The following is a 56862-nucleotide window of genomic DNA, read 5'->3' as shown; positions in this document are numbered from 1 at the left end:
CACCGAGCCGGTGATCGTCCCGGCCCAGCTCGGGTCGCGGTCGACCAGCTCGGGACGGGCGGTGCAGAGCAGCAGCAGCGGCACGTCCCGGGCCGCCGCGCCGAGCAGTTCCACGAAGCGCAGCATGGCGTCGTCGGCCCAGTGCAGGTCCTCGAAGACCAGCACGGTCGGTCGGCGCGTGGCCAGGGCCAGCAGGAACCGCCGCCAGGCCGACTCGGCCTCCTCGGCCGGCAGCGGCGTACCGGCCAGCCCGACCAGCGGGCGCAGCGCGTCGGCGACCCGGTCGCGTTCGCCGGGGCCGACCAGTTCGGCGACCGCCCCGGTGAGCCGCTGCGCCGCGCTGGTGGCCGGATCGGTGTCCAGGATGCCCGCCTCGGCCTTGACGATGTCAGCCAGCGCGGCGAACGTGACGTTCTCCCCGAACGGCGGGCAGCGCCCGATCCGCCAGGTCAACGGCTCGTCCACCAGCCGGCCGGTGTGCCGGTGCAGTTCGCGTACCAGCCGGCTCTTGCCGATCCCGGCCCGGCCGAAGACGGTGACCACCTGCGGGCGGCGGTCGCGCAGGCTGCGGTGCAGCGCGTTGACCAGCATGCCCAGCTCGTGCTCGCGGTCGATCAGCGGCGTGGTGTCCGGCTCCCGGTCGGTGGCCTGCTGGCGTACCGCGGACAGCGCCAGCCACACCTCCGTCGGCGCGGACCGGCCGCGCAGGGTGACCGGCGGCTGCTCGTCGTAGCGGATGGTGTCCCGGGTGAGCGCGTGCGTGGTGCCGTCCACCAGCACCCCGCCGGGCGGGGCCACCGACTGCAACCGGGAGGCGGTGTTCACCACGTCGCCGGCCACGATCGCCTGTCCGCCGTCGCGGGCCGCGGCCACGTCCACCAGCGCCTCGCCGGTCGCCACGCCGACCCGGAAGCGCAGCCCGTCGGTGCCGGTGGGGGTGAAGCGGGTCAGCACCCGTTGCAGCTCCAGACCGGCGCGGACGCAGCGCAGCGCGTCGGTCTCGGTGGCCACCGGCGCGCCGAACAACGCCATCACCGCGTCGCCGATGTACTTCTCCACCACCCCGCCGTACTGCCCGACCACCCGGCGGGCGGCGGAGAAGAAGCCGGTCTGCATGCCCCGGACCAGCTCCGGGTCGGCCCGTTCGACGTACGGCGTGAAGTCGATCAGGTCGACGAAGAGGACGCTGACCCGACGTCGGTCCTCCTGGGGGATCGCCGCGTGACGGTCGCTGCCGGCCCGGGGCGTGCCACAGGAGGTGCAGAAGGCCACGTCGGCGGCGAGCGGGTTCAGGCAGTGCGGGCAGACGGCGCCGAGCTCCGCACCGCAGCCACCGCAGAAGCGGTCGCCGTCGGCGGCGGTGCGTCCACAGCGATCACACTGTGCGGCGATGACACCCTCCACTGGCGAGCCCCCGACGCCCGGGGGCGCAGGTCCGAGTATTGCTGCCCGGCGGATTGTCGGGTACCGGGCTGTTGGCTTGTGGACACTCCTCCGGGCGGTCCGACGTGTACCGAACGGCTAGATTCAGGCAGCCGATTCGTTGACACGCTGATCAGGGGGACAGCCTCATGGTGTACGTCATGTTGAAGAGTGACTGGACCGACGGTAACGGAGTCACCCACCCCGCCGGTGACTCGGTGGACGTGGACGCCGCCACGCTCGCGCTCCTGCAGGCCCAGGGCATCGTCGGTGAGGTGCCGGGCTCGGGCAAGGACGGCACCGACTGGGCCGGTCCGGGCGGTACGGACTGGGCCGGCCCGGGCAGCACCAAGCCCTGACCTGGACGGTACGCGGGCGGGGCCGGGGACGATCGTCCCCGGCCCCGCCCGTTCGTCGTGCCCGTTCGTCGCGGTGGGTCAGCGGTCGCTCATGCCCGCCCGGCGACGCAGGGCCGGTACGTCGGTGACGACGATCCGCCGCCCCTCGGTCCGCAGCCAACCCCGGTTGGCGAACGACCCGATCGCCTGGTTGACGCTCTGTCGCGAGCCGCCGGCCATCTCGGCGAGCTGGCTCTGGTTCAGCTCGATGGTGATCATCGGGGCCTGACTCTCCCCGGCGAGCCGGACCAGCGTCTTGGCGACCCGACCCGGCAGGTCGAGGAAGACGTGGTCGGCGTTCTGCTCGGTGAGCCGACGGATCAGCGCGCCCAGTGAACGCATCACCGCGTCCAGGATCCGCGGGTTGGAGTGCACCAGCTCCATGAAGGCGCCCCGGGACAGGGCCAGGGCGGTGCAGTCCTCGATCGCCTCCGCCGAGGCGGACCTCGTGGAGGCGTCCAGCAACGAGACCTCACCGAGGACGTCCGGCGGTCGGATCACCGACAGCACGGCCCGTTCGCCGGTCGGCGCGGTGCGGAACACGGCCACGGCACCCCGCCGCAGCACGATCAGTGACTCGCCGGGGTCGTTCTCCACGAACAGCAACTGACCCTTGCGGTACGTCCGGGGCACGGCCGCGGCGATGACCCGCTGACGCACCTCCGGCTCCAGCCCGGCGAACATCTCCACACCCGTGAGCGCGTCGCCCGGCTCCGGCAGGCGCATCTCCACGGCCCCACCCCTCCCCGGTAAAGGACCCAACTCGCTCACCGGGTGAGCCTGGCGGCCCCTGACGAGGTGGTCTGACACCCGTACGGCGTCCGGCAGCGGTAACACATCAGATCATGACGGTCCGGTCGCTTGCTGTACACCCCTCAAATCACTTCCGTGACAGCTTCGAGCTGCGAGCTCTCCCAATCCGGACGATTGGAAACGCTCCCGGGGTGGGTGACCCGGCCGATCGGGCCCGGTGGGCGTCGGCGAGGATGGCGGGGATGGCCTACCGCTACTTCTACGACTGCGAATTCATCGAGGACGGCCGGACCGTCGAGCTGGTCTCGATCGGCGTCGTCGACGAGTACGACCGCGAGTTCTACGCGGTCTCCACCGAGTTCGACGCCGCCCGCGCCGTGCCCTGGGTACGCCGCAACGTGCTGGACAAGCTGCCGTCCCCGGCCGACCGGGCGTGGCGGTCGCGGGAACGCATCCGCGACGAGCTGTACGACTTCCTGGTCGAGCCGATCCGTGACCGGCCCGGCGAGGAGTTGGAGCTGTGGGCCTGGTACGCCGCGTACGACCACGTCGCGTTGGCGCAGCTCTGGGGCGCCATGCCGGCGTTGCCCCGGGAGATCCCGCGCTACACCAAGGAGCTGCGCCAGCTCTGGGAGGAGCGGGGGCGGCCCCGGCTGCCCAACGCCGACGCGGCCCGGCACGACGCCCTGGTCGACGCCCGGCACAACCTGGCCCGGTGGCGGGCGATCACCGGGTCGTGACGCTGCTGTCCGCCCGGTGCGGCGATCGGTGGTTTGGTCCGTTCCGTCCCGGGCATCGGTGTGGCCAACGGTGCCGAGGCGAGGGAGCGTGACGAGGTGTTGACCGTCCGGGACGCCCGGCGCCGGATCACCGAGTTGATCAGGGCGGCCGGTGTCTGCACCCTCACCACGACCTCCCTCGACGGCCGGTTGGTCGGCCGTCCGATGACCCTGCAACGCGCGGACTTCGACGGTGAGTTGTGGTTCTTCGCCTACGCCGGGTCGTCGACCGTGCGCCAGTTGCGGGTCAACGCGGAGGTCGAGGTGGGCGTGCACGACCCGGACGGTCAGGTCTGGGGGGCGATGTCCGGTACCGCCCGGGACGACTACGACCCGGCGCGGGCGCAACGGCTGTGGCACCCCGGGTTGGCCGCGTGGTTCCCCGACGGGCCGGCGACCAGCGGATTGACGTTGGTCGCGGTGCACGTCACCGCGGCCCGGTGCTGGGACGCCCGGGACGGCCGTACGGTGGGCCTGCTGGGGCAGGGTGGCACTGCGCGGGGTGGCGGTCCGACGTCGGGCGAGGACGACGGCTACTGACTGGTAACCGGGGCGCGGTGTGAGGTGGGCCGGTGCGGCGACTACAGTTCGGAGGGACGGCCCGCCCCGGGCCGGCAACGGTGCCGAGGTCTGACCTGACACGTATCCTGGGGCTTGATCGGGCTTGACCGAATTGCTCCCAGGAGGATGAGCGGATCATGCGTATCGGCGTGCTCACCGGCGGCGGCGACTGCCCGGGTCTCAACGCGGTCATCCGGGCGGTGGTCCGTAAGGGCGTCGCCAGCTACGGCCATGAGTTCGTAGGGTTCCGGGACGGCTGGAAGGGCCCGCTGGAGGGTCTGTCCCGTCCGCTCGGCATCGCGGAGGTCCGGGGGATCCTGCCGCGCGGCGGCACCATCCTCGGCTCCTCGCGGACCAACCCCTTCAAGATCGAGAACGGCGTCGAGCGGATCAAGGAGAACCTGGCCGCGCAGGGCGTCGACGCGCTGATCGCCATCGGCGGCGAGGACACCCTCGGTGTCGCCACCAAGCTGCACGAGCTGGATGTCAAGGTCATCGGCGTGCCGAAGACCATCGACAACGACCTCGGCGCCACCGACTACACCTTCGGCTTCGACACCGCGGTGAACATCGCGATGGAGGCGATCGACCGGCTGCACACCACCGCCGAGAGCCACCACCGCACCCTGGTCGTCGAGGTGATGGGCCGGCACGCCGGCTGGATCGCCCTGCACGCCGGCCTGGCCGGTGGCGCCAACGTGATCCTGCTGCCCGAGCGGCAGTTCGACGTCGAGCAGGTCGCCGGCTACGTCGAGAAGCGCTTCCAGCACCAGTACGCCCCGATCGTCGTGGTCGCCGAGGGCGCCCAGCCGCTGGAGGGCCAGATGGTCCTGCAGAACCAGGAGCTGGACTCGTTCGGTCACGTCCGGCTCGGCGGCATCGGCCAGTGGCTGGCCGAGCAGTTGGAGGCCAAGACCGGCAAGGAGGCGCGCACCGTCGTGCTCGGGCACATCCAGCGCGGTGGCACGCCGACCGCGTTCGACCGGGTGCTCGCCACCCGGCTCGGCCTGCAGGCGATCGACGCCGTGCACGAGGGCGACTGGGGCAAGATGGTCGCGATGCAGAGCACGGACATCGTCCGCGTCCCGCTCGCCGACGCCACCCGCGAGCTGAAGACCGTGCCGCTGGAGCGGTACGCCGAGGCCGAGGTCTTCTTCGGTAGCTGATCGTCGTCCCGAGGCCGAGGCGGGCCACCCGGCCCGCCTCGGCCTCGGCACCCGAAGGGGGTACGTCAGGTGTCAGCCGGGGTGCACACCGTCGCGGTGATCGGCGCGGGCAAGATCGGTGAGCTGATGCTCTCCGGCCTGCTGCGGTCCGGCTGGCCGGTGGACCGGCTGCTGGCCACCGCCCGACGGCCGGCCCGCGCCGAGGAGATCGCCGCCCGCTACGGCGTCCGGGTGGTGGACAACCTGACCGCCGTCGACGAGGCCGACGTGCTCGCCGTCTCGGTCAAGCCACAGGACGCCGCCGCCCTGCTGGACGAGATCGGGCCCAAGGTGCCCGCCGACAAGCTGGTCATCTCGCTCTGCGCGGGCCTGCCCAGCAGCTTCTTCAGCCGCCGGCTGTCCGAGGGCACCCCGGTGGTCCGGGTGATGACCAACACCCCGGCCCTGGTCGACCAGGCGATGACCGCCATCTCCGCCGGGGCACACGCCACCGGCACGCACCTGGCGCTGGCCGAGGAGATGTTCAAGCCGCTCGGCGCGACGATCCGCGTTCCCGAGACCCAGCAGGACGCGGTCACCGCGCTCTCCGGCTCCGGCCCGGCGTACTTCTATCTGCTGGTCGAGGCGATGACCGACGCCGGCATCCTGCTCGGCCTGCCCCGGCAGGTGGCGCACGACCTGATCGTGCAGACCGCGATCGGCTCGGCGGTGATGCTGCGCGACTCCGGCGAACACCCGGTGAAGCTGCGCGAGGCGGTCACCTCGCCCGCCGGAACCACCATCTCCGCCGTACGCGAGCTGGAGAACCACGGCGTACGCGCGGCGCTGCTGGCCGCCCTGGAGGCGGCCCGCGACCGGGCCCGCGAGCTGGCCGCCCAGGCCGAGTGAGCGGCGACGCCGGTACGCGCTGACGCCGACCCGGCGGCGCGGGTCCCGGCGGGCTCCGGCCGGTGCCGGGCGTGCCGCATACTGTCGCGGTGTTCACACTCGCCCAGGCCCGACACCTGGTGGCCACCCTGCACCCCCGCATCGACGAGCTGATCCGGGTCCGGGCCGACCTGGCCGAGTTGCAGATCGACCTGGCCACCCACGGGCTGAGCGCGCTCGGCGGCCGACCCGAGGTGAAGGCCCTGGAGGCCCGGCTGCACGCCATCCTCGACGAGCTGCGTCAACCCGGCATCGAGGTCAAGAGCCTGGCACCGATCCTGCTCGACTTCCCCGGCGAGCGCGACGGCCGCCAGGTGCTCTGGTGCTGGCTGGAAGGCGACAGCGACGTGCGCTGGTACCACCGCGCCGACTGCGGCTTCGCCGGCCGCCGCCCGCTCTGAGGCGCCGGTGCGGCCGAGGCGACCGACGACGGGAGACCGCTGATGTTCGCACTGGCCCTGACCGAGGACGCGCAACTGCGCCCGCTGAATCCATGGCAGGCCGAGGAGTTCCTGGCCAACCTGGACCGGGCCCGGGAACACATCTCGCCCTGGGTGGGGCCGTCCTTCGTGGCGACCGACCTGGACGGGGCGCGGCACGTGTTGCAGCGGTACGCCGACCGGTGGGCCCGGGACGGCGGCGGGATCTGGGGGATCTGGCTCGGCGACCGGCTGGTCGGTGGGGTGCTGCTGGTGTCGTTCGACGCGGCGACCGGCGTCTGTGAGGCAGGCTGCTGGCTGGAACCGACGGCCGAGGGGCGTGGCCTGGTGACCCGCGCGGTGGAGCGGATCATCGACTGGGCGCTCGTCGAGCGCGGCCTGCACCGGGTCGAATGGCGCACCAACGCCGGCAACGTCCGCAGCATCGCGGTGGCCCGTCGGCTCGGGATGCGGCGTGACGGCGTACTCCGGGAGGTGTTGTCCCGCCCGGACGGGCGGGTCGACCTGGAGGTCTGGTCGGTGCTGGCGCCGGAGTGGCGGGCCCGCCGCGCGGGCGCGGCGGCTGGCGACGGATGAACCTGGAGTCGGGACCGGCACCCGTGCCGTGTCGGGGAGGGCTGACGGGTCAGCCGGCCTCGGCCAGGGCCGCGCGTACCTTGTCGGCGTCGCCGGGGGCCTCCTGCTGCCAGTTGGCCGGATCGGCGGAATAGACCGTGCCGTAGGCCGGGGTGTCCGGCTGGAACCGCCAGCTCTCGGCAAGGCTGCCGGCGTCCACCGCGTCGTAGCCGATGCGGTCGAGGAACGCGGTGACCACGGCCTTGGCCTCGGCGTCGTCACCGGCGATCGGCAGCGCGCTGCGGTCGGCCGCGCCGCTCGGCCGGGCCAGGGAGGACAGGTGCCTGAAGTGGATGTTGTTGAACGCCTTCACCACGCGCGCCTCGGGCAGGTGACGTTGCAGCAGCTCGCTGCTGGTGGCAGTGCCCTCGTCCAGTTCGGGGAACCGACCGTCGCGCTGCGGGTAGTAGTTGTTGGTGTCGACGACGACCTTGCCGGCCAGCGGCGCGACCGGCACCGCCCGGTACGCCTTGAACGGGATGGTGACCACCACCAGGTCGCCCGCCTCGGCGGCGGCGTCGGCGGTGCCCGCGCTGGCGCCCGAGCCCAACTCGTCGACCAGGTCGGCGAGCGTCTCCGGCCCGCGCGAGTTGCTCACCACCACCTCGTACCCGGCGGCCACCGCCAGGCGTGCCACGGTGCTGCCGATGTGTCCGCTCCCGATCAACCCCACGACCGACACGCCAGATCCTCCCGCCACACGCCGACCCGTCACGTCCGAACCTACCCCCGCCTCCGGCCACCGACCCGGGGTTCTCGCCGGATCCGGTCCACCCCGCCGATCATGGACTTGTGGTGCGCCCCAACGGGACTTATGGGTCATAGAACCCGCCACAACTCCATGATCGCCGGGGCTGAGTGTGTGACTGTGCGCGTCGCTGGACGACGGTGCGAGTCGCGGCGGGGCTCAGTCGAGCGTGCGTACCCGCCAGCCTGCGCCGCTGCCGCCCGGTGTGCCCAGTGTCCGTACACCCTCCGCGGCTCATCAGACGCCGACCCCCGCGTTGATCAAGAAGTTTGGTCACGGAAGGGGCAGGTCTGAGGGTGCAAACTCCTTGGTCAACTCCGGTGACGCACACCGTCGGGGTGGGGCGGCGAGGTCAGGGAGTGGGGAGGGTCTTTTCGATGGTGGTGCGCAGGGTGGCGTCGTCGGGGGTGACGGTGGGGGCGAACCGGGCGGCGACGGTGCCGTCCGGGGCGACCAGGAACTTCTCGAAGTTCCAGCGGACGTCGCCGGTGTGGCCGTCGGCGTCGGCGGTCTGCACCAGGGCGGCGTAGAGCGGGTGCCGGTCCGGGCCGTTGACGTCGACCTTCTCCGTGAGCGGGAAGGTGACCCCGTAGTTGACCTGGCAGAACTCGCTGATCTCGGTGGCGCTGCCCGGTTCCTGGCCGGCGAACTGGTTGCACGGCACGCCGAGCACCACCAGCCCCCGGTCGGCGTACTCGTCCTGGAGTTGCTGGAGGCCGGCGTACTGCGGGGTGAGGCCGCAGCGGGACGCCACGTTGACCACCAGCAGCGACTGGCCACGGTACTGGGGGAGGTCGGCCGGGCCGCCGGTGAGCGCGCCGATCGGGATGTCGAAGACGGTCATGACCGCGAGGCTACCGCCGGCTGGTCCGGCTGCCCGGAGCGCCGCGCGGTGATCTACCGCTCGGTAACCGATGGTCGGTCGACGGCGGGTGCGGCGCGGCTCGCGGAAGACGGAGCCGCCGCCGGTGGCGGGACCACGTGGGCCCCACCACCGACGGCGGATCGTTGAGTGCCGAGTCCTCAGGAGGCGGCGGGTTCGAGCGTGCCGGCGTAGTCCGGGTTGGCCTTCAGCCACTCCTCGACGGCCTTCTCCTCGTCGTTCTGGTGCACGTTGAACATCAGGTCCTCCAGCGAGCCGAGCTGCTGGGTGTCCATCTTGAACTTCTTCAGCATCTCGGTGACCTCGGGGAAGTCCGCGCCGAAGCCCTGGCGGGCCAGGGTGTTGATCTCCTCGGTGCCGCCGAGCGTGCCCTTCGGGTCCGCCAGGTCCTTCAGCTCGTAGTTCGCGTAGGCCCAGTGCGGGTGCCACAGGGTCACCACGATCGGCTTCTGCTCCTTGATCGCGCCGTCCAGCGCGGCCAGCATGGCCGGGGTCGACGAGGTCTTCAGGCTCAGCTTGCCGGTCAGACCGTACTCCGGGATGACCTTGTCCTGGGTGGCGGCGGTCAGGCCGGCGCCGGGCTCGATGCCGATGATCTCGCCGTTGAAGGTGCCGGCCTTGTCGGCCAGGTCCTCGAGCGAGTTGACGTCGCTGACGTACTGGGGCACGGCGATGCTCAGGCGGGCGTCGTCGTACCAGACGCCGAGCTTCTCCAGGTTGTCGCCGTACTCCTTCATGTAGTCGGCGTGCGTCTGCGGCAGCCAACTGTCGAGGAAGAGGTCGATGTCGCCGGTCGACAGGCCCTGGTAGACGATCCCCGCCTCGACGTTCTTCAGCTCGACCTCGTAGCCCTTCTCCTCCAGCAGGTTCTTCCAGAGGTACGAGGCGGCGATGGCTTCGTCCCAGGACATGTAGCCGATGGTGATCTTCTTGTTGTCACCGCCGGAGCCGCCCGCGGAACCGTCCGAGTCACCGCAGGCGGCGGCACCGGTCAGCGCCAGGGCGGCGGTGGCCGCCAGCGCGACTCGGCGTACCAGTTTGCTGCTCCACATGTGGAGTTTCCTTCCCTCGTTGCTCTGCACCGGCGGAACTCGCGGTAGCGAGGCAGGGCACCGGCAACGGGACTTCCCTGCGTGGGTCAGGACGGGGGTCAGACTCGTTGCATGGCGCGTTGCGCCTTCGCGGACGCGGTGCGCGCGCCGATCGAGTCGGTGAGGCGGTCGAGCACCACTGCCAGGATCACCACGGCGATGCCGCCCTCGAAGCCGGCGCCGACCTGGACCCGGGCGAGTGCCGTCATGATCACCTCGCCGAGACCGCCGGCACCGACCATCCCGGCGATGACGACCATCGACAGCGCCAGCATGATGACCTGGTTGACGCCGGTCATGATGGTGGGCAGGGCCAGTGGCAGTTTGGTGCGCAGCAGGATCTTCCACGGCGAGGCGCCGAACGCCTCACCGGCCTCGATGACCTCGCGGTCGACCTGGCGCAGGCCCAGCTCGGTCAGGCGTACCCCGGGCGGCATGCTGAACACCACGGTGGCCAGCACCCCGGGCACGGCGCCGACACCGAAGTAGAAGATGGCCGGGATCAGGTAGACGAAGGCGGGCATCGTCTGCATCAGGTCGAGCACCGGTCGGACGACCGCCGAGGCGCGGCGGTTCTCCGCGATGAAGATGCCCATGGGTACGGCGAGCAGCAGGGCGAGTCCGCTGGCCACCAGGACCAGCGCCAGGGTGCTCATGGTCTGGTTCCAGATCGGCATCCCGGCCACCATGCCGAGTCCGAGCGCGGTGCCGAGGGCGAACTTCCAGCTTCGCAGCCACCAGCCGAGCCCGGCGAAGATCAGCACCATGACGATCGCCGGAGGTGCGGTCAGCAGGTCCACCAGTGGCTCGACCAGCGCGTCGACGGTGGCGGCGATGCCGTCGAAGACGGCGGACAGGTGCTCTCTCGACCAGTCGACGGCGGTCTTGAACGCGTCGCCGATCCGGATGTACGGCAGCAGGTCGTCGAGACCCTCGGCGCGGTTCATGCGGACCCTCCCGTGAGGCGGACCGACGGCTCGGCGGCCACCTGGACCGGCACCTGCGGTGCGCTGTCGCTTGCGGTCGGCGTCGTGTCGGCCGCTTCGCCTGGCTGACCTGCGTCGGCGGTCGGCGTCGTGTCGGCGGCCTCCGCAGTGGCGGTGTGCTCGCCGACCTCGGCGCTGATGCTGCCCAGGGCGCTCAGCAGCGTGACCCGTGGAATCACGCCGGCGAGCCGCCCGGCCGGGTCGACCACGGCGACCGGTGCCGGACTCTCGGCGCAGGGCGCGAAGATGTCGGCCACCGGCGTCGTGTCCTCGACCGTTCGGGCGTACTCGGTCGAGACGATCTCCTGGAGGTTCTTCAGTCCCTCCCGGACCGCCCGGGCGGCGTCGTCGGCGGTCACGGTGCCCAGGTACCGCTTGTCGCGGCCGGTGATGTAGACGGCTGACGTCTGGGTCTCGCGCAGCACGCGGGCGGCCACCCGTGGGCCGGAGTTCACGTCCACGACGCCGAGTGGTCGCTCCATGACCGCCGCCGCGGTGAGGATCCTGGTCCGGTCGACATCGGCGACGAACTGGGCGACGTAGTCGTTGGACGGGTCGGTGAGGATCTCCTCGGCGGTGCCGATCTGGACGATCCGGCCGGCGCGCATGACCGCGATGCGGTCGCCGAGGCGCATCGCCTCGTTGAGGTCGTGCGTGATGAACACGATCGTCTTGCCGAGCTCGGCCTGTAGTTCGAGGAGTTGGTCCTGCACCTCGCGGCGGATGAGCGGATCGAGCGCGGAGAAGGCCTCGTCCATCAGCATGATGTCGGTGCCGGCGGCAAGCGCGCGGGCCAGGCCGACCCGCTGGCGCATGCCGCCGGACAGTTCCTGCGGCAGCTTGTCCGCCCATTTGTCCAGGCCGACCATCCGGAGCGCCTGCAGTGCCTTCTCCCGGCGCTCGGCGCGGGGCATGCCCGCGACCTCCAACGCGTAGCCGGCGTTGTCCAACACCGTCCGGTGCGGCTGGAGCGCGAAGTGCTGGAAGACCATGCTGATCTTCTCGCGGCGCAGCTTGCGCAGCGCGGCGGGCTTGAGCGTGGTGATGTCGACCCCGTCGACCTCCACCGTGCCGTGCGTGGCGGGCAGCAGGCCGTTCAGCATCCGGATCAGGGTGGACTTCCCCGAGCCGGACAGGCCCATGACCACGAAGATCTCACCGCGTGCGACCTCGAAGTTCGCGTCGACGACCGCAGCCGTGACCGGCAGCCCCGCCAGCTCCTCGTCCCGGCCTGCGCTGTTCCTGAGGATCTCCATCGCCTTGTCGGCGCGGTTCCCGTAGATCTTGTACAGGGAGTTCACTCTGAGTGCGGACACGGTCTCCATTCCAAGGGCATGTGGTACGAGGCCAATTCTCGGGCTACGTACGCAGGCGCAGCTATCGATGTTCTCGTGCCGTGGGGCCGACCGAAGGCAGGGCGGTCCCAGGTGAGCGGGGTCCGACCCTACCCGACAGGTTTCCGCAGGCGAAAACGTCGGAACAATCTGTGCCGGAAGTGGAGCAGCGCGAATGCGCTGCGGTCATTGCGGGCAGCATGGGAGGCACAAGCGCGGTTCTGGGATGGAGGATCGGTAATCAGCCGGGACCTCCGACGGCGGCAATTTCAGGGCAAATCGGTCGATCGAGAGTCGTGGCGATCACGTCGTGTAGCCGTGGATGTTCCGATGGCTTCTGCTCGTCCGTATGCCCCACGCGCCTCCCGGCGGCCGGTGGCGCCGCATTCTTCGGCTGCGGGGATCGGCACGCCATTGCTTGTGATGAATTCGATCGATTCCGATATTCACGGATTCGACATGGAATCTTCGTGAAACCGAGACGGAATCTCCATGGGGTCTACACGGTTTCGACGGGCTCCGAATTCCGGCATCGGCGGTATGTGTAGCGAGCGGCCGGTGTCGATGGATGTTCGGCGGCGGGTGTGATTTGACCGGCAACCTGGCGGGCTGTCGGTGGTGATCCGGCCCCGATCCGGGCGTGTTGGGTGGTGTGCCCGATTTCGCCGGTACGGGTGGGTGGCCCGACGGGCGCGTGCAGGTGGTGTCGCCCGGCGGTGGACGCTGGTTCCGCTGCTCGGGGGTGGTGTGCTCCGAGGTCGGAGGGGTTCCGGTCGGGCCGGTGATCGATACATGGACATCTTGACGAAGTGGTGTCGTGTGAGTAGCGTCTCCTCATCCTTTTGGAAAGTTTCCTAACTGTTTGGAGACGCCACATGAAGAGATCGCTCCGCCGGGCCCTCTGGGTCGGCGCCGTGGTCGCGGTGACCGTCGCCACGGTCCCGATGGCCTCGGCGTTCGGCGCCGGAAGCGTGACCACCTCGTTCAGCCGGGTGTCGGACTGGGGGACCGGTCACGAGACGCGGGTCACCGTCACCAACGGCTCGACGGCCACCGTCAGCACCTGGCGTATCGAGTTCGAGCTGCCCTCGGGCACCAGCATCAGCAGCTCCTGGGACGCCGACGTCACCCGCAACGGCAACCGCTACGTGGCCGTCAAGAAGAGCTGGGCCGGTGGGCTGGCCCCGGGCGCCTCCTTCAGCTGGGGCTACAACGGCACCGGTGCGTACCGTGCGCCGTTGAACTGCACGGTCAACGGCGTGGCCTGCGGCGGTGGCACCCCGCCGCCCACCACGACGCCGCCCACCACCACCCCGCCGACCACCGCTCCGCCCACGACCCCGCCGCCCACCACCCCGCCCCCGACCACGCCGCCGCCGAGCGGCCAGAAGGTCGTCGGCTACTTCACCCAGTGGGGCGTCTACGGCCGCAACTACCACGTCAAGAACATCCACACCAGCGGCTCGGCGGCCAAGCTGACCCACATCCTGTACGCCTTCGCCAACACCACCGGCGGCCGGTGCACCATCGGTGACAGCTACGCCGACTACGAGAAGGCGTACACCGCGGCGGAGAGCGTGGACGGCGTCGCCGACACCTGGGACCAGCCGCTGCGGGGCAACTTCAACCAACTGCGCAAGCTCAAGAAGATGTATCCGCACATCAAGGTGATCTTCTCGGTCGGCGGCTGGACCTGGTCCGGCGGCTTCACCCAGGCCGCGCAGAACCCGACCGCCTTCGCGGAGAGCTGCTACAACATGGTCGAGGACCCGCGCTGGGCGGACGTCTTCGACGGCATCGACATCGACTGGGAGTACCCGAACGCCTGTGGCCTGACCTGTGACGCCAGCGGCCCGAACGCGTTCAAGAACGTGATCAGCGCGCTGCGTACCCGGTTCGGTTCCTCGGCGTTGGTGACCGCCGCGATCACTGCGGACGGCAGCAACGGCGGCAAGATCGACGCGACCGACTACGCCGGTGCCGCGACCCACCTCAACTGGATCATGCCGATGACGTACGACTACTTCGGCGCCTTCAACGCGCAGGGGCCGACGGCGCCGCACTCGCCGCTCAACTCGTACACCGGTATCCCGCAGCAGGGCTTCTGGTCGGACGCGGCCATCCAGAAGCTCAAGAGCAAGGGCATCCCCGCCAACAAGCTGCTGCTCGGCATCGGCTTCTACGGCCGGGGCTGGACCGGGGTCACCCAGACGACGCCCGGCGGCACCGCCACCGGACCGGCCCCCGGCACCTACGAGCAGGGCATCGAGGACTACAAGGTGCTCAAGAACACCTGCCCGGCCACCGGCACCGTCGGCGGCACCGCGTACGCCAAGTGCGGCAGCAACTGGTGGAGCTACGACACCCCGGCCACCATCGGCGGCAAGATGACGTACGCGAAGAACCAGGGCCTCGGTGGCGCCTTCTTCTGGGAGCTCTCCGGAGACACCAGCAACGGCGAGCTGATCGGCGCCATCAAGGGCGGTCTCGGCTGAGCCGAAGGCCGACGCATCACCCACACGACGGGGAGGGGCCGCACCGGCCCCTCCCCGTCCGCCTGCCCACCCACCGCGCATCCGTCGGTGGGGCGTGCACGCGGGTACGGCGGGCGCACGCGGGTACGGCGGGCGGGTGCGGGTGCGGTGTAAGGAAGGGGCCCTTCCTATACGAAAAGCGATAGGAAGGGCCCCTTCCTTACATCAGCGGCGGGTGTGACAGACTCGCCGATCGAGCGGACGGGAGGTGACGACAACGATGCCGACGAGGTTCCGGCGGTCGGTCGTCAGCGCCGTGCTGCTCGCGACGATGCCGTCCGCGCTGGTCGGGTGCGGCCTGCTCGGCGGCGGGGACGAGGCGCAGCAGCCCGGCCGGGCGCCCGCCGAGGAGGCCATGACCAAGGCCCGCGAGCGGGTGCAGGCGTACCTCGACGCGATGGCGGCCAAGGACGTGGCGGCCGGGCGCAGCCAGCTCTGCGCCGCGCTGCACGAGGCGTTCGACGCCGCCGCCACCGGCCCGAACGGGGACTTCGCCGACCACTTCGAGGTGCCGCGCTCCGAGATCGTCGACATCCGGCCCGGGGCGGCCGGGCAGGAGGTCAGCGTCTCGGTCACGGTGACCGCCGGTCGCCGCGAGGCCACCCGCGCGCTGCTGTTCACGGTCACCAGGGACGGACTCGACTGGTGCATCTCCGCCGAACGGCCGGGCGGGAACAGTCCCGCCCCGGTGGCGCCGGACGGCAGCGCCCCGGCACCGACTCCGTGACCTGCCTCGCCGCCTGACCCGTCCATCTGCCGGAACCCGGCCCCTCGCCGGTCACCCACCCGGCCGGTCGCCGTACGCTGGGATTCATGCGCCATGAGTGGCATCAGTTGAGCCATCCGTCGGTGGGCAGCCCGGTGTTGCAGACCAGCCGTCCGACCGTGAACTCCGCCGAGGACGACGCCCTCGGCCTGGACCGCTGGCGGGAGCTGCCGCGGGCCCAGACCCCACCCTGGCCGGACCCGGCCCAGGTCGCCGAGGTCTGCAAGGTGCTCGACCGGGTTCCGTCGGTGGTCGCGCCGTACGAGGTCGATCAGCTCCGTCGGCGCCTCGCGCTGGTCTGCGAGGGCAAGGCGTTCCTGCTCCAGGGCGGTGACTGCGCGGAGACCTTCGCCGACAACACCGAGAGCCACCTGCTGGCCAACGCCCGCACGCTGCTACAGATGGCGATCGTGCTCACCTACGGCGCATCGCTGCCGGTGGTCAAGGTGGCCCGGGTGGCCGGGCAGTACACCAAGCCGCGGTCGCTGCCGACCGACGCCCGTGGGCTGCCGGCCTACCGCGGCGACATGATCAACTCGCTGGAGGCCACGCCGGAGGCGCGCGTCGCCGACCCGCAACGCATGATCCGGGCGTACGCGAACTCGGCCGCCGCGATGAACATGCTCCGCGCCTACCTCTCCGGCGGGCTGGCCGACCTGCACGCCGTGCACGACTGGAACAAGGGCTTCGTGCGCAACTCCCCGGCCGGTGAGCGGTACGAGGCGATCGCCCGCGAGATCGACCGGGCGCTCGCCTTCATCCGGGCCTGTGGGATGACCGACGAGGAGGCGTTGCGTACGGTCACCCTCTACTGCTCCCACGAGGCCCTCGCGCTGGAGTACGACCGGGCGCTGAGCCGGGTCTCCGACGGCCGGCCGTACGGTCTGTCCGGGCACTTCCTGTGGATCGGTGAGCGGACCCGGCAGATCGACGGGGCGCACATCGACTACATCTCCCGCATCGCCAACCCGATCGGCGTCAAGCTCGGCCCGACCACCACGCCGGACGAGGCCATCGAGCTGTGCGAGAAGCTCAACCCGGACAACGTCCCCGGCCGGCTGACGTTGATCAGCCGGATGGGCAACCACAAGGTCCGGGACGCGCTGCCGCCGATCGTGGCGAAGGTGACCGCCGCCGGGGCCAAGGTGGTGTGGCAGTGCGACCCGATGCACGGCAACACCCACGAGTCGTCCAACGGCTACAAGACCCGGCACTTCGACCGGATCGTCGACGAGGTGCTGGGCTACTTCGAGGTGCACCGGGGGCTGGACACCCACCCGGGCGGCCTGCACGTCGAGCTGACCGGCGAGGACGTCACCGAGTGCCTGGGCGGCGCGCAGAACATCGCCGACCTGGACCTGCCCGGCCGGTACGAGACCGCCTGCGACCCGCGCCTGAACACCCAGCAGTCGTTGGAGTTGGCGTTCCTCGTAGCGGAGATGCTCCGTGGCTGACGCGAGGAGTGAGCTTGCGAGCCCCGCAGTCGGTAGCCCAGAAATGACAGTGGCTGACGCGAGGAGTGAGCTTGCGAGCCCCGCAGTCGGCGGCCGAAGGGACAGTTGTGGCTAGGTTCATCGACTTGCGGTCGGACACGGTGACCCGGCCGACCGCCGGGATGCGGGAGGCGATGGCCACCGCCGAGGTCGGCGACGACGTCTACGGTGAGGACCCGACGGTCAACGCGCTGGAGGCCGAGGTCGCCGCGCTGTTCGGGCACGAGGCGGCGCTGTTCTGCCCGAGCGGGTCGATGGCCAACCAGATCGCCCTGCAACTGGTGGTGCCGCCCGGCGCGGAGTTGCTCTGCGACGCCGACGCGCACGTCATCACGTACGAGATGGGCGCGGCTGCCGCGTACGGCGGAATCACCTCGCGGACCTGGCCGGCGGTGGGCGCGGAGATCGACCCCGACGTGGTCGCCGGCATGGTCCGGCCGGACGGCTACTGGGCGGTGCCGACCCGGGCGATCGCCGTGGAGCAGACCCACAACCGGGGTGGCGGCGGGGTGATCCCGCTGGACACGCTCCGCGCGTTGCGTGAGGTGGCCGACTCCGCGCAGGCGGCGCTGCACTGCGACGGTGCCCGGATCTGGCACGCGCACGTCGCCGACGGGGTGCCGCTGGCCGGGTACGGTGCGCTGTTCGACACGCTGTCGGTCTGTCTCTCCAAGGGGCTCGGCGCACCGGTCGGTTCGCTGGTGGTCGGCAGCGTCGAGCGGATCGACCGGGCCCGCCTGATCCGCAAGCGGATGGGGGGCGGAATGCGGCAGGCCGGCATCCTGGCCGCCGCCGGACGGTACGCCCTGGCCCACCACGTCGACCGGCTCGCCGAGGACCACGCGAAGGCGGCCCGGCTGGCCGAGGCGATCGCCCCGTTCGGGGTGCTGGCGAATGTCGTGCGGACCAACCTGGTGCCGTTGGACCTGACCAAGGCGTCCCTGGACGCGCCGACGCTGGCCGCCGCCGCTCGTGACGAGGGCGTCCTGGTCTCGGTCCTCGGCCCGCGTACCGCACGGCTGGTGACCCACTTCGACGTGGCCGACGACGAGGTGGACCGGGCCGCCACCGTGCTCACCGGCATCCTGCGCCGCTGATCGGTCCGCCCGCCGCGCGTTCGCGCACGGCGGCGGGTCGCGGCGACCTGGGGGAGCCGGTCAGGCGGGGACGAGGCGGCGCAGCGTGGCGATGTCGGCGGCGTGGCCCTCGTATCCCTCGGTGGGCGTCTCCACCAGGATCGGTACGCCTGCGGTGGCCGGGTGCCGCATCAGCTCGGCGAAGGCCGGCTCGCCGATCGTGCCCTTGCCGATCGTCTCGTGCCGGTCGCGGGTGGAACCGCACAGGTCCTTCGAGTCGTTCGCGTGCACCAGCCGCAGCCGGTCCGCACCGACGGTGGCGACCAGGGTGTCCAGCGTCTCGGTCATCCCGCCCTCGGCGGCCAGGTCGTGCCCGGCCGCCCAGGCGTGGCAGGTGTCGAAGCAGACGCCGAGCCAGGGGTGACGATCCACCGCGTCGAGGTAGGGCCCGAGATGCTCCACCCGGCTGGCCAGGGAGCGGCCCCCACCGGCACTCGGCTCCACCAGCAGCATCGGCCCGCCGTTGGCGGCGGCCGAGTCCAGCAGCGGCAGCAGCGACTCGCGTACCTGCCGCATGGCCGCGTCGGCGTGCCCGGCGTCGACCGCGCTGCCGGCGTGGAACACCACCGCACGCGCGCCGATCGCGGCACCCCGGCGCAGCGCATGGGCGAGGCTGTGCACCGAGCGCTCGACCGTGGCCTCCGTCGGTGACCCCAGGTTGACCAGCAGCGACGCGTGGATGTACGCGGCCACGCCGCGTTCGGCGCAGCCGTCGCGGAACAGCGCGTCCTGCACCGGGTCGCCGGCCGGTGTCGCCCAGCCCCGGGAGTTGCCGACGTAGACCTGAGCCACCTCGGAGCCGGCCGCGTCGACGTACGGCAGTGCCGCCTTCGCCAGCCCGCCGGAGGTGGGCGTGTGCGAGCCGAGCGGCCGGTGGTCGGGGTGCGCGGCCGTCATCAGAAGCACCCGATGGTGATCTGGCTGCCGGGCGGCACCTGGGCGTTCTCGCTCGGGTTCTGGAACCGGGCGACGGCGTTCGGGTTGAACTGCACGGACACCTGGAAGCCCGCGCTCTCCAGCACCTGCTTGGCCTGCTGGCAGGGCAGGTCGACGACGCGGGGCACGGTCACCTGCGGCGGCCCCTCGCTGACCTCCAGCCGGACCTGGGCGCCCTTCTCCACTCCGCTGCCGTCGGCCGGGCTCTGCCCGAGCACCTCGTCGCGGGGCTTGTCGGACTCCTTGTAGGTCGGCTCGACCAGCACCAGGCCGAGCTGACCGATGATCCCGCGTGCCTCGTTGAGGCTCTTGCCGACCAGGTTCGGCACGGTGATCGGGGCCCGTCCCTTGCTGAGGAAGACGGTGATCTCCTGCCCCGACTTGACCTCCTCGCCCGCCTCCGGCTTGGTGGCCACCACCATGCCCTCGGGCAGGCCGTCGTCGTACCGCTCCGGGCCCTTGACGACCTTGAGCTGGGCGTTGGCCAGGTCCGCCTCGGCCAGGTCGAAGTCCTTGCCGACCACGTCCGGCATCGGGAACCGGTCCGGCCCCAACGACAGGGTCAGGGTGATGGTGCCGCCCCTGAGGATCCGGGCGGCGGAGGCCGGCTCCTGGGTCAGCACACCGTCACGCGGGACCTCGTCGTCGTACCGGGGCTCGGCGTAGCGCACCGTGAAGCCGCCCTGGGACGCCTGGGACTCCGCCTCGACCTTGCTCATGCTGACCAGTTCCGGCGCGGTGGTGTACCGGCCGACCCCGAACCACCAGCCGCCGAGCGCGGCGACCAGCCCGAGCACCACCACGACGGCGGCGATGGCCAGACGCCCGCCGGAGTCCCCGCCGAACAGGCGGGCACGCAGCGCGGCCAGGTGGGCGGGCAGCCCGTCGGCGCCGCTCGGCGCGGCCCGGCGTCGGCCCCGGGGCGGCGGACCCGCGCTGCCCTCGGGCAACCGGGCCCAGGGCGGTCGCTCGGGCGGGCGGACCGTCGATACGACCATCGTCGGCTGGGAGACCACCGGCCCGTCGGCGAGCGACGGCAGCATGGCGGTGTGGCTGTTCGCGGTGCCGAGGCCGTCCCGGGCCACCTGCACCTCGGCCAGCAGGGCCCCGGCGTCGGCGGGCCGCCCTGCCGGGTCACGCCGGGTGGCCCGGGCCACCAGGTCGTCGAGCACTCTGGGCAGGCCGGGGACCAGCGTCGAGGGTGCCGGGACGTCCCGGTCGACGTGCTGCCAGGCGATGTCGATCGGCCGGTTGCCCTCGTACGGCACCCGGCCGGTGAGCATCTCGAACAGCACGATGCCCGCCGAGTAGACGTCGGTGCGGGCGTCCGCGCGGCCGTCGGTGACCAGCTCCGGGGCGACGTACGCCACGGTGGCCATCAGTTGGTTGCCGTTGTCGTGGTCGGTGCTGGCCTCGACCGCGCGGGCCAGCCCGAAGTCGGTGACCTTGACGACCCCGTCGACGAGGTTGGCCGGGCCGCCGCTGGGCGCCTCGGCGACCAGCACGTTCTCCGGCTTGATGTCGCGGTGCACCAGCCCGGTCCGGTGGGCGGCGGCGATCGCCGCCAGCATCTGCTCGGTGATCGCCAGCGCCTCGTCCGGGTTGAGTCGGCGTCGCTCGGCCAGCACCTCGCGCAGCGTGCGACCGCGCACGTACTCCATCACCAGGTAGGGCATGCCCTCGTGGGTGCCCTGGTCGTAGACCGCCACCACGTTGGGGTGGGTGAGCCGGGCGATGGTCTTGGCCTCGTCGGTGAAACGGTCGACGAAGCCGGCCAGCCCGGGGCGTCCCGGCGCACCGGCGGTGGCGTGAATGGTCTTCAGCGCGACGGTGCGTTCGAGCCGCTCGTCGGTGGCGGTGTACACGGTCGCCATGCCGCCACGAGCCACGCGACCGCGGATGCGGTAGCGCCCGTCGATCAGCGAGCCCAGCAACGTGTCGGCGACCTGTGTGTCCATCGGCAGGGAGTCTATGTGTCCGGGGGTGGAAGGCAGAATTATGTGTTCGGGTGGTAGGTAGAACAGGATGCTACCGCCGTGGCCGCCTCCGTGGGGCCACCCTGGGTACTCCGGGTGCCGCCGTCCCTGCTCAGCGCAGTGACGGGAGGTCGTTGACCCGGGGGGAGGGGGGCATGGCAGGGTGGTCCGGTGACCGACTCCGTACCCGCCGAGGGCACCGCGTCCGAGGCCGGCCCCGCCGACTGGCTGACCCTGCCGGACGTCGCCGAACGGCTCGACCTGACGATCAGCAAGGTCCACCAGCTCATCCGGGATCGCGAGCTGATCGCGGTACGCCGCGACGGCGTCCGGCGGATCCCCGCCGACCTGGTGGCCAACCGCACCGTGCTCAAGCACCTGCCCGGCGTGCTCACCCTGCTGGCCGACGCCGGCTACGACGACGAGGCCGCGCTGCGCTGGCTCTACGAGCCCGACCCGTCCCTGCCCGGCGGCACCCCCGCCACCGCCCTGGGCGGCGACCAGGCCCGCGAGATCAAGCGCCGGGCACAGGCCCTCGGCTTCTGACCTGCCGCTGACCGACCGGCAGACGGACGTGCCCGTGACGGAATCGTGCGCGACCGGGCCGCCCGCGGCGAATCCGTCGGCGGCGCGGTCGCGTGGCCGCGCCGCTCAGTCGGCCCGGCGGGTGGCGGCGATGGCCAGGTCCACCAGGGCCTGGCGGGCCTCGGTGTCCAGGTCCACGGCGGTCAGTGCGGCGAGCGCCACGTCGGTGAGCGTGACGATGCGCTGCTCGGTGCGGGCCAGCGCCCCGGTCGAGCTGATCAGCTCACGCAACCGGGCCACGCCCTCGGTGTCCAGGTCGGCGTCGCCGAGCCCGGCCAGCAGCAGCGCGCGCCCGGCCTCGTCGCTGGCCTCCATCGCCGCGGCGACCAGGTACGTCCGCTTGCCCTCGCGCAGGTCGTCACCGGCCGGCTTGCCGGTCTGCGCGGGGTCGCCGAAGACCCCCAGCACGTCGTCGCGCAACTGGAACGCCTCACCGAGCGGCAGCCCGTACGCTGAGTAGGCGATGCGGACGTCGGCGGGCGCGTCGGCCAGCGCGGCGCCGAGCAGCAGTGGCCGCTCCACCGTGTACTTCGCCGACTTGTACCGGGCGACCTTGCCGGCCCGTTCCAGCGAGGTGTCGCCGGTGGCCTGGGTCACCACGTCCAGGTACTGCCCGACGGTGACCTCGGTGCGCATCTCGTCGAAGTCCGGCCGGGCGCGGGCCACCGTCCGCGGGTCGAGCCCGGCGGAGTGCAGCAACTCGTCGGACCAGACCAGGCAGAGGTCACCCAGCAGGATCGCCGCCGCGTCGCCGAACCCGTCAGGGTCGCCGCCCCAGCCGGCCGACCGGTGTCGGGCGGCGAACCGGCGGTGTACCGCTGGCTCACCCCGTCGGGTGTCCGACCGGTCCATCAGGTCGTCGTGGATCAGGGCGCTGGCCTGGACGAACTCCAGCGCGGCGAGGGCCGTCACCACCGGATCGGTGTCCACTCCGCCGGCGCCCCGGTATCCCCAGTAGGCGAAGGCGGGGCGCAGCCGCTTGCCGCCGCCGAGCACGAACGCCTCGATCGCCTCGGCCACCGGCAGCAGCGCGTCGTCGACACCGGTCATCCAGGTCCGGCGGGCGGCGAGGAAGTCGGCCAGTGCCTTGTCGACGCGTTGGCGCAGGCCGGCACGGTCGACGGGGGAGACGGGAGCAGCGTGGGTCACGTCCCGACGCTAATGGGTCGGGGCCGGACACGGCGAGCCACCCGCCGTCCGGCGCGCCGTGGCTCACCTGCGCACCGGCCGCTCGGTCGGGCTCCGGGCACGTCCCCACCCCTGGGAAGGTGCTGGGGGTACGGGGGACCGGCCGCTAGAGTCGGGGCGTGGCGCTCGGACTTCCCTCGATCCTCCCGAACTCGCAACCGGCGATCGGGGAGTTGGTCCGTGACTGTCAGCCGACCTTCTCCTTCGAGTTCATGCCGCCCAAGACCGAGCAGGGTGAGCGGCAGCTCTGGCAGGCCATCCGCGAGTTGGAGCCGTTGCGCCCCTCGTTCGTCTCGATCACCTACGGTGCCGGCGGCACGACCCGGGACACCACGGTCGCGGTCACCGAGCGGGTGGCCACCGAGACCACCCTGCTGCCGATGGCCCACCTGACCGCGGTCAACCACTCGGTGGCCGAGTTGCGGCACGTGATCGGCCGGCTGGCCAGCGTCGGGGTGCGCAACGTGCTGGCGGTGCGGGGCGACCCGCCCGGCGACCCCAACGGCGAGTGGGTGCCGCACCCGGACGGCGTGCACTACGCCGAGGACCTGGTCCGCCTGGTGCGTCGCTCCGGCGACTTCAGCGTCGGCGTCGCCGCCTTCCCGTACCGTCACCCCCGCTCGCCGGACATCGACACCGACACCGAGCACTTCGTCCGCAAGTGCCGGGCCGGTGCCGACTTCGCGGTGACCCAGATGTTCTTCGACGCCGACGAGTACCTGCGCCTGCGTGACCGGGTGGCCGCCGCCGGGTGCGACACGCCGATCCTGGCCGGGGTGATGCCGGTGACCCGGATCGGCACGATCGAACGCTCCGAGCAGCTCTCCGGGGCACCCTTCCCGCCGGCCCTGGCGGCGCGGTTCGAGCGGGTCGCCGACGACCCGGAGGCGGTCCGTCGACTCGGCATCGAGCAGACCAGCGAGATGTGCCGGCGACTGCTCGACGAGGGCGTGCCCGGGATCCACTTCATCACCTTCAACCGCTCCACCGCGACCCGTGAGATCTGGCAGAACCTGCGGGTGGGCGCCGCGACGTGACGCGGCGGGCGCGACACCTCAGCGCCGTCGGGTCGGTTGAACCGTGGTGGGCAGACAGCTGAACTGGAACGAGTACGCCACGGCGTGGGCCCGGCTGCACGGCGGGTTCGATCCCCGGGCGGCCACCCCCGTGGTACGCGGCTGGCTCCGTTTCGCCTACCACGTCGGATTCCTGCTCGGTCGGCTCCGGGTCGGCCCGACCGCGGTCACCGTCTTCGGTGTGCTGCTCTGCCTCTGCGTACCGCTGTTCGCCGGACGGCCGGGCGACGGGCCGTTCCTGGCCGCGTTGTTCGTGCTGCTCGCCTCGGTGGCCGACAGCGTCGACGGCGCGGTGGCGGTGGTCACCGGCCGTACCACCCGGCTCGGCTACGTCTACGACTCGCTGGCCGACCGGCTCGGCGAGGCCGCCTGGCTGGTGGCGTTCTGGCTGGTCGGCGCGCCGGGCGGCCTGGTCGCCGCGGCCGGCGCGCTGTCCTGGCTGCACGAGTACGTCCGGGCCCGGGCGGTCGCCGCCGGGATGCGGGAGATCGGCGCGGTGACCGTGGGGGAGCGACCCACCCGGGTCTGCGTGGCCGTCGCCGGGCTTCTGCTGGCCGGCCTGACCGGGCTGATCGAGTTGGATCTGGCGGCCGGCACGATCACCATGGCGACGGCGGTCTGGGTGCTGCTGGCCGCCTTCGGCCTGGGCCAACTCCTCTCGGCCGTCCGCCGGGCCCTGATCGACGCCGACTGACCCGCCGACCCGGCGGTAAGGAAGGGTCCCCTGCTCTACCGCAGGCGTTAGGAAGGTGCCCTTCCTAACATCCCCGCCGCGCCGCACCCGCCGCGCCGCACCCGCCGCGCCGCACCCGCCCGTGTCGCCGTGCGCCGCGCCCGCCGCGCTGTGCCCGCCCGTGCACCGTTACCAGGCGGGGCCGATCTCGTCGGCGACGATCTGCGCGGACAGGGTCACCATCGGTAGGCCACCGCCCGGGTGACTGGAGCCGCCGACCAGCCACAGGCCGTGCGCCGCCCCCCGGTTGGCGGGGCGGAGCAGACCACCGGCCGTGCCGTAGATGGCGCCACCCGGCGCGCCGGTGGAGTCGGCCAGGTCGGCCGGGGTACGGATCTCGCGGAACACCAACCGGTCCCGTACGTCCATGCCCCGCTCGGCCAGCACGTCCAGGATCCGGTCGGCGTACGCCGCCGCCAGCCCCGGCCGCCGCCAGTCCACCGCCCCGGGCGCGGTGCCGTGGCGGGCGGCGTTGACCAGTACGAACCACGACTCGTGTCCGGTGGGGCGGACCGCCGGGTCGTCGGCCACCGTGACGAAGACCGTCGGGTCGGTGGCCGGACGGGCGCGTACACCCCGACCCGGGGCACCGAAGATCGCGTCGAACTCGGCGTCGTAGTCGTGCGGGAAGAAGACGGTGTGGTGGGCCAGCCCGGAGTCGCCGCGTACGCCGAGCAGCAGCACGAAACCGGCCAGGCTGCGGTCGGTGAGCCCGGCCAGCCGACGCCGGTCGGGCAGCAGGTCCCGGTAGACGGTGAGCGCGTCGACGTTGGCCACCACCACGTCGGCCGGCACCGGGGCGGCCTGCCCGTCGACGCGTACGCCGTGCACCCGCCCGCCCGCCGCGTCGATCCGGGTGACCGCGGCGCCGGTCCGGACCACCACGCCGAGGTCCAGGCAGCGCGACAGCAGCGCGTCGGCGAGGCTGCCCAGCCCGCCGCGCAGGTACCAGCCGCCGAAGGCCAGTTCCGCGTAGGGGACCGCGACCAGCGCGGCGGGCGCGCGACGGGGGTCGGCGCCGGTGTACGTGGCGTACCGGTCCAGCAGCATCCGCAGCCGAGGGTCGGACAGGTGGGCGCGTCCCAGCCCACGCAGGCTCTGCCCGGGGCGGATGGCGGCCAGGTCGCCGAGCCGCCAGGCCAGCCGGGTCAGGTCCCGGGGCGAGTCGACGCGGCGGCGCAGGATGTCGTGCTCGGAGGCCCGCCACACCCGGCCGGCGCGCCGCCACAGCCGCTGCCAGTCGGCCGCCGCCCGGTCGCCGAGGGTGGCGCCGATGCGGGCGGCGAACTCCGCCGGGTCGGCGCAGGAGTCCAGCACCGGCCCACCGCCGGGGAAGACGTGCCGCACGATCGGGTCCAGTTCGACCAGATCGACGTACTCGTCGAGCTTGGCCCCGGTCGCCTCGAACAGCTCGTGGAAGATCCCGGGCAGGGTGAGCAGGCTGGGACCGGTGTCGAAGTGGAACGACCCGGAGGCGGTGTCGTGCGTGTACCGCCCGAGTTTGCCGCCGACCGTGTCGGCCCGTTCGAGGACGGTCACCTGGTGCCCGGTGACGGCCAACCGGGCGGCGACCGCCAGTCCACCCACTCCGGCGCCGACGACCACGATCCGCGCCATGCGATGTCCTCCCAGAGTGGACCTACCAGGGCCTAGCCGACCGGTCGGCCGCGCCAGGACAGGCGCCGCCGCTTGCGCAGATGGTACGACCGTACGGTCAACCAACCGAGGACCGCGACCGACACGGGGTGGCCCAGCGCGTCGGGCCAGGCCCGCCCGCCGGTGGCGCGGGCGCTGACCACCCGCCCGACCACCCCCAGCAGGTACGCCGACAGCGCGAGCGCGGCCACCACGGGCGCGCCGGCCAGCAGCGCGCCGACGGCGACCAGCGGCGGCGCGGTGTAGAGCAGGAGCAGCAGGCACATGACCACGGCGGCGGCGAGCGGATGCCCGAACGTGGCCCACAGCGACTTGGTGTAGCCGTCGCGCAGTTGCGGCCAGTCGTCGTACATCCGGCAGGCGGCCAGCCGGGAACCGTCGGCGAGGGCGATCCGGCCGCCGGACCGCTTCACCGCCCGCGCCAGCTCGATGTCCTCCAGCACCCGGTCGGCCACCGCCGCGTGCCCACCGGCCCGCAGGTAACCGGCCCGGTCCACGACCAGGAACTGGCCACCCGCGGCGGCCAGCGACGGCCGGGGCGAACGCTCCATCGCGCGTAACGGCAGGAAGGTCAACCACAACCACTGCAACAGCGGCTGCACCAGCCGGTCCGCCGCCGTGCGCGCCACGATCCGTGGGTACGGCGACAGCAGCGCCGCCCCGGCGGCCCGCAGTTCGGTCACCGCCGCCGCCACCGCGTACCGGTCGAGCACCACGTCGGCGTCCACGAAGACCAGCGCGGTGGTCGACGGTTCGGCGCGGGCGGCCAGTTGCCAGCAGGCGTGCGGTTTGCCCAGCCAGCCGGGCGGCGGCGCGATCCCGGTGACCAGGGTGACCCGGGGATCGTCGCCGACCACCGACCGGACCACGTCGGCGGTGCCGTCGGTGGACCCGTCGTCGAGCACCACGACCCGCAACCCGGGTACGCCACGCTGGGCGAGCAGGGACCGCAGGCACGGGGTCACCCGGGCGGCCTCGTCGCGCAGCGGCAGCAGCACCGTCACCGCCTCGGTGACCTCGACCGGCCCCGACACGGGACGGCGCAGCCAGCGGCCGGCGTTGACCAGGGTGTGCCCGGTCAGCCCGACGAGCACGCCGAACACGGCGAGCGACAGGCCGGAGGTCGCGCTCATGCCGGTACGCGCGGCGAGGTGCCGGTCGTCCCGAGCCGGATGGTCCGCTCGCTCATGCCGGGACGTCGGCGCGGAGCCGGGGTTCGCTGCCGGTGTGCCCCGATCGGCGCTGCCGCAGCAGGCTGACCGCCAGCGGCACCGCGACGACCGCCATGCCGACCGCACCCCACAGCGCCGACGCGGGCAGGTCCAGGAAGACCGCGTGGGCCAGCACGCTGGAGCCGTACGTCCACAGGTAGAGCGCGTACAGCGGATGGTCGGTGGCGTCGGTGGTGTTCACGGCCGGTCCGGCGAGCGGGCGCAGTGCGGTCATCATGAGCACCGCGAACAGCAGCCAGCCGAGGTAGTTGCTGACCGGGATGCCGGGCAGGCCGGGCAGCGCCGGGGTCGGGTCCCGCCACACCCAGTGCCCCTCGGCCACCATCTGCGGGTCGAGGAAGAGATCCCAGGTGGCCAGGCCGACGGTGGCCAGCGCGATCCGGGTCGGCCACCGCCAGCGGCCCGCCGCCACCGCGATCCGGGCGGTGAGCCGGGTCGCCACCAGCCACGCCGGCCAGGCCATCCAGGTCCAGGCCAACGGGATGATCAGCGGTACGCCGGCCAGCTTCGGGCCGAGTTGTCCCGAGTAGTCGTAGCTGCCGAACGGGAAGCCGGTGGCGACGCCGAGCGCCTCGATGGTGAAGCCGCCCCCGGTCGCGGTGGCGATCAGCGCCGCGGCCGTACGCGGTCCACGGGACAGCAGCGCGTGGCCGACCGAGAGCAGGTAGCCCAGCACGACGGTGGCCACGGTCAGCCGGGCCCGGGTCGTCCCGTCGGTCAGCGGATAGCCGATCTGGGCCAGCACCAGCAGGGCGAGCATCGCCCAGGCGTAGACCCGGGCACGACGGGCGGAGGGCGTCACGGCTGTCCGGGCCGGTCCGGGGGCGGCGTCGGGCCGGGCAGGGGCAGGTCCCGACCGAGTACGCCGAACGGGCGCTCGTCGCCCGGGAACCGGAAGTCGCGCAGCACGTCGACGAAGCCGAACCGACGGTACAGCCGCCAGGCGCGCGAGGTGCTCTCGTCCGCCTCCGGCGTGGACAGCAGCGTGGTGGCGCCCTCGGCCATGGTGAGCAGCGCCCGCAGTTGACCGGCGCCCAGGCCGTGCCCCTGCGCCGGTGGCCGGACGTGCAGTTCGACCACCTCGAAGCAGTCGGTCAGCCAGCGCTTGCGGTCGCCCTGGTCCAGCGCCCGCCAGACCTGGTCGTGCCACCACTGGCCGGGCCCGCCGACGTAGCCGTAACCGAAGCCGGCCAGGTGCCCCTCGCTGGTCAGGCTGGCCACGGCGCGGAAACCGGGCCGACGTACGTGGGTGGCGATGTAGCCACGGCGGGCCTCCAGCAGGTCGGCGCGGTATCCCATCGCCTCGCCGTAGACGGCGACCACGTCGTCCAGCCGCCGGAGGAGATCGTCCGGCGTCCACCGCACCAACCTCATGCCCGCTCACCCTTCGCCGGGTCGTCCGCGTCGCCGACCCACCCCAGTACCGTCCGGTCACCGACCACGTCACGTACCTCGAATCGCGCGAAGAGTTCCTCCGCGTACCACCGCTCGGTCGGGGTGCGGGTGATCGCGGCCCGGTGCTCCGGGTGACGGTACGCGAACGCCACCAGATCCGCCGGTTCCCGCCACACGCTCACCGTGCCCTGCCAGCCCAGGGGCGCCTCGCCGACGCCGAACCGGGCCAGCAGACCGGGCGCGGTGTGCAGGGCGGCGGCGACCGGTGGGACCGCCCGCCAGAAGGTGAGCGCCCGCGCCGGACGCAGTCGGGCCCGGGTCAGCGCCAGCACCGGCCCGTGGACCGGCCCACCGGCGGGCTCGCCGAACGGTCGCCGACCGGACCACTCGCCCCGGCTGGTCAGCGGGCGCAGGTCGACCCGTACCCCGGACCGGGCGATGCCGGACCAGGCCCGCTCCACCCGCGATCCGGCGAACCGGGCCGCGGCGGCGGGGGAGTCCCACACGGTCAGCGCGGCCCAGCGGGTGAGGTCGGCGTCGCCCGGCCCGAAGCCGGTGCCGGTCCCGGTGCCGAGCAGCTTGCCGAACCGTACGCCGGGCAGCGCGCGCAGCCGGCGCGGGTCGAGTGCCATCCGGCCCAGCGCCCGGCCCAGGGCGGCCCGGGGAATCCGCCACACGTGCAGGGTGACCAGTTCGGGGACGGTCTCGGTGCTACTCACGCCACGTCGGTGGGGGTCCCGCGGGTGACCCGCAGCAACTCGGCGTACGTGGTGGGGAAGACCGCCTGCGGCACGCCCCCGGCGGCCCAGACCTCGTCGTACTTCTCCAGCGCGGTGTCGACGAGCGTGCGCAGCGGGCGCGGGTGGCCGACCGGGGAGACCCCGCCGATCACCTGGCCGGTGTGCTCCTTGACGAACTGCGGGGTGGCCCGGCGCAGCCGGGTGACCCCGAGCCGGGTGGCCAGCACGTCGGTGTCCACCCGGTGTGCGCCGGAGGTGAGCACCAGCAGTGGTTCACCGTCGGCGTCGAAGACGAGCGAGTTGGCGATCGCGCCCACGTCGACACCGAGCGCCTCGGCGGCGGCTGCCGCGGTATGCACCGCGTCGGGCAGCAGCCGGACCAGGGCCCGCGTGCCGGAGCCGTCTCGGGTGTACGGGCCGTCGAGCGCGTCCTGCACCGCCTGGACGTTCGGGTGTGACTGCATTCCGCCATTCTTCCCGGTATGCCGACGGCCGACGCACCCGGCCACACCCCTGCCGACCGGCGTCGGGTCACTCCGGCAGCCCGGCGCGTCACACGTTGCGTTTTCGTCGGGGGGAAGGTGTACTGTCAGCAGTAGTTAGAACGAGTGTTCGATAGCTGGTGTCGCCGGCGCACATCGAGCGTTCGTTCCAACCCCTCGGGAGCGGGTGTTTCGCGGCATCGGCTCCCGTCAGGTGCGGTGCCGCGGATCGCACCTGGGCTCCGGGCAGTCGCGAGTCCGGACCCGTCAGGCAGGCCGTCGGCCGCCGCCCACGACCCCCGGGCGGCGGCCGACGGACCCGCCGGTAACGCCGGCCGGGTGTGGTGTGGGGAAGCTCCGCACCCGGCCGGCCACCCATCCGGTGCGTCTTCCTCCGCACCACCCGCCGCGGGCGCATGCCGCGTCGACGGGTTCCACCCGTCGCGCGACCGCCCCGCTCCGGTCCACGTGGAGGAGACCATGCCGACCAGTCCGGCCCAGGCGCCGACGGTGCCCGCGCACGTGCTGCCGCACCGCACTCCCGCCCAACTGCTCACCGTGGCCCGACAGGGCCTCGCCGAGGCTGCCCGGACCGGCCCCGACGGCCTCCGGTACGCCGCCGCCCACCTCGCGGCGCTGCGCGCCGCCGCCGCGGTGCTCGCCGCCCGCGCCCGTCCCGCACCGACCCGACGCAACCGGATCACCAGCGTCTGGGTCCTGCTCGCCGTCGTCGCCCCCGAGCTCGACGAGTGGGCCGCCTACTTCGCCCTCGGTGCCGGCAAGCGCGCCGCCGCCGAGGCCGGCATACCTCGGGTGGTCACCGCCCGGGAGGCCGACGACCTGCTCCGCGCCGCCGAGGAGTTCGTGACGGTGGTGGAGGCCGCGCTCGGCCTGGCACATCAGCCGGCGATCGACGGTCTCGTCGCCTGAGTCGTGGCGTCCGGCCGCCACCGGCGGGACCCAGGGTGGCCGGACGCCGCCCGGCACGGCACGTCCATGCCGATCCAGCACCGCACTGATTCCACGTACACGCAGCACCAGCACCACCCACCGGCGGGCAACCGGTGGCGACACGACGGGGGGTAGGTCCGATGGCGGGCCGCATGGTGGTCGGTTCCGCCGCGCTGGCCGGGCTGGTGCGTCCGGCCAGCGCACCCGACCCGGCGGGTGGCCACCGGATACTCCCCGTCCGGCCCGAGTTGACCGGGCTGCTGCCCGGTCGTGGGCTGCGACGGGGGAGCACCATCGCGGTCGGCGTCGGGCAGCCTCGGCACAGCGGCACCACCTCGCTGCTGCTCGCCCTGCTCGCCGAGGCGTCCCGGGCCGGATCCTGGTGCGCCGTGGTCGGGATGCCGACCTTCGGCGCCGGTGCGGCGGCCGAGGCCGGGATCGCCCTGGACCGGCTCGCCCTGGTGCCGCAGCCCGGCCCCGAGTGGCCCACCGTGGTCGCCGCGCTCATCGACGGGGTCGACGTGGTGGTCACCGCGGTACCCGCCACCGTCTCCACCTCGGTCGCCGCCCGGTTGGCCGCCCGAGCCCGCCAACGCGGCAGCGTGCTCGTGCCGTACGGCCGGTGGGACGGGGCTGACCTGACACTCCAGGTGGTCCGGGGCGCCTGGGAAGGGCTCGGGGCGGGCCGGGGCAGGCTGCGTCGCCGGGAGGTGACCATCTCGGCACACGGGCGGGGTGCGGCCGCCCGCGCCAAGGAGCTCACGGTGTGGTTGCCCGGCGACGAGTCGACCCGCGTCATCCCCCGCGCCACCACCGCCCGGCCACACCCCGCCCGGTTCCGCGTGTTGACCTCCCCCCACCGCGCGAAGCACACGACATGAGCGCGCGTGCGCGAGCGGATCATCCGGGCTGTGGAGCTTCATGGCGGCGCGGAGCGTCGGGCTTGAGCGCGCGTGCGCGAGCGGGTCGTCAGCGCTGTGGTGACTCATGGCGGCGCGGAGCGTCGGGCTTGAGCGAGCGTGCGCGAGCGGGTCGTCAGCGCTGTGGTGACTCATGGCGGCGCGGAGCGTCGGCATGAGCACGCCGGCTCGGACGTTGCTGCTCTGGTGTCCGGACTGGCCGGTGCTCGCCGCCGAGATCGTCGACGGGGTGTCCGCCACCGGGCCGGTCGCGGTGCTGCACGCCAACCGGGTGGTCGCCTGCTCCGAGCAGGCCCGGGCCGAGGGGATCCGCCGGGGGCTGCGTCGGCGCGAGGCGCAGGGGCGTTGTCCGGGGCTCACCGTCGTCGACCACGATCCCGGTCGGGACGCCCGGGCGTTCGAGCCGGTGGTGGCCGCGGTCGAGGAGGTGACGGTCGGGGTCGAGGTGGTCCGCCCCGGGGCCTGTGCGCTGGCCGCCCGGGGGCCGGTCCGGTACTTCGGCGGTGAGGAGGCGGCTGCCGAGCGGATCGTCGAGCACGTCGCCCAGAGCTGCGCGGTGGAGAGCCAGGTCGGCATCGCCGACGGGGTGTTCGCCGCCGGGCTGGCCGCGCGGGAGGGGCGGATCGTGTCGCCGGGTGGGACGCCGGAGTTCCTGGCCGTCCAGCCGGTCGAGGCACTCGGTCGCCCCGCCCTGGCAGACCTGCTGCGCCGGCTCGGGGTGCGGACGCTCGGCGACTTCGCCGCGCTGGCCGCCGGTGACGTGTTGGCCCGGTTCGGGTTCGACGGGGCGCTGGCCCACCGGTTGGCCACCGGTGGCGACGACCGGCCACTGGCGGTCCGACGCCCACCCGTGGACCTGACGGTCACCGCCGATCTGGACGAGCCGATCGAGCGCGTCGACGTGGCGGCGTTCGCGGCCCGGACGCTGGCCGAGCGGCTGCACGAGCGGCTCGCCGGGTACGGGCTGGCCTGCACCCGGCTCGGCATCGAGGCGGTGACCGCGCACGGCCAGGAACTGCACCGGGTCTGGCGGCACGACGGCCTGCTCGGCGCGGCGGCCATCGCCGACCGGGTCCGCTGGCAACTGGACGGCTGGCTCTCCGGTGGTGGCCGGCGTGGCGACCGACCGCCCCGGCCCACCGCGGGGATCGTCCGGCTGCGGCTGGTGCCGGACGGGGTGCTGGCCCAGGCCGGTCTGCAACCGGGGCTGTGGGGCGAGACCGGTGCGGAACGCGAGCGGGCACACCGGGCCCTGAGCCGGGTGCAGGGACTGCTCGGCCCGGAGGCGGTGGTCACCGCCGTACTCGGTGGGGGCCGGTCGCCGGCCGACCAGACCCGGCTGGTGACCTGGGGCGACGAACGGTTGCCGGCCCGCCCCGGCGCCGTGCCGCTGCCGGGCGAGCCCGACGCTCGCCACGGCGACGCATGGTGGCTGCCTGGAACCGGCGAGGCCATGACGCCTGTCCCGGTCGGTGTCGACGGTGGCACCCCGCGCGCCCGTCGCTTCACCGGGATGGGCACCGTCGCCCCCGGCACCGGTGGAGGACCGGCCGCCGTCGGGACGAGTGGGATCGGCTCCGGCAGCTCCGAGGCCGGAGTTGTCGGGTCCGGGGCGACCTCTGGCGGGTCCGGGGGCGGTGCCGTCAGGTCGGGGACCGGGGGCGAGGGTAGGTCGGGTCGGGGCGGCGGCCGGGCGAGTGTGGGGTCGGCCGTACCGTCCTGGCCGGGGCGACTGCCGCCGCCCTCACCGGCGGTGGTGCTGCCCGTCCCGCTCGCCGCGAGCGTGCTGGACGCCACCGGTGCGCCGGTCGTGGTGAGCGCGCGATTGACGATGAGCGCCCCGCCCGCCCAGTTGATCATCGTGGTGCAGGCCGGGGCTCAGGTCATCCGGACCGACGTGTCGACGACGACTGCCGGCAAGGTCGATGCGTCGGCCGGGGACACCGGCGGTGGTGCTGCCCGGGGTGGTGCGTGGGACGGGATCGTCGCCCGGCGTGGTGTGCCGGTCGAGATCGTCGGCTGGGTCGGCCCGTGGCCGGTCGACGAGCGGTGGTGGGCCCCGGCCGAGGCGTGTCGGCGGGCTCGTTTCCAGGTCCGCCTGGCCGACGGCAGCGCTCTGCTCCTCGCCGTCGAAGCCGGCCGGTGGCTCGTGGAGGCGGTCTATGACTGAGGTGCGAGTGAATCTTGGTGCGTTCGGGCCCCCGGGAGGGCCCCCGGCCGTGCGGGAACGCACCAGGACCTCGGCGGGCGGGGTGGGGCGGTGAGCTTCCACAATCCTCGGCTGCCCTGGTCGGAGTTGGAGCGGGTGCTCTCCGGGCGTACCGAGCAGGGCGAACGGCACCTGCGGGTGGTGGATCCGCTCGCGGTCGACGCCGACGGCGGCGACTCGCCGGCCTGGAGCCGGAGCCGGGAGCAGTACCGTCCGCCCGAGCTGGCCCGCCCCGACGGTGCGGTGCCGTACGCCGAGCTGCACGCGCACACCAACTTCAGCTTCCTCGACGGGGCCAGTCATCCGGAGGAACTGGCCGAGGAGGCCGTCCGGCTGGGGCTGACCGCGCTCGCCGTCACCGACCACGACGGCTTCTACGGCGTGGTGCGTTTCGCCGAGGCGGCCCGCGCGCTGGACCTGCCGACGATCTTCGGGGCGGAGCTGTCCCTCGGCCTGCCCGGTCCACAGCAGGGCGTACCCGACCCGCACGGCAACCACCTGCTGGTGCTGGCGCACGGCCACGAGGGGTACGCGCGGCTGGCCGCGACCATCGCCCGGGCCCAGTTGCGGGGCGGGGAGAAGGGCCGTCCGGTCTACGGTGAGCTGGAGGAGGTGGCCGCCGACCTGCGCGACCACGTGCTGGTGCTGACCGGCTGCCGCAAGGGGCACGTGCCGTCCGCCCTGCTCACCGAGGGGGTGGACGCGGCGGCCCGGGAGCTGGACCGGCTCACCGCGCTGTTCGGCGCGGAGACGGTGGCGGTGGAGCTGACCGACCACGGGCACCCGGTCGACGGCGACCGCAACGACGCGCTGGCCGAGCTGGCCGCCGCCGCCGGGCTGCCCACGGTCGCCACGAACAACGTGCACTACGCCACCCCCGGGCGGCGTCGGCTGGCCACCACCGTCGCCGCCGTGCGGGCCCGGCGCAGCCTGGACGAGATCGACGGTTGGCTGCCCGCCGCCGGCACCGCCCACCTGCGCAGCGGTGCCGAGATGGCGGCGCGCTTCGCCGCGTACCCGGGGGCGGTGGCCCGGGCCGCCGAGTTCGGTGCGGAACTCGCCTTCGACCTCCAGATCGTCGCACCCCGGCTGCCGGCGTACCCGGTGCCGCCGGGGCACACCGAGATGAGCTGGCTGCGGCACCTCACCGACGAGGGGGCGCGGGAACGCTACGGCCCGCGCGAGGCGCACCCGCAGGCGTACGCGCAGCTCGACCACGAGCTGAACATGATCGAGGAGCTGGGCTTCCCCGGCTACTTCCTGGTGGTCTACGACATCGTCGACTTCTGCCGACGGGCGGACATCTACTGCCAGGGCCGGGGCTCGGCGGCGAACTCGGCGGTCTGCTACGCGCTGCGGATCACCAACGTGGACGCGGTCCGGCACCGGCTGCTGTTCGAGCGCTTCCTGGCCCCGGAACGCGACGGTCCGCCCGACATCGACGTGGACATCGAGTCCGACCGTCGGGAGGAGGTCATCCAGCACGTCTACACCCGGTACGGGCGGGAGCACACCGCCCAGGTGGCCAACGTGATCTCCTACCGGCCCCGGTCGGCGGTGCGGGACGTGGCCAAGGCGTTCGGCTTCTCGCCGGGCCAGCAGGACGCGTGGAGCAAGCAGATCGACCGGTGGGGTGACGTGGCCACGGTGGACGTGCCGGAGATCCCCGAGCAGGTGATCGCGTACGCCAACGAACTCCAGACCTTCCCCCGGCACCTGGGCATCCACTCCGGCGGCATGGTGATCTGCGACCGGCCGGTGATCGAGGTCTGTCCGGTGGAGTGGGGGCGGATGCCCGGCCGCAGCGTGCTCCAGTGGGACAAGGACGACTGCGCCGCCGTCGGCCTGGTCAAGTTCGACCTGCTCGGCCTGGGCATGCTCTCCGCCCTGCACTACGGGTACGACATGATCGGGATGAGCCTGGACCTCGGCGACATGTCGCTGGAGGACCCGGAGGTCTACGACATGCTCTGCCGGGCCGACTCGGTCGGGGTGTTCCAGGTGGAGAGCCGTGCCCAGATGGCCACCCTGCCCCGGCTGCGCCCCCGGACGTTCTACGACCTGGTGGTCGAGGTGGCGCTGATCCGGCCCGGCCCGATCCAGGGCGGCTCGGTGCACCCGTACATCCGGCGCAAGAGCGGGCAGGAGCCGGTGACCTTCCCGCATCCGTTGATGCGTAACGCGTTGGAGAAGACGCTCGGCGTACCGCTGTTCCAGGAGCAGTTGATGCAGCTCGCCATCGACCTGGCCGGGTTCGACGCGGCCGGGGCCGACGAGTTGCGCCGGGCGATGGGCGCCAAGCGGTCGGTGGAGCGGATGGCGAAGATCGCCGACCGGCTCTACCGGGGCATGGCCGAGCGCGGCATCACCGGCGAGCTGGCCGACGACGTCTACCGCAAGCTCACCGCGTTCGCCAGCTACGGCTTCCCGGAGAGCCACGCGATGAGCTTCGCCTACCTGGTCTACGCCAGCTCCTGGCTCAAGCGCTACCACCCGGGCCCGTTCCTGGCCGCGCTGCTCAGCGCCCAGCCGATGGGCTTCTACTCGCCGCAGACCCTGGTCGACGACGCCCGTCGACACGGCGTGGAGGTACGCCGCCCGGACGTCAACGCCAGCGGCGCGAAGCCGGTGCTGGAGTCCACCCCGCAGACCCGCTGGGGCAGCCGGCCCGGTGAACCGCCGCACGCCTGGGGGTTGGACGGGCCGGCCGTCCGGCTGGGGCTGTCCAGCGTGCGTACCCTCGGCGATCCGGTGGCCGAGCGGATCGAGGCGGAGCGGACGGCCAACGGGCTGTACCGCGACATGCCGGATCTGGCCCGGCGGGTGGGTCTGACCGCGGCCCACCTGGAGGCGCTGGCCACCGCGGACGCCTTCGCCTGTTTCGGGCTGACCCGGCGGCAGGCGCTCTGGGCGGCCGGCGCGGCGGCGCAGGACCGGCCGGGTCGCCTGCCCGGCACGGTGACCGGCGCGACGGCACCCACCCTGCCCGGCATGGAGGAGGTGGACCGGCTGGTCGCCGACGTGTGGGCCACCGGACTGTCCCCGGAGCACCACCCGGCCCGGTTCATCCGCCCCCGGCTGGACGCCCTGGGCGCGGTGCCGATCGACCGGCTGGGGCGGGTGGAGCCGGGCCGCCGGATCCGGGTCGGCGGGATCGTCACCCACCGGCAGCGGCCGGCGACCGCAGGTGGGGTCACCTTCCTCAACCTGGAGGACGAGACCGGCATGCTCAACGTCACCTGCTCACCGGGGCTGTGGCAGCGGCACCGGCGGGTGGCCCGGACCAGCTCCGCGCTGGTGGTGCGCGGGCTGTTGCAGCGGCACGAGGGAGTGGTCAACCTGGTCGCCGACCGGCTGGACGCGATCGAGCCGCCGGTCAGCCCCGCGTCCCGCGACTTCCGCTGACGGTCCGCCGCCGACGGCGTGCCTCGCCGCACATGATCGGCCGGGCAGGCCCTAGGCTCGACCGGGTGGAACAGACCCCGAATCCGGCCGGGCCGCCGCTCACCCCCCGTACCGCCGTGGTCTGGTCGGTGCTCCGCGCCGAATTGGACCGCCGACCCGCCGCCGAGCTGACCGTGCTCGACGTCGGCGGCGGCACCGGTGGCTTCGCCGTGCCGCTGGCCCGGGCCGGGCACCGGGTCACCGTGGTCGACGCCAGCCCCGACGCGCTGGCCGCACTCAGCCGCCGGGCCGCCGAGGCCGGGGTGGCGCAGCGGGTACGCGCGGTCCAGGGCGACGGCGACGCCCTCGCCGGACTGGTCGAGCCGGCCAGCGTGGACCTGGTGCTCTGCCACGCCGTCCTGGAGGTCGTCGACGACCCGGCACCGGTGGTGGCCGCGCTGGCCGGGGCGCTGCGGCCGGGCGGTGCGGCCAGCGTGCTGGTCGCCGGGCGGGCGGCGGCGGTGCTCGGCCGGGCGATGAACGGCCACCTGGACGTGGCGACGGCGCTCGCCGCCGACCCCGACGGCAGCGCCGGCCCCCGGGACACGCTGCGTCGACGGTTCGACGCCGACGGCGCCACCGCGCTGCTGGCCGCCGCCGGGCTCGCCGTCGAGGAGATCCACGGCGTACGCGTGCTCGCCGACCTGCTGCCGGCGGCCGTGGCGGACGGCCAGCCGGGTGCCCTGCTGGAGCTGGAACGGGCGCTGGCAGCCCGGCCGCCCTGGCGGGACCTGGCGGCGCAGTTGCACCTGTTCGCCCGCCGTCCGGCATGACCGGCCCGGACGGGTCGGCCGTGGCACCCCCGGTGTCAGGAGGGGACCCTTCCTATGCACCAGGCGTTAGCAAGGTGCCCTTCCTTACACCCGTCAAGCCCGAGTACGGCGGCGGCAGCCTCGCCGACGTACTGCCCAGCGCGCTCGCGGTGCTCGGTGTGCCCGGCGCCGTCGACCTGCTCGGCCTCGGTGTCGACCTGCCCGGTGTACGCCGGATCGCGGTGCTGCTGGTCGACGGGCTCGGGTGGTACCAGATCCCGACCGCCGCGCCGTACGCGCCGACCCTGGCCGGACTGACCGCGGCGGCCGGTCGGCCACTCACCTGCGGCTTCCCCTCCACCACCCCGACCAGCCTGGTCACCCTGGGCACCGGGGCGGCACCCGGCGCGCACGGGGTGCTCGGCTTCACGCTGCGGGTGCCCGGCAGCGAGCGCGTGCTCAACCACATCGAGTGGTCCGGCGACCCGTCGCCGCTGCGGTGGCAGCCGGTGGCCACCCAGTTGGAGCGGGCCCGGGCCGCCGGGGTGGCGGTGACCGTGGTCAGTCGGCCGGAGTTCGGCGGCAGCGGCCTGACCCTGGCCGCGAACCGGGGCGGGGACTACCGGGGCGCGACCGGGGTGGACGCGGTGGCCACCACGATGCTGGCCGCGTTGACCGCCGGACGTGGCCCCACCCTGGTCTCCGGCTACCACCCGGACGTGGACCGCGACGGCCACCTCAGCGGCGTCGACTCGGCGCCCTGGCGGACCTCGGTGACCGAGGTGGACGGGCTGCTGGCCCGGTTGGTGGACGGGTTGCCGCCGGACGGGGCGTTGCTGGTCACCGCCGACCACGGGCAGCTCGACGTGCCCGCCGCGCACCGGTTCGACCTGGACACCGACCCTCGGCTGACCGCCGGGGTGCGGGTGGTCGCGGGTGAGCCCCGGGTGCGGTACCTGCACACCGCGCCGGGTGCCACCGCCGACGTGGTGGCGGCCTGGTCGGCCGTGCTCGGCGACGCCGCCCGGGTGATGGTGCGGGACGAGGCGGTGGCCGCCGGCTGGTTCGGGCCGGTGCCCGAGGCGCACCTGGAGCGGGTCGGCGACGTGGTGGTGGTCTGCAACGACACGTACGCCGTGCTGGCCAGCCGGTCGGAGAGCCCGACGGTGTCCCGGCTGGTGGCCTTCCACGGCGCGGACACCGCGGCGGAGATGACGATTCCGCTGCTGGTGCTGCGGGGCTGACCGGCCGTCGGCGTCCTACCCCGGGGTTAACCTGCCAGGGTGGGACGCAGTCAGTCGTTGCCCCGGGGCGGCGATCCCCGGTTCGGGCCGGACTCCGATGACGCCGGCTGCCCGATCCTGCACGTCGACATGGACGCCTTCTTCGCCTCGGTGGAGGTGCGCCACCGGCCGGAGTTGCGTGGTAAGGCCGTCGTGGTCGGCGGGGTCGGCCCACGCGGCGTGGTCAGTTCGGCCAGCTACGAGGCCCGGCGGTACGGCGTCCGCAGCGCGATGCCGACGATGCGGGCCCGGGCGCTCTGCCCGCACGCGGTGTTCCTGCCACCGGACTTCAGTCGCTACTCGACCGCCTCGCGGGCGGTCATGCAGATCTTTCGGGACGTCACGCCGCTGGTCGAGCCGCTCTCCCTGGACGAGGCGTTCCTGGACGTCGCGGGGGCCCGGCGACTGTTCGGCCCGCCGGCCGTGATCGCCCGCCGGATCCGCGAGCGGGTCGCCGCCGAGCAGGAGCTGACCTGTTCGGTGGGGGTGGCGTCGAGCAAGTTCGTGGCCAAGCTCGGGTCGACCCGGGCCAAGCCGGACGGCCTGCTCGTGGTTCCGGCCGCGCAGGTCCTCGACTTCCTTCATCCGTTGCCGGTGGCCGCCCTGTGGGGGGTGGGGGAGCGGGCCGAGCAGAGCCTGTTGCGGCTCGGGCTGCGGACGGTGGGCGACCTGGCCCAGGCCCCGCCGGGAATGCTGCGGACCGCGGTCGGCGCGGCGGCGGCTGCGCACCTGCACGAGTTGGCGTGGGGACGCGATCCGCGTCGGGTCAGCCCGGAGCACGCGGAGAAGTCGATCGGCGCGGAGGTCACCTTCGACGTCGATGTCCGAGATCCGACCGAGATCCGGCGTACGCTGCTGGGGCTCGCCGAGAAGGTCGGCGGCCGGCTGCGCGCTGCCGGGCAGGTGGGACGCACCGTGTCGCTCAAGGTGCGGATGGCCGATTTCCGCACCGTGAGTCGGTCGCGCACCCTCGACGTGCCCACCGACGTGGCCCGGGAGATGTTCGACACGGCTTGGTCGCTCTACACCGCTCTGGCACCGGGTGAGCGGATTCGCCTCGTCGGCGTACGGGCGGAGGGTCTGACCCCGGCGGACGAGACACCCCGGCAGCTCGCGCTCGGTGCGCCCGAGCGGGGTTGGCGCGAGGCGGAGGTCGCGGCGGACGCCGCAGCTGCCCGATTCGGGCGGTCCGTCATAGGACCGGCCAGTCTTCTCGGTGGGCGTGATCCCCGACGAAATGAAAATCCGACGCGGCCGTAGGTCGTCCCGCTTTCCGACGCGCGAGGGCCCTCGTAGACTTGCGGGTAAGCAGCCGGTTGGCTGCCACGGTCTGTCGGTCCGACCGGACCGACCAACGTGACCGGGGAGGAGTGCCGTGCCGCTCTCGGAGCACGAGCAGCGGCTGTTCGAGCAGATCGAGCGGTCGCTTGCCGAGGACCCCAAGTTCGCCTCGGCCGTGCGCGCCAGCGACCCGCGTTTCCACGCGCGGCGTCGCCTGCTCGTCGCTGCCGGCGTGATCGTCGCTGGCCTGGCGTTGTTGGTCTATGGCGCGGTGATCAAGACTCCGCCGTTGGCAGTGGCGGGATTCGTTGTCATGCTGGCCTCGGCCGCGTTCGCGGTGCAGTCGCACCGTCGGGCGCAGTCACCGGACCTGCACGTCGTCGGAGGAACGGCGAGTCGTCGCCGGTCCCGGGGACGGTCCGGCCGCCGGTCGGGGGGGTTCCTCGACCGGATGGAGGACCGGTGGCGTCAGCGCCCGGAGGGGCACCGCTGACCCGCTGTTCCTGACGGCGGGGCATCCGTCCCGGATCTGACCGGTCCGGGGCGTTCCGGCGTGCGGCGGACGGGTGTCGTCCGGGTGCCTTCGGGGTGCTCGGGGCGACGCGGCGACGTGGCGCGTTCCGCGCTGCCCAACGGGCGGCGACGTGGAGACCCGGCGACGGCAGACCACGCGGCGGCAGAAGAACCACGACGGGCCGGGTACCGGTGGATGTCCACCGGTACCCGGCCCGTGTCGTCGTGCCCGGTCCGGGCGGCGGTCAGCGGCCCGCGCGGCTCGCGATCAGTCGGCGCGGACTGAACCGCAGTAGCCGGTGACGTACCTGACCACCGGAGTTCACCAACCGCGACGAGGTGTCCGCGACGGTGGTGCGCCAGCGCTGCAACACCGACGGCGGCAACACTGTCGCCATCAGTCGGGTCCGCCGGTCGGCCCGCTCGGCCAGCGCGCCGCGTACCGTCCGCAGGGCCGTGGGCAGCGGCTCCCCGGTCAGCGGGTCGCGCGCGTACCGGGCCCGCTCCTCGGCGCGGCCGAGCAGGCGGGCCGCCGTGCCGGCCCCGGTGTCCGGTGCGAGTGCCTCCCGGACGAGCCGGTCGGCGGTCGCCCGTGGGGTCTCCGTCCGGTCCACCCGGATCCGGTAGTCCACCAGGGTGTCGAGCAGTTCGTCCCAGGCGGCGTGGGCGTCCGCCCGGGCCCGGTCCGGGTCGGCGTCGACCGTCATCGCCGGTCGGTGCTCCCCGGTGGCGGTGGCCTCCGACGCGTCGACGGTCCGGATCACCGGTGCGGGCCGACCTCGGCGGTGGCGCAGCGCGAGCCGACGCAGCGCCGGCACGGAGAGCAGGACCAGCAGCGCGAGTACGCCCACGGCGAGCAGCCAGGGCCAGCGTGGCGCCTGCGGGGTGGGCGCTCCCGGAGCGGCGCCGACGGCCGGGTCGTCACCCTCCTCGAACTGGTTCGGTCCGGCGTCCGGCCCGGCCGACGGGTCGGACGCGTCGGGCGCGGCCGTCGGGTCGGCCTGCGGAGTGTCCTCCTCGGGGGCGTCGACGTCCGGCGCCCAGGCGGACCGGGTCGAGCCCGGTACGCCGTAGGCCGGGGTGGCGTCGAAGGGCACCCACCCGATCTGGTCGAAGTACACCTCGGTCCAGGCGTGCAGGTTGCGGTTGGTCAGGATGAGGGTGTCGGCGGTGCGCCGGTTGCCGTTGGTGAAGCCGAAGGCGACCCGGGCCGGGATGCCGGCGTCACGGACCATCCAGGCCAGCGCCGCCGCGTACTGCTGGCAGTAGCCGGCCTTGTTCTCCAGGAAGTCGAGGATCTCCTGCCCGCTGGTGCCCTGTTCGGTGCTGAGCTGGTAGGTGAAGCCGTTCTCCTCGGAGAAGTAGTCGTAGATCGCGCGGACCTTGTCGTACTCGGTGCGCTGGCCCCGGATCAGTTCGGCCACCAGGGTCCGCACCTCGGGCACGTCGGGGGTGACGGTCTGCTGGACCCGCCGGGGATCGTCGGCGGACAGCGCCCGTGCCGAGCGCAGCGCCTGCGGCGTGTACGTCGAGCGGACGTAGTCGAACGAGTACGACTTCTCCCGGGAGTTCTCCCGGTTGGAGAAGACCACCTGCAGGTCCTGGTCGTAGAACCAGTTGCGGTTCAGGTCGGTGAAGCCGACCGGCTCGGCGTAGACCGGCATCAGCGGCATGGCCAGAGACCGGGTCACCTCGACGGTGGCCCGGTGCCGGGTCCGCTCGACCCCCCGCACCTGCTGGGTCGACGGGTCGGGCAGCTCACCGGTGACCCGGCTGCCGTTCGGGCCGCGTACCCGGAAGCCGTCGCCGCGCAGCTCGTCGGCGACTCCGAAGCGCAGGTAGAACGGATCCTCCTCGGTGGTGGTCACCGTCACCAGGTCGGTGGTCTCGGACTGGTTGAGCGTGCCACTGAGCGCGGCGAACAGGTCGACCCGGCCGGGGGAGCCGCCGAAGCCCTGCCCGCCCAGGCCGTTGCCGACGCCGGAGTTGAAGTTGTTCATCAGGCCGGAGGTCATGCCCGGCACGGCCAGCGGCACCAGGACGGCCAGCGCCAGGCCCACCACCGCCAACCGCCGACCGGCGGCGGCCAGTGGGGACGCCTCCCAGACGTCGACGTCGCGGCCGTCGCCGGTGAACCGACGGCCGAACCGCCGGACCCGGTCGACGTTGTCGGTGACCAGCAGCCAGAGGAAACCGGCGGCCCCGATGGCGAACGGCAGCGGCGGGACGCTGTCGACGTAGACCGCGACCGGCACCGAGTAGATGGCCAGCATCGGCAGACCGGCCAGCGCGGGCCGGCGCAGCCCGACACAGAGCACGTCCACCAGCACCGCGACGCCGCCGATACCGAGCACCGTGATGAACAGCAGCGGGTCGGTGTCGGGCACCTTCACACCGTGCGAGCGCATGTCGTCGACCGAGCTGCTGAGCAACTCGGCGAAGTGCCCGAAGGTGGCCGGCGTGGGCAGCACCGCGAGCAGTTCCTCGCCGCTGGGGAACAGCCAGGTCAGGGCCAGGGTGAGGCCGGCGACCATGGCCAGGATCTGCGCCCACAGCGGGGTCCGACCGAGCCGGGCCAGCGCCGCCGCGGCGGCCACCGCGGCCACCGCGATGACGGCCTGCACCAGCCAGGTCCACCGTTCGAAGATGGCCGACAGCGGCGCCGCCGCGAGCAGGGTCGCGGCGGCGGCCACCAGACCCAGGTTCCGATGGGCGATCATGAGGGGGACCTTCCGTTCATCGCACGCCGCCGGCCACCGTCTCGGCCATCGCCGCCCGCAGGGCGAAACCCTGCGAGCCCCGGCCGGCCTGCGGCCAGAGCGCCGGCAACCGGCCGCCGTGGTCGACGCCGATCACCCGCCAACCGGACTGCATGAGTGCCAGCGCGGCGGTGTCGTGTGCCTGGTCGGCCTCGGCCCGGGCCGACGCCGGCAGGTTCAGCCAGGCGGAGCTGTCCAGCAGGAAGCAGACGCAGGTCGCGCCGTTGGCCCGGAGCCCGGACAGCAGCTCCGCCTCGGCCGTGCTCAGCGACCCGAAGACGCCGATGATCAGGCCGCCGTCGGAGCGCTGCCGGACGTGTTGCACCAGGGTGGTGATCTCGACGCGTTGGTCCAGCCGGACCTCCGCGAGTTGGTCGAGCAGCAGACCGTCACCGGCGCCCTCGGTCGCGTCCACGTCCGCGCCGGAACCGGTGACCAGGCGCAGCTTGTAACCGCCCTGACGCAGGTGCACCGCGATGCTGGCGGCGGCCGAGACGGCCCACTCGAAACTGGCCGTCGGGCCGTCGCCCTGGTGGCCGTACGCGCGGGTGTCCAGCAGGACGGTCGCCCGGCTCTCCCAGGGCTGTTCCTCCCGGCGCACCATCAGCTCCCCGGTGCGCGCGGTCGACTTCCAGTGCACCCGGCGCAGGTCGTCGCCGCGCCGGTACTCACGGGTCGCCGCGTCGTCCTCGCCGTGCACCGCCACCGAGCGGGCCCGGCTCTCGCCGCTGCCGGCGTACTCGCCGGGCAGCCGCACCGCCGGCAGCGGCACCACCTGCGGCACCACGGTCAGCGAGTCGGTGCCCGGGAAGGCCCGGCTCAGCTCGCACAGACCGAACGGGTCGGTCATCCGGACCACCAGCGGCCCCACGTCGTACCGGCCGCGCACGTCGGCCCGCACGGTGTACGCCACCGAGCTGGCCTGGTGCGCGCCGAGCCGTTCCAGCACCACCCGGGGCCGGCTGCCGAGCGCGTACGGCAGTCGGTCCTCCAGCAGCAGGGTGCCGGTGGGCAACCGGGACAGGTTCTGCAACCGCAACACCATCCGGGCGGTGGCGCCGACCGGTACCCGGTGCGGGTCCAGCGAGCGGTGACAGGCCAGCTTGTAGCGGCTGCGGCCGACGTAGAGCGCGGCGAGCAGCGGGAGGACGGCCAGCAGCACGGCCACCCGCAGCAGGTCCTTCTCGCCGAGGATACCGGCGGAGACGGCGGCCGCCAGCGCGGCCGCCAGGAAGGAGCGACCGCGGGTGGTCAGGCCGCGTAGGCCGTCACGCACGTCACGGCCTCCGGGGTTCGAACGGAGCCCGACCGTTGCCGTTGCCGTTGCCGGCCGGCGGCCGGGTGTCGTACGGCGAGCGCTGCCGGTCGTGCGGCAACGGCAGCCGGTGCACCAGGTCCGCCACGATCGCGTCGGTGGTACGCCGGGCGAGCTGGGCGTCGGCGGTGGGGATGAGCCGGTGCGCCAGGACCGGTACGGCGAGTACCTGGAGATCGTCGGGGAGGACGTAGTCGCGTCCGTCGAGGGCGGCCACCGCGCGGGCGGTGCGCAGCAGTTGCAGCGTGCACCGCGGGGAGGCGCCGAGCCGCAGGTCGGGTGCCTCACGGGTGGCGGTGACCAGGTCGATCGCGTACTGCTTGACCGCGTCGGCGACGTGCACCTGCCGGACGTGACCGATCAGCCGGCGCACGGTGTCGGCGTCGGAGACCGGGCGCAGCGCCGGCAGCGGGTCGACCGCGCCGTGGCCGTCGAGCATGGCCAGTTCGGCGTTCGGGTCGGGGTAGCCCATCGCGATCCGGGCGGTGAAGCGGTCCCGCTGCGCCTCGGGCAGCGGGTACGTGCCCTCCATCTCGATCGGGTTCTGGGTGGCGATCACCATGAACGGGGTCTGGAGCTGGTACGTCACCCCGTCGACGGTGACCTGCCGCTCCTCCATGCACTCCAGCAGCGCGGACTGGGTCTTCGGCGAGGCCCGGTTGATCTCGTCGCCGACGACCAGGTTGGCGAAGACGGCACCCGGCCGGAACTCGAAGTCGTGGGTCTCCTGGTTGTAGACGCTGACGCCGGTGACATCGCTGGGCAGCAGGTCGGGGGTGAACTGGATGCGGCGCACGGAGCAGTCGATGGAGCGGGCGAGGGCCTTGGCCAGTTTGGTCTTGCCCACGCCGGGCACATCCTCGATGAGCAGATGACCCTCGGCGAGCAGGACGGCCAGAGCGAGCCGCACGGTGGCGGTCTTGCCCTCGATGACCTGTTCGATGTTGGCCACGATGGCGTCGCTCGCTGCGCGGAACTCGTCGTGCGGCAGCAGTCCGCCAACTTCGTCCCAGGTCTGTTGTGTCACGGGCCTCCTCCTCGTCGCCGTCACGGCAGCTCTGAACAGAGCACCTGGACCCGCCGTTGGGTTCGCGACGTGCGAGCCTCGTCTGCCGCAGCAATCTCACTGGCCTCTCAGGCTAACCATGTTTCTCGCCAACGCCGACCGGCGCAGGTGTTTGGGTGGGTAGAGAGGCATTTGTCGTGCACGCAGCGCACGTCGTCGGTTCTGTCGGGTGAAGGGTCCGAGGGCTCCGTTCCGGGACCGGGACGGGCGCGGCGGACGGGGTACTGGGCAACGGCGCCGTAGGGGTCGCGGTACACTGCCGGTCATGGCCGGAGTCTTCCTGCTTCTTACCGAGCCGTGCTGATGCGCTGACGGCGCGACAGCACGGCGGCCCCTCCTGTGCGAGGGGCTTTTTCGTGCCCGCCGGGGCCCGGGGCGGGCCGCCGAGCACGGACACGAGACCAGCCAGCACGGAGAAGACCCCGCCGGTCGACGCGAGGAGAAGGCCATGACCGAGGCAGCCGCCAACGACACCCCACCGTTCCGGTACACCGCCGTGCTGGCCGACGAGATCGAACGCCGCTGGCAGGACCACTGGGAACGCGAGGGCAGTTTCCACGCGCCGAACCCGTCCGGCCCGCTGGCCGACCCGGCCCACCCGCGCTCCGGCGCGGAGAAGCTGTACGTGCTGGACATGTTCCCGTACCCGTCCGGCGCCGGGCTGCATGTCGGGCACCCGCTGGGCTACATCGGCACCGACTGCTTCGCCCGCTACCAGCGGATGGCCGGGCGCAACGTGCTGCACGCGATGGGCTTCGACGCGTTCGGCCTGCCCGCCGAGCAGTACGCGGTGCAGACCGGCACCCACCCCCGGACCACCACCGAGGCCAACATCGAGCGGTACCGGGAGCAACTGCGACGGCTGGGGCTGGCCCACGACCAGCGGCGCTCGGTGGCCACCATCGACACGGACTTCTACCGCTGGACGCAGTGGATCTTCCTGCAGATCTTCAACTCCTGGTACGACCGCGAGGCCGGTCGGGCCCGCCCGATCAGCGAGCTGACCGCCGAGTTCGCCGCCGGGACCCGGCGTACCCCGGACGGTCGCCCGTGGGCCGAGCTGTCGTCCGCCGAGCGTCGCGCGATCGTCGACGACCACCGCCTGGCGTACGTGTCGCAGGCCCCGGTGAACTGGTGCCCCGGCCTGGGCACGGTGCTGGCCAACGAGGAGGTCACCGCCGACGGCCGCTCCGAGCGCGGCAACTTCCCGGTCTTCAAGCGCAACCTGAAGCAGTGGATGATGCGGATCACCGCGTACGGTGACCGGCTGCTGGACGACCTGGACAAGCTGGACTGGCCCGAGCCGATCAAGCTGATGCAGCGCAACTGGATCGGCCGGTCCACCGGGGCGCACATCGACTTCCCGACTCCGACCGCGCCGATCCGGGTGTTCACGACCCGGCCCGACACCGTCTTCGGGGCCACCTACATGGTGCTGGCGCCCGAGCACGAGCTGGTCGACGCGCTGGTGCCGGCGGCCTGGCCGGAGGGGACCCGGGACGCGTGGACCGGTGGGCACACCGATCCACGGGCGGCCGTCGAGGCGTACCGCAAGTCGGCCGCCGCCAAGACCGACGTCGAGCGGCAGGCCGACACCAAGGAGAAGACCGGCGTCTTCATCGGCGCGTACGCCACCAACCCGGTCACCGGCGGGCAGATCCCGATCTTCATCGCCGACTACGTGCTGGCCGGTTACGGCACCGGCGCGATCATGGCGGTACCCGCGCAGGACGAGCGGGACTGGGCGTTCGCTGAGGTCTTCGAGCTGCCGATCGTGCGTACCGTGCAGCCGCCGGAGGGCTTCGACGGCAAGGCGTACACCGGGGAGGGGCCGGCGATCAACAGCGCCGCGCCCGAGCGCGGCCTGGACCTGAACGGACTGGGGGTGGCCGACGCCAAGGCCCGGATCATCGCCTGGCTGGAGGCCGACGGCACCGGCCAGGGTGCGGTGACCTACCGGCTGCGGGACTGGCTGTTCAGCCGGCAGCGGTACTGGGGCGAGCCGTTCCCGATCGTCTACGACGCCGACGGCGTGGCGATCGCGCTGCCGGAGGAGATGCTGCCGGTCGAACTGCCCGAGGTGGACGACTTCTCGCCGCGCACCTTCGACGCGAACGACGCCGACAGCGACCCGGAGACGCCGCTGTCGCGCCGCCGCGACTGGGTCGAGGTCGAGCTGGACCTGGGGGACGGGCCCAAGCGGTACACCCGGGAGACCAACGTGATGCCGCAGTGGGCCGGCTCCTGCTGGTACGAGCTGCGCTACCTGGACCCGACCAACGACGAGCGCTTCGTCGACGCGGAGACCGAGCGGTACTGGATGGGGCCGCGCGGTGAGGGCGACTGCGGTGGCGTCGACCTGTACGTCGGTGGCGCCGAGCACGCCGTGCTGCACCTGCTGTACGCCCGGTTCTGGCACAAGGTGCTGTTCGACCTGGGGCACGTGTCGTCGTTCGAGCCGTTCCGCAAGCTGTTCAACCAGGGCTACATCCAGGCGTACGCGTACACCGACGCGCGGGGCGCGTACGTGCCGGCCGAGGAGGTCGTCGAGCGTGACGGCGGCTGGTTCCTGGGCGACGTCCAGGTCAACCGCGAGTACGGCAAGATGGGCAAGTCCCTGAAGAACATCGTCACCCCGGACGAGATGTGCGCCGCGTACGGCGCCGACACGTTCCGGGTCTACGAGATGTCGATGGGGCCGCTGGAGGTGTCCCGCCCGTGGGAGACCCGGGCGGTGATCGGCTCGTACCGGTTCCTGCAGCGGGTCTGGCGGGCCGTCGTCGACGAGCAGACCGGCGAGTCGCGGGTCACCGACGAACCGGCCGACGAACAGACCCGGCGGCTGCTGCACCGGGTGATCGACGGCGTCCGGGGCGACATGGAGGGAATCCGGTTCAACACCGCGATCGCCAAGCTGATCGAGCTGACCAACGCGGTGACCCGGCTGGCGAGCACCCCGCGCGAGGTGGCCGAACCGCTGGTGCTGATGGTGGCGCCGGTGGCACCGCACATCGCCGAGGAACTGTGGCGGCGGCTGGGCCACCAGACCTCCCTGACGTACGCGGACTTCCCGGTCGCCGACCCGGCGCTCCTGGTCGCCGAGACCGTCACCTACCCGGTGCAGGTCAACGGCAAGGTCCGGGGCCGGGTCGAGGTGCCGGCCGACGCCGCCGAGGACGACGTGCGCTCCGCCGCGCTGGCCGCGGTGGCGGGTGCGTTGGCCGGCAAGGAGCCGCGCAAGGTGATCGTGATCCCCGGCCGGATGGTGTCCGTCGTCGCCTGACGCTGTTGGTGTGGTGAAAGGAAGGGTCCCCTGCTAACGCCTCGTGCACAGCAGGGGACCCTTCCTCACACTCGACGGCCGCGGCGGCCGTCGCGGCCGGGCTGCGGCGGCCATCGCGGGGCCGGGCTGCGGCGGCGGTCGCGACCGCGGCGGCGGCCGGGGCTGCAGTGGGCGGCAGCCGATGACCTGGCCCGCCTCGTCCGAGGACCCAGGGTGCCGCGACTCGTCGCAAGGTCGTGCTCGATCCTGGATCGAGTGGTCTCGTCGCGGCACGCAGGCCACTCGATCCAGGATCGAGCGGGATCATGCCGTGCGGGGGGCGTCAGGGAGCAGGCGGGGGCGGGGGCGGGGTGGGAGAGGGTGGGCGGCGCTCTGTGGTGCGGCGTCGGCGTTCGGCGAGCCACCAGCGGGTGAGCAGCACCGCGCTGGCGATGAAGCCGAGCGCGGCGGGGGTGGCGGCGAGCCAGTTGATCTCGTTGGGGCTGGTGACGGCGGCACCGACCGCGGCGTAGCCGAACGCCGACGGGGCGGAGGCGATCACGCTGCCGACCAGGAACGGCAGGATCCGCGCGCCGGTGGTGCCGTAGCCGTAGCTGACCAGGCCGTATCCGGAGATCGGCAGCAGTCGTACGGTGATCACGCCGAGCACGCTCTGCCGGGTGAACCAGCGGTCCAGTCGGGCCAGCCGGCCCCGGACCCGTTCGGCGACGAACTCCCGCCCGAGTATCCGGCCCACGGAGAAGCCGATCGCCGCCGCCAGCAGGGCCGCGCCCAGCGCGTACGCAGCACCCTCCAGCGCGCCGAAGACCGCGCCCGCGGCGAGCGTGATGAAGGTGCGGGGGACCAGGGCCACCAGCAGCAGCGCGCCGCCGAGGACGCCGGCTACCGGGGCGAGGCCGCCCAGCCGGTCGCCGAACTGCGGCAGTGCCGTCGGGTCGGGGTGGGGCACCAGCACCAGGGTCACCCCGAACCCGGCGATCAGGAGCAGCAGCAGGCCGAACCGGACGGCCGACGGTGTGGTGGCGACCGGCTGCACCGATCGCCAGTACCGCGCGAGCCGCCGGCCGGCCGCGATCATGCCCGGGCGGCGGTCACCGCGGCCCGGCGTTCGGCCCGCAGCCGATCGGCCCAGGTGTCGTCGAGCGGCGGGAGCTGCTGCGCGCCGGTGGCCCAGCGCAGCAGCAGGTCGGCCAGGGCCGGGTTGCGTGCCAAGGCGGGACCGTGCGAGTACGTGCCGAGCAGCTTGCCGCGCCACGCCCCCTCGGTGGTGCCGTCGTTGCCGACCCCGGCGGTGACCCGGGCCAGCGGGGAGACCTCGGCACCGAGGCGGGTGCGACCGCCGTGGTTCTCGAAGCCGGTCAACGGGGGCAGGCCCAGCCGGGCGTCGATGTCACCGGCGAGTTCGCCGACGGCCCGGGTCTCGCCCCGGTCCGAGGAGAGGTCGAGCAGTTCCAGGCCGCGGTACTGGGTGCCCTTGGCGAAGAACGAGGTGCCGAGCAGTTGGTATCCGGCGCAGACGCCGAAGACCACCGAGCCCTGGGCGACGGCCCGGTGCAGACCGCCGTCGGTGAGCAGCCGCTGGGCGCCGAGCGCCTGCGGACCGTCCTCGCCGCCGCCGATGAGGTAGATGTCGGCGGTGGTGGGCATCTGCTGGTCGGAGCGGACCTCCAGCACCTCGATCGGGAAGCCGCGCTGCTGCGCCCGCCGGGCCAGGATCAGCATGTTGCCCCGGTCGCCGTAGGTGGAGAGCAGGTCGGGGTAGATCCAGACGATGCGCAGGGTCTCAGTTGACACGGTCCAACTCCGCTCGGATGTCCTGGAAGGCGGTGTAGTTCGCGATGACCTCCAGTCGCCCCGGCGGCACCGCGCGGAGGGCGTCGTCGAAGGTGCGTACGTGCTGGAACGGCACGCCGTTGACGTCCAGCCGGACCGCCAGGTCGTACGCCCGGTCGCCGGTGATGAGCACCTGACGTCCGCGTAGTGGGGCGAAGTCGACGTCGAAGAGCCAGGAGGTGTCCAGCCCGTCGGGGTCGCGGGCGTTGATGGAGAGCAGTGTCGGGGCGTGCTCGGCCATGTCGAACGCCTCCAGCCAACTGGCCGGGTTCTTTGCCAGCAGCAGCCGGACCAGCCGACCGTCCCGCTCCACCTGCGCGTACCGACCGGCGACCGAGGTGACGTCGCCGAGGCGGGGGACCGCGTCGAACGGGCGTACGCCGAACTCGGCGGCGAGGGCCAGGGCGGTGGCCGCGTTGCCGATGTTGACCTTGCCGGGGAGCTGGAGCTTCACCTTGTACCACGCGCCGGTGGGGTCGAGGACGCCTTCGTCGTCGACCGTCCACTGCGGCTGCGGTCGGCGCAGCGGGCAGCCGCTGCACCACCACTGCTCGCCGGAGCGCTGGATGGTCGAGCCGCACTCGGGGCAGACCCACGAGTCGTCGTGCCAGCGCTGACCGGCGGAGAACCAGGTGACGTGCGGTGGGGTGATCCGCTGGTCGTGGGCGGCCGGCGGGGTGGCCGCCCAGACCACCATCGGGTCGTCGGCGTTGGCCACGATGCGGATGTCCGGGTGCCGGACCAGGGCCGCGCGCCAGAGCTGCGCCATCATGGCGACCTCCTTGGCCCGGTCGAGCTGGTCACGGGAGAGGTTGAGCAGCGCCACCACGTGCGGCTCGGTCGCCTCGATCACCTGCGCGAGGTAGTGCTCGTCGACCTCCAGCACGGCGTACGGGGTGCTGCCCGCCTTGGCCAGGGCGGAGGTGTGCCCGGTGGGCATGTTGGCGCCGAAGGAGTTGGTGGCCACCCTGCCGAGCACGCCGACGGCGGCGGCGGCCAGCCGGGTGGTGGTGGTCTTGCCGTTGGTGCCGGAGACCAGCGCGATGGCCCGTCCGGCAGAGAGGTGCGCCAGCAGGTCCGGGTCGATCTTGAGGCCGATCCAGCCACCGATCACCGAGCCGTCGCCACGGCCCGCAGCCCGCGACAGGGCTGCGGCGGTCCGTGACACGGAGCTGGCCACCTTCGCCCGTAGGGGCATCTTCGCGTCCGTCACGCGAGCGAGGTTACCGGACCAGACCACCCCTCAGATCGCCGCCGACGGTGTTCCGTTCTGTCCACTTCGTCGGTGAGTGGGGTGGTGGGCCTCCGGTCCGGCCCTAATGGATCTATGTCGGATAGCGGACCCCGTCCGGCGCCCCGCCGCCCTCCACTCCGCTCCACCCCGGCTGACGTGCGGTTTTGTGGCGCGCAGCGGCGCGCCACGCGGGCGATTCTGGTTGCGGGTGGAGGGAAGTGGAGTAGAGTGGGGCGCATTGGTGGGGCCGGGAGGGGCCCACCGGCCCGGGGGGTCAACGGCGCGCGAACGCCGTTAAGGGCGAGGGGGTTGGGCCGATGTTTCTCGGCACCCACACTCCGCGCCTGGACGACAAAGGCCGGTTGATCCTTCCGGCGAAGTTCCGGGATGAGCTGGCGGGGGGTGTCGTGATCACCAAAGGGCAGGAGCGCTGCCTCTACGTCTTTCCGACGCCTGAGTTCCAGCACATCGCGGATCAGTTGCGCGCGCAGCCGATGACGCACAAGGCGGCCCGGGCCTACAGCCGTGTCTTCTTCGCCAGCGCGCACGACGAGATACCCGACAAGCAGGGCCGGGTGACCATCCCGGCACACCTGCGCAGCTACGCGGGGCTCGACCGGGACCTGGTGGTCATCGGTGCGAGCACCCGGGTGGAGATCTGGGACAAGGTCGCCTGGGAGACCTACCTCGCCGAGAGCGAAGACGACTTCGCCGACATCGAGGAGGGGGTGCTGCCAGGCGGTCTGTGAGGGCGTGGCGACGCCCGACGTACTGCGAGATCTCCAGCCGCTTTCGAGCTCCTGGCATCCCTTCCCCGGTGCCAGGCACACGATCCGCACGCAGGACCACGGGGTCCGGCGTACGGGTCGAGAGCGGATGGGGATCTGGCGGTACGACGGCACGGCGTCGTCCGACGAGCAGGACGCGAGAACGAGACCGGTTCAACCAGTGGGGGTCGACATGGGGGAGCTACGCGGCACGCATGTGCCGGTGCTGCTCGAGCGGTGTCTCGAGCTGCTCGCCCCCGCGCTGGGTCGAGGCGGCCGTACGGTCCACGTCGACGCGACGCTCGGTCTGGCCGGGCACGCCGAGGCGGTGTTGCAGGCACATCCGGAGACGATCCTGGTGGGTCTGGACCGCGACACCGAGGCACTCGCACACGCACGGGTGCGGCTGGCCCGGTTCGCCGACCGCATCCACCTGGAACACGCGGTCTACGACGAGTTGCCCGACGTGCTGGACCGGTTGGGGTACCCGTCCGTGGACGGTGTGCTGTTCGACCTCGGTGTCTCCTCACTGCAACTCGACGCGCCCGACCGCGGGTTCGCGTACGCACAGGACGCGCCGCTGGACATGCGGATGGACCAGACCCGGGGGGTGACCGCCGAGGAGGTGGTCAACACCTACTCGCATCCGGATCTGGCCCGGGTGCTGCGGGTGTACGGCGAGGAGAAGTTCGCCGGACGGATCGCCTCGGCGATCATCCGGGAACGGGACCGGGGCCGGATCACCTCGTCGGCGCGACTGGCCGAGTTGGTGCGGGAGTCGATCCCGGCACCGGCGCGGCGAACCGGGGGACACCCGGCAAAGAGAACGTTTCAGGCTTTACGGATCGAGGTAAACAGAGAACTGGCAGTGCTGGAGACGGCGCTGCCGGCCGCTCTGGACAAGCTTTCCGTCAGCGGTCGCATGGTGGTCCTGTCCTACCACTCGTTGGAGGACAGGCTCACCAAGCAGGCGCTCGCCGACCGGGTCCGCAGTACGGGCCCGGTCGACCTCCCGGTCGAACTGCCCGGGTCGGAGCCGACGTTCCGGCTGCTCAGCCGGGGCGCGGAGCTGCCCGGGGAGGGGGAGGTCGCCGCCAACCCGCGCGCCGCATCGGTGCGGCTGCGGGCGGCGGAACGGATCGACCCGCAGGCCCGGCACCAGGGGCGTACCGACCGCGAACGGTACCGGCGCCGGGTCAAGGCGATGCACCAACCGGGGACGGGGTCGGCCGCGGAAACCGGAGGGGGACCGCGGCGGACGCCGGGGGACACGGACGAAGAGGGGGAGGGAATATGAATGTGAGCAAGCGCCGGGACGTCGCCGGCGTCGGGCAGCGCACACCGCGGTCGGGGGGCCGGATCGCGGCGGAGCGGACCCGAGTGGCCGGGAACGACACCCGGCGGCAGGACCGGGTGAGCCGGCTGGACGACACTCGCGCCCGGGGGGCGCGCGAGTTTCCCGTCCAGGGCAGCGCCGCACTGCGTCCGGTGGAGCGGCCGAGTGTCGGCAAGCCGGAGCGGGCCGAGTCACCGCGGCTGCGGGTCGCCCCGCCGCCGCCGGTGCGGGTGCCCCGGGCGCCGTTCGCGGCGCTCGTGGTGGTGCTCGTCGTCGGCGGAGTGCTCGGCATCCTGGCCGTCAACACGAAGATCAACGAGAACGCGTTCCGGCTCGACGAACTCCAGCAGCAGCAGGCCAAGCTCGACGTGGAGCAGCAGCAGCTCAAGAAGCAGATCGCCGAGTCGGAGTCGCCGGGCAACCTGGAGGCGCAGGCCCGCCGTCTGGGGCTGGTCGAGTCGGGTGAGCTGGCGTACATCCGGCTGCCGGACGGCAAGATGATCGGCGTGCCGCAGCCGGCCAGCGGTCAGGTGTCGATCACCAGCCAGCAGGGCTCGGAGGGGTAGGCCGTGCCCTCGAGATCAGACGAACCGCGCCGGGACGCCACAGGCTCCCGGCGCGGTTCTTCCCGTAATGGGGGTACGCCGGACGAGCGCGGCGGCGAGCCGGGTATCGGCGGCATCTCCGACGCCCGTGCGTACACCCCCCGGGGGCGCACCGTCCGCGACGGCGGCGGTCGGGCCGAGCAACGACGCGACCCGCGTACCAGCCGGACCCAGGACCCGTTCCGGCCGGCGTTGCAGGTGCTCGACGGTGGGCGGTCCGCCGCCACCCGGGGCGGCACCCGGGCGGCAGCCGTACCTCGGCGGGAGGCCACCGCCGGCCGGACCACCGTGGTCCGGACCGTCACCGACCGCACCCCCCGGGGTGAGGCACCGGCCGGGACGCCCCGACGTCGCGTCGGCGGCCGGGAACCGCGCCGGGGTGACCGTCCGGCCGCGCGCCGACCGGGCCGCAAGGCACCGCGTCCGCCCCGGCTCGCCGACCCGGGACGTCGGCTGCGGCTGGGCACCGCGCTGGCCCTGGCCCTCTTCGTCGCCATCGGCGTGCGGCTCGTCGTGCTCCAGGCCGTCGACACTCCGGCGTACGCCGACGGCGGCATGGCCGACCGGCTGCGGACCGTGCCGCTGCCCGCGCCGCGCGGAGCGATCTTCGACCGGGACGGCGCGGCCCTGGCGCACAGCGTCGAGGCCCGCTACGTGTACGCCGACCCGACCCGGATCAAGGACATCACGGCGACCGCGCAGACGCTCTCCCCGCTGCTCGGCATGCCCGCCTCGGAGTTGGCCGAGAAGATGAAGCCGCGCAAGCGGATCAGCGGCGTCGACTCGCAGTTCGAATACCTGGCGCGTGGGGTCACCGTGGCCCGGGCCCGGGAGATCATGGAGTTGGCTCTGCCGGGCATCGCGGTGCACCGCGACGAGCGGCGCGAGGTCCCCGGCGGTGACCTGGCCGCCAACCTGATCGGTTTCACCAGCCTGGACATGGTCGGGCTGGAGGGACTGGAGGCGCGCTACGACGACCTGCTGCACGGCGAGGACGGGCAGCGTGTCTTCGAGGTCGGCCTGGGTGCGTTGGCCGCGCCCATCCCCGGTGGCTACAGCCGCACCACCAAGGCCAAGCCGGGCAGCTCGATCGTGCTCACCATCGACCGGGACCTGCAGTACACGGTGCAGCGGATCCTCAGCGAGCGGATGAAGGCGGTGCAGGGCAGCACGGGTGCCGCGGTGGTGCTCCACGCACGTACCGGGGAGGTGCTGGCCCAGGCCAGCCATCCCACCTACAACGCGGCGAAACCGCAGTCGAGTGACCCCACCGACCGGGA

General features: G+C 72.9%; 49 protein-coding genes (2 of these 49 cut by a window edge). 27 read left to right on the top strand and 22 right to left on the bottom strand.

The window, feature by feature from the left end; all coding sequences use genetic code 11:
- Nucleotides 1-1404 carry the 5' end (the start) of an ATP-binding protein gene (locus ACIBMZ_RS12815; RefSeq protein ID WP_396693125.1) on the bottom strand. The gene continues 2163 nt to the left of window position 1, outside the view, so the window shows 1404 of its 3567 coding nt (coding positions 1-1404); it begins with the start codon at nt 1402-1404; its stop codon lies beyond the left edge, outside the window.
- 179 nt (nt 1405-1583) lie between these two features.
- Here ACIBMZ_RS12815 and ACIBMZ_RS12810 point away from each other — a divergent pair, with 179 nt between their 5' ends.
- Nucleotides 1584-1781: a hypothetical protein gene (locus ACIBMZ_RS12810; RefSeq protein ID WP_236146062.1), complete on the top strand. Its 198-nt coding sequence runs from the start codon at nt 1584-1586 to the stop codon at nt 1779-1781.
- A 78-nt stretch (nt 1782-1859) separates the two neighbouring features.
- Here ACIBMZ_RS12810 and ACIBMZ_RS12805 read toward each other — a convergent pair whose 3' ends face one another.
- Nucleotides 1860-2552: a Crp/Fnr family transcriptional regulator gene (locus ACIBMZ_RS12805; protein WP_013735136.1), complete on the bottom strand. Its 693-nt coding sequence runs from the start codon at nt 2550-2552 to the stop codon at nt 1860-1862.
- Between the two features lie 263 nt (nt 2553-2815).
- Between ACIBMZ_RS12805 and ACIBMZ_RS12800 the strand changes: the two genes are divergently transcribed.
- From ACIBMZ_RS12800 to ACIBMZ_RS12775, 6 genes are all read left to right on the top strand, one after another.
- The gene (locus ACIBMZ_RS12800) at nt 2816-3313 is read left to right on the top strand and encodes a polyadenylate-specific 3'-exoribonuclease AS (protein WP_396693123.1); all 498 of its coding nucleotides are present in this window, start codon (nt 2816-2818) and stop codon (nt 3311-3313) included.
- Nucleotides 3314-3346: 33 nt separating this feature from the next.
- Nucleotides 3347-3892: a pyridoxamine 5'-phosphate oxidase family protein gene (locus ACIBMZ_RS12795; protein WP_396693121.1), complete on the top strand. Its 546-nt coding sequence runs from the start codon at nt 3347-3349 to the stop codon at nt 3890-3892.
- Nucleotides 3893-4050: 158 nt separating this feature from the next.
- Nucleotides 4051-5079 carry a 6-phosphofructokinase gene (locus ACIBMZ_RS12790; protein ID WP_117228420.1) on the top strand — a complete coding sequence of 343 codons (1029 nt, stop codon included), beginning with the start codon at nt 4051-4053 and terminating at the stop codon, nt 5077-5079.
- A 69-nt stretch (nt 5080-5148) separates the two neighbouring features.
- Nucleotides 5149-5967, top strand: a complete 819-nt coding sequence (proC, locus tag ACIBMZ_RS12785) for a pyrroline-5-carboxylate reductase (RefSeq protein WP_396693118.1) — start codon at nt 5149-5151, stop codon at nt 5965-5967.
- An 89-nt stretch (nt 5968-6056) separates the two neighbouring features.
- Nucleotides 6057-6407, top strand: coding sequence for a DUF2203 domain-containing protein (locus ACIBMZ_RS12780; RefSeq protein WP_396693116.1), 351 nt, complete (start codon nt 6057-6059; stop codon nt 6405-6407).
- 42 nt (nt 6408-6449) lie between these two features.
- Nucleotides 6450-7022, top strand: a complete 573-nt coding sequence (locus ACIBMZ_RS12775; protein WP_396693114.1) for a GNAT family N-acetyltransferase — start codon at nt 6450-6452, stop codon at nt 7020-7022.
- A gap of 49 nt (nt 7023-7071) precedes the next feature.
- Here the strand turns inward: ACIBMZ_RS12775 and ACIBMZ_RS12770 are convergent, their stop codons facing one another.
- From ACIBMZ_RS12770 to ACIBMZ_RS12750, 5 genes are all read right to left on the bottom strand, one after another.
- The gene (locus ACIBMZ_RS12770) at nt 7072-7743 is read right to left on the bottom strand and encodes an NADPH-dependent F420 reductase (RefSeq protein ID WP_396693113.1); all 672 of its coding nucleotides are present in this window, start codon (nt 7741-7743) and stop codon (nt 7072-7074) included.
- A 418-nt stretch (nt 7744-8161) separates the two neighbouring features.
- On the bottom strand, nt 8162-8653 hold the full coding sequence (locus ACIBMZ_RS12765) for a glutathione peroxidase (protein ID WP_396693111.1): 492 nt from the start codon (nt 8651-8653) through the stop codon (nt 8162-8164).
- Between the two features lie 179 nt (nt 8654-8832).
- Nucleotides 8833-9744 carry a glycine betaine ABC transporter substrate-binding protein gene (locus ACIBMZ_RS12760; RefSeq protein WP_396693109.1) on the bottom strand — a complete coding sequence of 304 codons (912 nt, stop codon included), beginning with the start codon at nt 9742-9744 and terminating at the stop codon, nt 8833-8835.
- 98 nt (nt 9745-9842) lie between these two features.
- The gene (locus tag ACIBMZ_RS12755; RefSeq protein ID WP_396693107.1) at nt 9843-10730 is read right to left on the bottom strand and encodes an ABC transporter permease; all 888 of its coding nucleotides are present in this window, start codon (nt 10728-10730) and stop codon (nt 9843-9845) included.
- Nucleotides 10727-12094, bottom strand: coding sequence for a glycine betaine/L-proline ABC transporter ATP-binding protein (locus ACIBMZ_RS12750; RefSeq protein WP_396693105.1), 1368 nt, complete (start codon nt 12092-12094; stop codon nt 10727-10729). Before ACIBMZ_RS12750 ends, ACIBMZ_RS12755 begins: the two co-directional genes overlap by 4 nt.
- Before the next feature lie 884 nt (nt 12095-12978).
- On the opposite strand from ACIBMZ_RS12750, the gene ACIBMZ_RS12745 reads away from it, so the two are divergent.
- From ACIBMZ_RS12745 to ACIBMZ_RS12730, 4 genes are all read left to right on the top strand, one after another.
- On the top strand, nt 12979-14598 hold the full coding sequence (locus tag ACIBMZ_RS12745; RefSeq protein WP_396693103.1) for a glycosyl hydrolase family 18 protein: 1620 nt from the start codon (nt 12979-12981) through the stop codon (nt 14596-14598).
- A 259-nt stretch (nt 14599-14857) separates the two neighbouring features.
- On the top strand, nt 14858-15364 hold the full coding sequence (locus ACIBMZ_RS12740; protein ID WP_396693101.1) for a hypothetical protein: 507 nt from the start codon (nt 14858-14860) through the stop codon (nt 15362-15364).
- 86 nt (nt 15365-15450) lie between these two features.
- Nucleotides 15451-16857, top strand: a complete 1407-nt coding sequence (locus tag ACIBMZ_RS12735; protein WP_396693099.1) for a class II 3-deoxy-7-phosphoheptulonate synthase — start codon at nt 15451-15453, stop codon at nt 16855-16857.
- Nucleotides 16858-17018: 161 nt separating this feature from the next.
- A complete protein-coding gene (locus tag ACIBMZ_RS12730; protein ID WP_396693519.1) occupies nt 17019-17993 on the top strand; it encodes a threonine aldolase family protein in 975 nt (324 codons plus the stop codon).
- 60 nt (nt 17994-18053) lie between these two features.
- On the opposite strand, the gene ACIBMZ_RS12725 is transcribed toward ACIBMZ_RS12730, so the two are convergent.
- Together ACIBMZ_RS12725 and pknB are read right to left on the bottom strand one after the other, a co-directional pair.
- Nucleotides 18054-18929, bottom strand: a complete 876-nt coding sequence (locus ACIBMZ_RS12725; protein WP_396693097.1) for a deoxyribonuclease IV — start codon at nt 18927-18929, stop codon at nt 18054-18056.
- Nucleotides 18929-20926 (bottom strand): Stk1 family PASTA domain-containing Ser/Thr kinase, encoded by a 1998-nt coding sequence (gene pknB / locus ACIBMZ_RS12720; RefSeq protein ID WP_396693095.1) that lies wholly within the window; start codon nt 20924-20926, stop codon nt 18929-18931. The genes ACIBMZ_RS12725 and pknB overlap by 1 nt, the downstream gene beginning before the upstream one ends.
- A 189-nt stretch (nt 20927-21115) precedes the next feature.
- Here pknB and ACIBMZ_RS12715 point away from each other — a divergent pair, with 189 nt between their 5' ends.
- Nucleotides 21116-21490 (top strand): Rv2175c family DNA-binding protein, encoded by a 375-nt coding sequence (locus ACIBMZ_RS12715; protein ID WP_396693093.1) that lies wholly within the window; start codon nt 21116-21118, stop codon nt 21488-21490.
- A 105-nt stretch (nt 21491-21595) separates the two neighbouring features.
- Here ACIBMZ_RS12715 and ACIBMZ_RS12710 read toward each other — a convergent pair whose 3' ends face one another.
- A complete protein-coding gene (locus ACIBMZ_RS12710; RefSeq protein ID WP_396693091.1) occupies nt 21596-22678 on the bottom strand; it encodes a polyprenyl synthetase family protein in 1083 nt (360 codons plus the stop codon).
- Nucleotides 22679-22836: 158 nt separating this feature from the next.
- On the opposite strand from ACIBMZ_RS12710, the gene metF reads away from it, so the two are divergent.
- Both metF and ACIBMZ_RS12700 read left to right on the top strand, forming a co-directional pair.
- Complete coding sequence (gene metF / locus ACIBMZ_RS12705; RefSeq protein ID WP_396693089.1) at nt 22837-23754, top strand: methylenetetrahydrofolate reductase [NAD(P)H]; 918 nt, start codon at nt 22837-22839, stop codon at nt 23752-23754.
- A gap of 43 nt (nt 23755-23797) precedes the next feature.
- Complete coding sequence (locus tag ACIBMZ_RS12700) at nt 23798-24487, top strand: CDP-alcohol phosphatidyltransferase family protein (RefSeq protein WP_117228446.1); 690 nt, start codon at nt 23798-23800, stop codon at nt 24485-24487.
- A 168-nt stretch (nt 24488-24655) separates the two neighbouring features.
- On the opposite strand, the gene ACIBMZ_RS12695 is transcribed toward ACIBMZ_RS12700, so the two are convergent.
- Genes ACIBMZ_RS12695 through ACIBMZ_RS12670 form a run of 6 tightly spaced genes read right to left on the bottom strand, consistent with a single transcriptional unit; the run spans nt 24656 to nt 30013 of the window.
- Nucleotides 24656-26143, bottom strand: a complete 1488-nt coding sequence (locus ACIBMZ_RS12695) for a phytoene desaturase family protein (protein WP_396693087.1) — start codon at nt 26141-26143, stop codon at nt 24656-24658.
- Nucleotides 26144-26175: 32 nt separating this feature from the next.
- The gene (locus tag ACIBMZ_RS12690; RefSeq protein ID WP_396693085.1) at nt 26176-27315 is read right to left on the bottom strand and encodes a glycosyltransferase; all 1140 of its coding nucleotides are present in this window, start codon (nt 27313-27315) and stop codon (nt 26176-26178) included.
- Nucleotides 27316-27367: 52 nt separating this feature from the next.
- Nucleotides 27368-28174, bottom strand: coding sequence for a carotenoid biosynthesis protein (locus ACIBMZ_RS12685; RefSeq protein WP_396693517.1), 807 nt, complete (start codon nt 28172-28174; stop codon nt 27368-27370).
- A 38-nt stretch (nt 28175-28212) separates the two neighbouring features.
- Nucleotides 28213-28788 carry a GNAT family N-acetyltransferase gene (locus ACIBMZ_RS12680; protein WP_396693083.1) on the bottom strand — a complete coding sequence of 192 codons (576 nt, stop codon included), beginning with the start codon at nt 28786-28788 and terminating at the stop codon, nt 28213-28215.
- Entirely contained in the window at nt 28785-29528 is a 744-nt protein-coding gene (locus ACIBMZ_RS12675; RefSeq protein WP_396693081.1) for a monooxygenase, read from the bottom strand. Before ACIBMZ_RS12675 ends, ACIBMZ_RS12680 begins: the two co-directional genes overlap by 4 nt.
- A complete protein-coding gene (locus tag ACIBMZ_RS12670) occupies nt 29525-30013 on the bottom strand; it encodes a YbaK/EbsC family protein (RefSeq protein WP_396693079.1) in 489 nt (162 codons plus the stop codon). The genes ACIBMZ_RS12675 and ACIBMZ_RS12670 overlap by 4 nt, the downstream gene beginning before the upstream one ends.
- 498 nt (nt 30014-30511) lie before the next feature.
- Here ACIBMZ_RS12670 and ACIBMZ_RS12665 point away from each other — a divergent pair, with 498 nt between their 5' ends.
- From ACIBMZ_RS12665 to ACIBMZ_RS12630, 8 genes are all read left to right on the top strand, one after another.
- Nucleotides 30512-30961 carry an SAV_6107 family HEPN domain-containing protein gene (locus tag ACIBMZ_RS12665; RefSeq protein WP_396693077.1) on the top strand — a complete coding sequence of 150 codons (450 nt, stop codon included), beginning with the start codon at nt 30512-30514 and terminating at the stop codon, nt 30959-30961.
- Between the two features lie 161 nt (nt 30962-31122).
- Nucleotides 31123-31863 carry a hypothetical protein gene (locus ACIBMZ_RS12660; RefSeq protein WP_396693075.1) on the top strand — a complete coding sequence of 247 codons (741 nt, stop codon included), beginning with the start codon at nt 31123-31125 and terminating at the stop codon, nt 31861-31863.
- Nucleotides 31864-32056: 193 nt separating this feature from the next.
- Nucleotides 32057-34072, top strand: a complete 2016-nt coding sequence (locus ACIBMZ_RS12655; protein WP_396693074.1) for a DNA polymerase Y family protein — start codon at nt 32057-32059, stop codon at nt 34070-34072.
- A 90-nt stretch (nt 34073-34162) separates the two neighbouring features.
- On the top strand, nt 34163-37516 hold the full coding sequence (locus ACIBMZ_RS12650; protein WP_396693072.1) for an error-prone DNA polymerase: 3354 nt from the start codon (nt 34163-34165) through the stop codon (nt 37514-37516).
- 32 nt (nt 37517-37548) lie between these two features.
- Nucleotides 37549-38328: a methyltransferase domain-containing protein gene (locus ACIBMZ_RS12645; protein WP_350696340.1), complete on the top strand. Its 780-nt coding sequence runs from the start codon at nt 37549-37551 to the stop codon at nt 38326-38328.
- On the top strand, nt 38325-39551 hold the full coding sequence (locus tag ACIBMZ_RS12640; protein ID WP_396693070.1) for an alkaline phosphatase family protein: 1227 nt from the start codon (nt 38325-38327) through the stop codon (nt 39549-39551). Before ACIBMZ_RS12645 ends, ACIBMZ_RS12640 begins: the two co-directional genes overlap by 4 nt.
- A gap of 39 nt (nt 39552-39590) precedes the next feature.
- Nucleotides 39591-40850, top strand: coding sequence for a DNA polymerase IV (locus ACIBMZ_RS12635; RefSeq protein ID WP_396693068.1), 1260 nt, complete (start codon nt 39591-39593; stop codon nt 40848-40850).
- Between the two features lie 115 nt (nt 40851-40965).
- On the top strand, nt 40966-41364 hold the full coding sequence (locus ACIBMZ_RS12630) for a DUF3040 domain-containing protein (RefSeq protein ID WP_131056765.1): 399 nt from the start codon (nt 40966-40968) through the stop codon (nt 41362-41364).
- 265 nt (nt 41365-41629) lie between these two features.
- On the opposite strand, the gene ACIBMZ_RS12625 is transcribed toward ACIBMZ_RS12630, so the two are convergent.
- Genes ACIBMZ_RS12625 through ACIBMZ_RS12615 form a run of 3 tightly spaced genes read right to left on the bottom strand, consistent with a single transcriptional unit; the run spans nt 41630 to nt 46485 of the window.
- A complete protein-coding gene (locus ACIBMZ_RS12625) occupies nt 41630-44104 on the bottom strand; it encodes a transglutaminaseTgpA domain-containing protein (RefSeq protein WP_396693066.1) in 2475 nt (824 codons plus the stop codon).
- A gap of 16 nt (nt 44105-44120) precedes the next feature.
- Nucleotides 44121-45419, bottom strand: a complete 1299-nt coding sequence (locus ACIBMZ_RS12620) for a DUF58 domain-containing protein (RefSeq protein ID WP_396693064.1) — start codon at nt 45417-45419, stop codon at nt 44121-44123.
- 1 nt (nt 45420) lies between these two features.
- The gene (locus tag ACIBMZ_RS12615) at nt 45421-46485 is read right to left on the bottom strand and encodes a MoxR family ATPase (protein ID WP_350696348.1); all 1065 of its coding nucleotides are present in this window, start codon (nt 46483-46485) and stop codon (nt 45421-45423) included.
- Nucleotides 46486-46972: 487 nt separating this feature from the next.
- Here ACIBMZ_RS12615 and leuS point away from each other — a divergent pair, with 487 nt between their 5' ends.
- Nucleotides 46973-49807: a leucine--tRNA ligase gene (leuS, locus tag ACIBMZ_RS12610; protein WP_396693062.1), complete on the top strand. Its 2835-nt coding sequence runs from the start codon at nt 46973-46975 to the stop codon at nt 49805-49807.
- A gap of 322 nt (nt 49808-50129) precedes the next feature.
- Here leuS and ACIBMZ_RS12605 read toward each other — a convergent pair whose 3' ends face one another.
- The 3 genes from ACIBMZ_RS12605 to ACIBMZ_RS12595 are packed head-to-tail and all read right to left on the bottom strand — an operon-like array spanning nt 50130 to nt 52838.
- Nucleotides 50130-50885 (bottom strand): TVP38/TMEM64 family protein, encoded by a 756-nt coding sequence (locus ACIBMZ_RS12605; protein ID WP_396693060.1) that lies wholly within the window; start codon nt 50883-50885, stop codon nt 50130-50132.
- Nucleotides 50882-51601, bottom strand: a complete 720-nt coding sequence (locus ACIBMZ_RS12600; RefSeq protein WP_396693058.1) for a type 1 glutamine amidotransferase — start codon at nt 51599-51601, stop codon at nt 50882-50884. The genes ACIBMZ_RS12605 and ACIBMZ_RS12600 overlap by 4 nt, the downstream gene beginning before the upstream one ends.
- Nucleotides 51591-52838 (bottom strand): MurT ligase domain-containing protein, encoded by a 1248-nt coding sequence (locus tag ACIBMZ_RS12595; protein ID WP_396693515.1) that lies wholly within the window; start codon nt 52836-52838, stop codon nt 51591-51593. The genes ACIBMZ_RS12600 and ACIBMZ_RS12595 overlap by 11 nt, the downstream gene beginning before the upstream one ends.
- A 353-nt stretch (nt 52839-53191) precedes the next feature.
- On the opposite strand from ACIBMZ_RS12595, the gene mraZ reads away from it, so the two are divergent.
- The 4 genes from mraZ to ACIBMZ_RS12575 all read left to right on the top strand — a co-directional run.
- Nucleotides 53192-53623 (top strand): division/cell wall cluster transcriptional repressor MraZ, encoded by a 432-nt coding sequence (gene mraZ / locus ACIBMZ_RS12590; protein WP_396693056.1) that lies wholly within the window; start codon nt 53192-53194, stop codon nt 53621-53623.
- Nucleotides 53624-53834: 211 nt separating this feature from the next.
- A complete protein-coding gene (rsmH, locus tag ACIBMZ_RS12585) occupies nt 53835-54938 on the top strand; it encodes a 16S rRNA (cytosine(1402)-N(4))-methyltransferase RsmH (protein ID WP_396693054.1) in 1104 nt (367 codons plus the stop codon).
- Nucleotides 54935-55543 (top strand): septum formation initiator family protein, encoded by a 609-nt coding sequence (locus ACIBMZ_RS12580; RefSeq protein WP_396693052.1) that lies wholly within the window; start codon nt 54935-54937, stop codon nt 55541-55543. The genes rsmH and ACIBMZ_RS12580 overlap by 4 nt, the downstream gene beginning before the upstream one ends.
- Before the next feature lie 3 nt (nt 55544-55546).
- Nucleotides 55547-56862, top strand: the 5' portion of a protein-coding gene (locus tag ACIBMZ_RS12575) for a penicillin-binding transpeptidase domain-containing protein (protein ID WP_396693050.1). It continues 880 nt past the right edge of the window; 1316 of the gene's 2196 nt are visible here — the first part of the coding sequence; the start codon lies at nt 55547-55549; its stop codon lies beyond the right edge, outside the window.

Source organism: Micromonospora sp. NPDC049900 (genome assembly GCF_044461025.1).
Classification (GTDB): domain Bacteria; phylum Actinomycetota; class Actinomycetes; order Mycobacteriales; family Micromonosporaceae; genus Micromonospora.
This window is presented reverse-complemented; position numbering and strand designations above follow the sequence as displayed.

Excerpts from the sequence above, each read along its gene's own strand:
- ACIBMZ_RS12685 (WP_396693517.1), bottom strand. The coding sequence starts at position 28,174 with ATGCTCGCCCTGCTGGTGCTGGCCCAGATCGGCTATCCGCTGACCGAC.
- ACIBMZ_RS12605 (WP_396693060.1), bottom strand. The coding sequence starts at position 50,885 with ATGATCGCGGCCGGCCGGCGGCTCGCGCGGTACTGGCGATCGGTGCAG.
- ACIBMZ_RS12745 (WP_396693103.1), top strand. The coding sequence starts at position 12,979 with ATGAAGAGATCGCTCCGCCGGGCCCTCTGGGTCGGCGCCGTGGTCGCG.
- ACIBMZ_RS12735 (WP_396693099.1), top strand. The coding sequence starts at position 15,451 with ATGCGCCATGAGTGGCATCAGTTGAGCCATCCGTCGGTGGGCAGCCCG.
- ACIBMZ_RS12670 (WP_396693079.1), bottom strand. The coding sequence starts at position 30,013 with ATGCAGTCACACCCGAACGTCCAGGCGGTGCAGGACGCGCTCGACGGC.
- ACIBMZ_RS12775 (WP_396693114.1), top strand. The coding sequence starts at position 6,450 with ATGTTCGCACTGGCCCTGACCGAGGACGCGCAACTGCGCCCGCTGAAT.
- ACIBMZ_RS12725 (WP_396693097.1), bottom strand. The coding sequence starts at position 18,929 with ATGACGGCCGCGCACCCCGACCACCGGCCGCTCGGCTCGCACACGCCC.
- pknB (WP_396693095.1), bottom strand. The coding sequence starts at position 20,926 with ATGGACACACAGGTCGCCGACACGTTGCTGGGCTCGCTGATCGACGGG.
- ACIBMZ_RS12595 (WP_396693515.1), bottom strand. The coding sequence starts at position 52,838 with ATGCCCCTACGGGCGAAGGTGGCCAGCTCCGTGTCACGGACCGCCGCA.
- rsmH (WP_396693054.1), top strand. The coding sequence starts at position 53,835 with ATGGGGGAGCTACGCGGCACGCATGTGCCGGTGCTGCTCGAGCGGTGT.
- ACIBMZ_RS12760 (WP_396693109.1), bottom strand. The coding sequence starts at position 9,744 with ATGTGGAGCAGCAAACTGGTACGCCGAGTCGCGCTGGCGGCCACCGCC.
- ACIBMZ_RS12665 (WP_396693077.1), top strand. The coding sequence starts at position 30,512 with ATGCCGACCAGTCCGGCCCAGGCGCCGACGGTGCCCGCGCACGTGCTG.
- ACIBMZ_RS12750 (WP_396693105.1), bottom strand. The coding sequence starts at position 12,094 with ATGGAGACCGTGTCCGCACTCAGAGTGAACTCCCTGTACAAGATCTAC.
- ACIBMZ_RS12680 (WP_396693083.1), bottom strand. The coding sequence starts at position 28,788 with ATGAGGTTGGTGCGGTGGACGCCGGACGATCTCCTCCGGCGGCTGGAC.
- ACIBMZ_RS12690 (WP_396693085.1), bottom strand. The coding sequence starts at position 27,315 with ATGAGCGCGACCTCCGGCCTGTCGCTCGCCGTGTTCGGCGTGCTCGTC.
- ACIBMZ_RS12730 (WP_396693519.1), top strand. The coding sequence starts at position 17,019 with ATGCGGGAGGCGATGGCCACCGCCGAGGTCGGCGACGACGTCTACGGT.
- ACIBMZ_RS12640 (WP_396693070.1), top strand. The coding sequence starts at position 38,325 with ATGACCGGCCCGGACGGGTCGGCCGTGGCACCCCCGGTGTCAGGAGGG.
- mraZ (WP_396693056.1), top strand. The coding sequence starts at position 53,192 with ATGTTTCTCGGCACCCACACTCCGCGCCTGGACGACAAAGGCCGGTTG.
- ACIBMZ_RS12645 (WP_350696340.1), top strand. The coding sequence starts at position 37,549 with ATGATCGGCCGGGCAGGCCCTAGGCTCGACCGGGTGGAACAGACCCCG.
- ACIBMZ_RS12800 (WP_396693123.1), top strand. The coding sequence starts at position 2,816 with ATGGCCTACCGCTACTTCTACGACTGCGAATTCATCGAGGACGGCCGG.
- ACIBMZ_RS12655 (WP_396693074.1), top strand. The coding sequence starts at position 32,057 with ATGAGCACGCCGGCTCGGACGTTGCTGCTCTGGTGTCCGGACTGGCCG.
- ACIBMZ_RS12660 (WP_396693075.1), top strand. The coding sequence starts at position 31,123 with ATGGCGGGCCGCATGGTGGTCGGTTCCGCCGCGCTGGCCGGGCTGGTG.
- leuS (WP_396693062.1), top strand. The coding sequence starts at position 46,973 with ATGACCGAGGCAGCCGCCAACGACACCCCACCGTTCCGGTACACCGCC.
- ACIBMZ_RS12740 (WP_396693101.1), top strand. The coding sequence starts at position 14,858 with ATGCCGACGAGGTTCCGGCGGTCGGTCGTCAGCGCCGTGCTGCTCGCG.
- ACIBMZ_RS12790 (WP_117228420.1), top strand. The coding sequence starts at position 4,051 with ATGCGTATCGGCGTGCTCACCGGCGGCGGCGACTGCCCGGGTCTCAAC.
- ACIBMZ_RS12810 (WP_236146062.1), top strand. The coding sequence starts at position 1,584 with ATGTTGAAGAGTGACTGGACCGACGGTAACGGAGTCACCCACCCCGCC.
- ACIBMZ_RS12625 (WP_396693066.1), bottom strand. The coding sequence starts at position 44,104 with ATGATCGCCCATCGGAACCTGGGTCTGGTGGCCGCCGCCGCGACCCTG.
- ACIBMZ_RS12695 (WP_396693087.1), bottom strand. The coding sequence starts at position 26,143 with ATGGCGCGGATCGTGGTCGTCGGCGCCGGAGTGGGTGGACTGGCGGTC.
- ACIBMZ_RS12580 (WP_396693052.1), top strand. The coding sequence starts at position 54,935 with ATGAATGTGAGCAAGCGCCGGGACGTCGCCGGCGTCGGGCAGCGCACA.
- ACIBMZ_RS12755 (WP_396693107.1), bottom strand. The coding sequence starts at position 10,730 with ATGAACCGCGCCGAGGGTCTCGACGACCTGCTGCCGTACATCCGGATC.
- ACIBMZ_RS12765 (WP_396693111.1), bottom strand. The coding sequence starts at position 8,653 with ATGACCGTCTTCGACATCCCGATCGGCGCGCTCACCGGCGGCCCGGCC.